This is a genomic window from Pseudolysinimonas kribbensis (assembly GCF_039531715.1).
Lineage (GTDB): Bacteria > Actinomycetota > Actinomycetes > Actinomycetales > Microbacteriaceae > Pseudolysinimonas > Pseudolysinimonas kribbensis.
Map to the genome: position 1 here is coordinate 582,392 of NZ_BAAAQO010000003.1, position 56,462 is coordinate 638,853.

Annotated in this window: 52 protein-coding genes, 1 tRNA gene and 2 pseudogenes (1 of these 55 cut by a window edge); 38 read left to right on the forward strand and 17 right to left on the reverse strand. The window is 71.3% G+C overall.

The features are described 5' to 3' along the window. The 4 genes and pseudogenes from ABD285_RS09445 to ABD285_RS09460 all read right to left on the reverse strand — a co-directional run. A pseudogene (locus ABD285_RS09445) lies at positions 1–530 on the reverse strand (hypothetical protein); the annotation flags it as partial. Beyond that, positions 527–1,717: a sensor histidine kinase gene (locus ABD285_RS09450; protein ID WP_344202183.1), complete on the reverse strand. Its 1,191-nt coding sequence runs from the start codon at positions 1,715–1,717 to the stop codon at positions 527–529. The pseudogene ABD285_RS09445 and the gene ABD285_RS09450, both read right to left, overlap by 4 nt. A gap of 57 nt (positions 1,718–1,774) precedes the next feature. Further along, a complete protein-coding gene (gene metX, locus ABD285_RS09455; RefSeq protein ID WP_284252662.1) occupies positions 1,775–2,983 on the reverse strand; it encodes a homoserine O-acetyltransferase MetX in 1,209 nt (402 codons plus the stop codon). 89 nt (positions 2,984–3,072) lie between these two features. Next, complete coding sequence (locus tag ABD285_RS09460; RefSeq protein ID WP_284252660.1) at positions 3,073–4,392, reverse strand: bifunctional o-acetylhomoserine/o-acetylserine sulfhydrylase; 1,320 nt, start codon at positions 4,390–4,392, stop codon at positions 3,073–3,075. Between the two features lie 133 nt (positions 4,393–4,525). Between ABD285_RS09460 and ABD285_RS09465 the strand changes: the two genes are divergently transcribed. Continuing rightward, positions 4,526–5,092: a PadR family transcriptional regulator gene (locus tag ABD285_RS09465; RefSeq protein ID WP_284252658.1), complete on the forward strand. Its 567-nt coding sequence runs from the start codon at positions 4,526–4,528 to the stop codon at positions 5,090–5,092. After that, the gene (locus tag ABD285_RS09470) at positions 5,089–6,639 is read left to right on the forward strand and encodes an MFS transporter (RefSeq protein WP_344202189.1); all 1,551 of its coding nucleotides are present in this window, start codon (positions 5,089–5,091) and stop codon (positions 6,637–6,639) included. Before ABD285_RS09465 ends, ABD285_RS09470 begins: the two co-directional genes overlap by 4 nt. Positions 6,640–6,643: 4 nt before the next feature. Here the strand turns inward: ABD285_RS09470 and ABD285_RS09475 are convergent, their stop codons facing one another. Further along, positions 6,644–7,768: an acyltransferase family protein gene (locus tag ABD285_RS09475; protein WP_344202192.1), complete on the reverse strand. Its 1,125-nt coding sequence runs from the start codon at positions 7,766–7,768 to the stop codon at positions 6,644–6,646. A gap of 18 nt (positions 7,769–7,786) precedes the next feature. Here ABD285_RS09475 and ABD285_RS09480 point away from each other — a divergent pair, with 18 nt between their 5' ends. Continuing rightward, positions 7,787–8,569, forward strand: a complete 783-nt coding sequence (locus ABD285_RS09480; protein WP_344202195.1) for an SDR family oxidoreductase — start codon at positions 7,787–7,789, stop codon at positions 8,567–8,569. Between the two features lies 1 nt (position 8,570). Further along, positions 8,571–9,146, forward strand: a complete 576-nt coding sequence (locus ABD285_RS09485; RefSeq protein ID WP_284252651.1) for a DapH/DapD/GlmU-related protein — start codon at positions 8,571–8,573, stop codon at positions 9,144–9,146. A 133-nt stretch (positions 9,147–9,279) separates the two neighbouring features. Here ABD285_RS09485 and ABD285_RS09490 read toward each other — a convergent pair whose 3' ends face one another. After that, complete coding sequence (locus ABD285_RS09490) at positions 9,280–10,773, reverse strand: MFS transporter (protein WP_284252650.1); 1,494 nt, start codon at positions 10,771–10,773, stop codon at positions 9,280–9,282. Between the two features lie 17 nt (positions 10,774–10,790). Here ABD285_RS09490 and ABD285_RS09495 point away from each other — a divergent pair, with 17 nt between their 5' ends. Genes ABD285_RS09495 through ABD285_RS09515 form a run of 5 tightly spaced genes read left to right on the forward strand, consistent with a single transcriptional unit; the run spans position 10,791 to position 14,173 of the window. Further along, a complete protein-coding gene (locus ABD285_RS09495) occupies positions 10,791–11,663 on the forward strand; it encodes an alpha/beta fold hydrolase (protein WP_344202200.1) in 873 nt (290 codons plus the stop codon). A 4-nt stretch (positions 11,664–11,667) separates the two neighbouring features. Then, positions 11,668–12,399: a Type 1 glutamine amidotransferase-like domain-containing protein gene (locus ABD285_RS09500; RefSeq protein ID WP_284252644.1), complete on the forward strand. Its 732-nt coding sequence runs from the start codon at positions 11,668–11,670 to the stop codon at positions 12,397–12,399. Between the two features lie 2 nt (positions 12,400–12,401). After that, a complete protein-coding gene (locus ABD285_RS09505) occupies positions 12,402–13,079 on the forward strand; it encodes a uracil-DNA glycosylase (protein WP_425564998.1) in 678 nt (225 codons plus the stop codon). 10 nt (positions 13,080–13,089) lie between these two features. Then, positions 13,090–13,671, forward strand: a complete 582-nt coding sequence (locus ABD285_RS09510) for a GNAT family N-acetyltransferase (RefSeq protein WP_284252642.1) — start codon at positions 13,090–13,092, stop codon at positions 13,669–13,671. A gap of 16 nt (positions 13,672–13,687) precedes the next feature. Beyond that, positions 13,688–14,173, forward strand: a complete 486-nt coding sequence (locus ABD285_RS09515) for a VOC family protein (RefSeq protein WP_344202204.1) — start codon at positions 13,688–13,690, stop codon at positions 14,171–14,173. On the opposite strand, the gene ABD285_RS09520 is transcribed toward ABD285_RS09515, so the two are convergent. Genes ABD285_RS09520 through ABD285_RS09530 form a run of 3 tightly spaced genes read right to left on the reverse strand, consistent with a single transcriptional unit; the run spans position 14,170 to position 16,165 of the window. Continuing rightward, positions 14,170–14,925, reverse strand: a complete 756-nt coding sequence (locus tag ABD285_RS09520) for an ABC transporter permease (RefSeq protein WP_284252638.1) — start codon at positions 14,923–14,925, stop codon at positions 14,170–14,172. The two genes, ABD285_RS09515 and ABD285_RS09520, sit on opposite strands and share 4 nt — an antisense overlap. Continuing rightward, complete coding sequence (locus ABD285_RS09525; RefSeq protein WP_284252636.1) at positions 14,922–15,809, reverse strand: ABC transporter ATP-binding protein; 888 nt, start codon at positions 15,807–15,809, stop codon at positions 14,922–14,924. The genes ABD285_RS09520 and ABD285_RS09525 overlap by 4 nt, the downstream gene beginning before the upstream one ends. Next, positions 15,806–16,165 (reverse strand): GntR family transcriptional regulator, encoded by a 360-nt coding sequence (locus ABD285_RS09530; protein WP_344202209.1) that lies wholly within the window; start codon positions 16,163–16,165, stop codon positions 15,806–15,808. The genes ABD285_RS09525 and ABD285_RS09530 overlap by 4 nt, the downstream gene beginning before the upstream one ends. Positions 16,166–16,241: 76 nt before the next feature. Between ABD285_RS09530 and ABD285_RS09535 the strand changes: the two genes are divergently transcribed. Then, positions 16,242–17,678, forward strand: a complete 1,437-nt coding sequence (locus ABD285_RS09535) for an amidase (protein WP_344202212.1) — start codon at positions 16,242–16,244, stop codon at positions 17,676–17,678. A 27-nt stretch (positions 17,679–17,705) separates the two neighbouring features. Continuing rightward, on the forward strand, positions 17,706–18,059 hold the full coding sequence (locus ABD285_RS09540) for an SIP domain-containing protein (protein ID WP_284252634.1): 354 nt from the start codon (positions 17,706–17,708) through the stop codon (positions 18,057–18,059). A 38-nt stretch (positions 18,060–18,097) separates the two neighbouring features. Here ABD285_RS09540 and ABD285_RS09545 read toward each other — a convergent pair whose 3' ends face one another. The 3 genes from ABD285_RS09545 to ABD285_RS09555 all read right to left on the reverse strand — a co-directional run bounded on the left by ABD285_RS09545 (position 18,098) and on the right by ABD285_RS09555 (position 22,337). Then, positions 18,098–19,531: a dihydrolipoyl dehydrogenase family protein gene (locus ABD285_RS09545; RefSeq protein ID WP_284252632.1), complete on the reverse strand. Its 1,434-nt coding sequence runs from the start codon at positions 19,529–19,531 to the stop codon at positions 18,098–18,100. A 53-nt stretch (positions 19,532–19,584) separates the two neighbouring features. Continuing rightward, positions 19,585–20,391: an arginase family protein gene (locus tag ABD285_RS09550; protein WP_284252630.1), complete on the reverse strand. Its 807-nt coding sequence runs from the start codon at positions 20,389–20,391 to the stop codon at positions 19,585–19,587. A gap of 71 nt (positions 20,392–20,462) precedes the next feature. Next, positions 20,463–22,337 carry a phosphoenolpyruvate carboxykinase (GTP) gene (locus tag ABD285_RS09555; protein ID WP_344202217.1) on the reverse strand — a complete coding sequence of 625 codons (1,875 nt, stop codon included), beginning with the start codon at positions 22,335–22,337 and terminating at the stop codon, positions 20,463–20,465. A gap of 134 nt (positions 22,338–22,471) precedes the next feature. On the opposite strand from ABD285_RS09555, the gene ABD285_RS09560 reads away from it, so the two are divergent. Next, a complete protein-coding gene (locus ABD285_RS09560) occupies positions 22,472–23,902 on the forward strand; it encodes a helix-turn-helix domain-containing protein (protein WP_284252628.1) in 1,431 nt (476 codons plus the stop codon). A gap of 9 nt (positions 23,903–23,911) precedes the next feature. Here ABD285_RS09560 and ABD285_RS09565 read toward each other — a convergent pair whose 3' ends face one another. The 3 genes from ABD285_RS09565 to ABD285_RS09575 form a co-directional block, all read right to left on the reverse strand. After that, a complete protein-coding gene (locus ABD285_RS09565) occupies positions 23,912–24,997 on the reverse strand; it encodes a glycerate kinase (protein ID WP_344202220.1) in 1,086 nt (361 codons plus the stop codon). 20 nt (positions 24,998–25,017) lie between these two features. Beyond that, a tRNA-Arg gene (locus ABD285_RS09570) sits at positions 25,018–25,090 on the reverse strand. 28 nt (positions 25,091–25,118) lie between these two features. Beyond that, positions 25,119–25,715 (reverse strand): trehalase domain-containing protein, encoded by a 597-nt coding sequence (locus ABD285_RS09575; RefSeq protein WP_284252626.1) that lies wholly within the window; start codon positions 25,713–25,715, stop codon positions 25,119–25,121. A 66-nt stretch (positions 25,716–25,781) separates the two neighbouring features. Between ABD285_RS09575 and argS the strand changes: the two genes are divergently transcribed. From argS to prmC, 14 genes and pseudogenes are all read left to right on the forward strand, one after another. Beyond that, positions 25,782–27,431 carry an arginine--tRNA ligase gene (argS, locus tag ABD285_RS09580; RefSeq protein ID WP_344202223.1) on the forward strand — a complete coding sequence of 550 codons (1,650 nt, stop codon included), beginning with the start codon at positions 25,782–25,784 and terminating at the stop codon, positions 27,429–27,431. Between the two features lie 205 nt (positions 27,432–27,636). After that, on the forward strand, positions 27,637–28,410 hold the full coding sequence (locus ABD285_RS09585) for an LmeA family phospholipid-binding protein (RefSeq protein WP_284252624.1): 774 nt from the start codon (positions 27,637–27,639) through the stop codon (positions 28,408–28,410). Then, on the forward strand, positions 28,410–29,426 hold the full coding sequence (locus ABD285_RS09590) for an LOG family protein (RefSeq protein ID WP_284252622.1): 1,017 nt from the start codon (positions 28,410–28,412) through the stop codon (positions 29,424–29,426). Before ABD285_RS09585 ends, ABD285_RS09590 begins: the two co-directional genes overlap by 1 nt. A 106-nt stretch (positions 29,427–29,532) precedes the next feature. Continuing rightward, complete coding sequence (gene lysA, locus ABD285_RS09595) at positions 29,533–30,939, forward strand: diaminopimelate decarboxylase (RefSeq protein ID WP_284252620.1); 1,407 nt, start codon at positions 29,533–29,535, stop codon at positions 30,937–30,939. Next, complete coding sequence (locus tag ABD285_RS09600) at positions 30,936–32,261, forward strand: homoserine dehydrogenase (RefSeq protein ID WP_284252618.1); 1,326 nt, start codon at positions 30,936–30,938, stop codon at positions 32,259–32,261. Before lysA ends, ABD285_RS09600 begins: the two co-directional genes overlap by 4 nt. A 39-nt stretch (positions 32,262–32,300) precedes the next feature. Further along, positions 32,301–33,377 carry a threonine synthase gene (gene thrC / locus ABD285_RS09605; protein ID WP_284252616.1) on the forward strand — a complete coding sequence of 359 codons (1,077 nt, stop codon included), beginning with the start codon at positions 32,301–32,303 and terminating at the stop codon, positions 33,375–33,377. Then, positions 33,374–34,330 carry a homoserine kinase gene (gene thrB, locus ABD285_RS09610; protein WP_284252614.1) on the forward strand — a complete coding sequence of 319 codons (957 nt, stop codon included), beginning with the start codon at positions 33,374–33,376 and terminating at the stop codon, positions 34,328–34,330. Before thrC ends, thrB begins: the two co-directional genes overlap by 4 nt. A 151-nt stretch (positions 34,331–34,481) precedes the next feature. Then, complete coding sequence (rho, locus tag ABD285_RS09615) at positions 34,482–36,455, forward strand: transcription termination factor Rho (protein WP_425565015.1); 1,974 nt, start codon at positions 34,482–34,484, stop codon at positions 36,453–36,455. A gap of 3 nt (positions 36,456–36,458) precedes the next feature. Further along, complete coding sequence (gene prfA, locus ABD285_RS09620; RefSeq protein WP_344202233.1) at positions 36,459–37,541, forward strand: peptide chain release factor 1; 1,083 nt, start codon at positions 36,459–36,461, stop codon at positions 37,539–37,541. Positions 37,542–37,647: 106 nt separating this feature from the next. After that, positions 37,648–40,446: a type I restriction endonuclease subunit R gene (locus ABD285_RS09625; protein WP_284252612.1), complete on the forward strand. Its 2,799-nt coding sequence runs from the start codon at positions 37,648–37,650 to the stop codon at positions 40,444–40,446. A gap of 59 nt (positions 40,447–40,505) precedes the next feature. Then, positions 40,506–41,714, forward strand: a pseudogene (locus tag ABD285_RS09630) (restriction endonuclease subunit S); the annotation flags it as partial. Next, positions 41,692–43,206, forward strand: a complete 1,515-nt coding sequence (locus ABD285_RS09635; protein ID WP_284252609.1) for a class I SAM-dependent DNA methyltransferase — start codon at positions 41,692–41,694, stop codon at positions 43,204–43,206. The pseudogene ABD285_RS09630 and the gene ABD285_RS09635, both read left to right, overlap by 23 nt. A 54-nt stretch (positions 43,207–43,260) precedes the next feature. Then, positions 43,261–44,835 (forward strand): HNH endonuclease signature motif containing protein, encoded by a 1,575-nt coding sequence (locus ABD285_RS09640; protein ID WP_344202238.1) that lies wholly within the window; start codon positions 43,261–43,263, stop codon positions 44,833–44,835. Positions 44,836–44,849: 14 nt separating this feature from the next. Further along, positions 44,850–45,761 carry a peptide chain release factor N(5)-glutamine methyltransferase gene (gene prmC / locus ABD285_RS09645; protein WP_344202241.1) on the forward strand — a complete coding sequence of 304 codons (912 nt, stop codon included), beginning with the start codon at positions 44,850–44,852 and terminating at the stop codon, positions 45,759–45,761. Here prmC and ABD285_RS09650 read toward each other — a convergent pair. Next, positions 45,758–46,393: an HAD-IA family hydrolase gene (locus ABD285_RS09650; protein ID WP_344202244.1), complete on the reverse strand. Its 636-nt coding sequence runs from the start codon at positions 46,391–46,393 to the stop codon at positions 45,758–45,760. The genes prmC and ABD285_RS09650 overlap by 4 nt on opposite strands. Here ABD285_RS09650 and ABD285_RS09655 point away from each other — a divergent pair. The 3 genes from ABD285_RS09655 to ABD285_RS09665 are packed head-to-tail and all read left to right on the forward strand — an operon-like array spanning position 46,392 to position 48,828. Continuing rightward, positions 46,392–47,096 carry an L-threonylcarbamoyladenylate synthase gene (locus tag ABD285_RS09655; RefSeq protein ID WP_344202246.1) on the forward strand — a complete coding sequence of 235 codons (705 nt, stop codon included), beginning with the start codon at positions 46,392–46,394 and terminating at the stop codon, positions 47,094–47,096. The genes ABD285_RS09650 and ABD285_RS09655 overlap by 2 nt on opposite strands. Further along, positions 47,087–48,379: an MraY family glycosyltransferase gene (locus tag ABD285_RS09660; RefSeq protein ID WP_284252601.1), complete on the forward strand. Its 1,293-nt coding sequence runs from the start codon at positions 47,087–47,089 to the stop codon at positions 48,377–48,379. Before ABD285_RS09655 ends, ABD285_RS09660 begins: the two co-directional genes overlap by 10 nt. Continuing rightward, on the forward strand, positions 48,376–48,828 hold the full coding sequence (locus ABD285_RS09665) for a Cg1360 family ATP-synthase-associated protein (RefSeq protein WP_284252599.1): 453 nt from the start codon (positions 48,376–48,378) through the stop codon (positions 48,826–48,828). Before ABD285_RS09660 ends, ABD285_RS09665 begins: the two co-directional genes overlap by 4 nt. A gap of 88 nt (positions 48,829–48,916) precedes the next feature. On the opposite strand, the gene ABD285_RS09670 is transcribed toward ABD285_RS09665, so the two are convergent. Continuing rightward, positions 48,917–49,102, reverse strand: coding sequence for a hypothetical protein (locus tag ABD285_RS09670; protein WP_284252597.1), 186 nt, complete (start codon positions 49,100–49,102; stop codon positions 48,917–48,919). Here ABD285_RS09670 and atpB point away from each other — a divergent pair. The 9 genes in view from atpB to ABD285_RS09715 are tightly spaced (at most 48 nt apart) and all read left to right on the forward strand, a layout consistent with a single transcriptional unit that may run on beyond the window. Further along, positions 49,101–49,790, forward strand: coding sequence for a F0F1 ATP synthase subunit A (atpB, locus tag ABD285_RS09675; RefSeq protein WP_344202252.1), 690 nt, complete (start codon positions 49,101–49,103; stop codon positions 49,788–49,790). The genes ABD285_RS09670 and atpB overlap by 2 nt on opposite strands. 48 nt (positions 49,791–49,838) lie before the next feature. Next, on the forward strand, positions 49,839–50,060 hold the full coding sequence (atpE, locus tag ABD285_RS09680) for a F0F1 ATP synthase subunit C (protein WP_284252595.1): 222 nt from the start codon (positions 49,839–49,841) through the stop codon (positions 50,058–50,060). A 29-nt stretch (positions 50,061–50,089) separates the two neighbouring features. Continuing rightward, positions 50,090–50,680: a F0F1 ATP synthase subunit B gene (locus tag ABD285_RS09685; protein WP_284252593.1), complete on the forward strand. Its 591-nt coding sequence runs from the start codon at positions 50,090–50,092 to the stop codon at positions 50,678–50,680. Beyond that, a complete protein-coding gene (locus ABD285_RS09690) occupies positions 50,680–51,471 on the forward strand; it encodes a F0F1 ATP synthase subunit delta (RefSeq protein WP_284252591.1) in 792 nt (263 codons plus the stop codon). Before ABD285_RS09685 ends, ABD285_RS09690 begins: the two co-directional genes overlap by 1 nt. Positions 51,472–51,506: 35 nt before the next feature. Beyond that, the gene (gene atpA / locus ABD285_RS09695) at positions 51,507–53,144 is read left to right on the forward strand and encodes a F0F1 ATP synthase subunit alpha (protein WP_284252589.1); all 1,638 of its coding nucleotides are present in this window, start codon (positions 51,507–51,509) and stop codon (positions 53,142–53,144) included. 38 nt (positions 53,145–53,182) lie between these two features. Beyond that, the gene (locus tag ABD285_RS09700) at positions 53,183–54,085 is read left to right on the forward strand and encodes a F0F1 ATP synthase subunit gamma (RefSeq protein WP_284252587.1); all 903 of its coding nucleotides are present in this window, start codon (positions 53,183–53,185) and stop codon (positions 54,083–54,085) included. A gap of 15 nt (positions 54,086–54,100) precedes the next feature. Continuing rightward, complete coding sequence (gene atpD, locus ABD285_RS09705; RefSeq protein ID WP_344202259.1) at positions 54,101–55,576, forward strand: F0F1 ATP synthase subunit beta; 1,476 nt, start codon at positions 54,101–54,103, stop codon at positions 55,574–55,576. Position 55,577: 1 nt separating this feature from the next. Continuing rightward, entirely contained in the window at positions 55,578–55,838 is a 261-nt protein-coding gene (locus tag ABD285_RS09710) for a F0F1 ATP synthase subunit epsilon (protein WP_284252585.1), read from the forward strand. 37 nt (positions 55,839–55,875) lie between these two features. Continuing rightward, positions 55,876–56,462: the 5' portion of a P-loop nucleotide/nucleoside kinase family protein gene (locus tag ABD285_RS09715; RefSeq protein ID WP_284252583.1), read on the forward strand. 4 nt of this gene lie beyond the right edge of the window; only the first 587 of its 591 coding nucleotides appear in the window; the start codon lies at positions 55,876–55,878; its stop codon lies off the right edge, out of view.

Genomic DNA, 56,462 nt, shown 5'->3' on the forward strand with positions numbered 1-56,462 from the left:
GTCGGCGCGTCGAGGAACATGGCGATCGCGATGCCGACGCCGAGCACGCTCGTCGACACCACGAGCTCGGCCCGGCCGCGCTGCGCCACGAGCAGCAGCAGCGCCATGCCGGCGGCCAGCCCCGCCTGGGCGTTGCGGCCGATGTCGTGGAGATCCCAGACCGCCGTGATGTCGAGGGCGGTCGCCGCGGCGACGCCGAACAGGAAGACCGCGAACATCCAGTCGGGCAGTTGATCGCCGATCGCCCGCAGCGCCACGACCGCGAGCACGATGACGGCGATCAGCACGAGCCAGGCCGCGACCGCGAAGGCGGGCAACGGATAGCTGCCCCAGAGCGCCGCGAACCACCCGATCCCGTAGACGGCGCGCAGTCCGACGATGATGGCGGCCCCGAGCCCCAGGAAGGCCGTGCCGAGCGTTCCGCGGTGGGCGCTCGCCCGGCCGATCCGGCGCGCCGTGTTCGTCACCCGGCGGCGCGCATTGCCGACGATGGCGCCGAGGGTGTTCTCCTCGGGCTGCGAGAAGGTCACGAGGCGCTCACCTCCGTGCGCGGCACCTCGAGCACGACGGTCGTGCCCGATCCCGGAGCGGAGAACAGGCGCGCATTGCCGCCCACCTCCCGCAGGCGGCCGACCACCGATTCGGTGAAGCCGAGCTTGGCCTCATCGATGTCGGCGATGTCGAATCCGACGCCGGCGTCGGTGACGAGGGCGCGCACGATCGTGTCGTCGTCGGTGATCGTCACGTGGGCCTCGGTCACGCCCGAGTGCCGGCGCACGTTCTCGAGGCACTCGGCCAGCGCGAGGAGGAACGCGTCGAGCGTGTGGCTCGGCAGTAGGACCTGCCCGGTACCGTGCCAGCTGACCTGCAGTCCCATGCGCCCGAAGCGCTGCTTCACCGACTCGAGGGTGGTGCCGAGCACCGGCTCGTCGGCGACGGGCACGGGGGAGGTCGTCGTGCTGACCCGCTCGGGCACGTTCGAGTTGGCGCCGAGCCGCAGCTGCCGGAGCAGCTGGGCGTCCTCGCTCGCCTGCTGACGCAGGGCGTCGGGCGAGACCCCGACGCCGGAGTGGGCGAGCAGGGTCAGGGTCGCGAGCACGGTGTCGTGCAGCAGCCGGGCGCCCTGCCGGCGCTGCGCCTCGAGCTCGCTCGCCTGGCGCTCCGCGCGGTGGGCGCGGCCGATGCTCGCGATGCGCTTGCCGGCCTGCGGGACGGCGGCGAGGATCCACGCGCCGACGAGAGAGGCCAGCACCCAGCCGACGACCACGAGGGCCCCCGAGCGCAGGCCGGTGCCGAGCTCGGGCACGCCGAGCTCGACCGCGACGACGACGCCGAGGAACGCGACGATCAGCAGCAGGATCCGCCACCACGAGGTCAGCAGCACGAGCGCGATCGCCGGAAGGGCGGCGGCGCCCAGTTCGAGCAGGGCCGACTCGCCGGCGACCGACGGCGGCGCGCTCGGCAGGAGGGCGGCGACGACCAGGATGCCGATGCCGGCGGCAGCGGACAGGAGCGCCCACGGCACCGGCCGCATCCACCCCATGAGCATCTGGAACACCCCGAGCGCGAGGTACAGCGGCAGGCAGACGAACAGGGTGTCGCGGTCGATCGCTCCCGGCAGCACGATGCACACGAACGAGACGAAGGTGAAGCTGAGCGCCCAGACCCGGGCGGCGCGCTGCAGGAGACGATCCCGCTCTTTGCCGATGAGGTCCATGACAGACCGATTCTGGCGTACCCGGGCACCCGAACGGGGGCGGCTGCCCGCGCGTGTTCAGCTCTCGTCGAGCAGACGTCGCAGTTCGGCGCCGACGAGTTCGTCCTCGATGAGGAAGGCGTCGTGCCCGTACGGCGACGAGATGACGACCGGTGCATCACCGTCGATGTTGCCCGGAAGGTGCCGCGCGATGACCTGCTGACCCGGCACGGGGAACAGCCGATCGCTGTCGATGCCGAGCACGAGGGCCCGGGCCGTGGCGCGCGAGAGGGCGGCGGCGACGCCGCCGCGGTCGCGGCCGACGTCGTGGGAGTTCATCGCGTCGACGAGCGAGAGGTAGCTGTTGGCGTCGAAGCGCCGGGTGAACTTGTTGCCGTGGAATCCGAGGTAGCTCTCCACCGCGAAGACGCCGCCGCCGCCGAGCGGGCTGAGCCCCGACTGCCACGACCGCTCGAACCGGTCGTTGAGCTCGGTGGGGGAGCGGTAGTTCAACAGCGCCATCCGGCGGGCGAGGCCCAGTCCGCGGTGCGGTCCCGCGCCGTCCGGGGCGTCGTAGTAGGCGCCGCCGTCGAAGCCCGGATCCATGCGGATCGCCTCGCTCTGCACCGAGTTGAGCGCGATCTGGTCGGCGCTCGAGATGGGAGGAGCGGCGAGCACCGCGACCCGCTGGACCCGCTCCGGATGCCCGACCGCCCACTCGAGGGCCTGCATCCCGCCCATCGAGCCGCCGATCACGAGCGCCCAGCGCTCGATGCCGAGGACGTCGGCGAACATCCGCTGCGCCTGAACCTGATCCCGGATCGTCAGGTACGGGAACCGCGCGCCCCACTCCTCGCCGTCGGGAGCGATCGAGGCCGGACCGGTCGACCCCTGGCAGCCGCCGAGCATGTTGGGGGCGACGACGAACCAGTCGGCCGGGTCGAGCGGGCGACCCTCGCCCACGAGTCCCGACCACCAGCCGGCGGTGGGGTGGCCGGGGCCGGCCGGCCCCACGACGTGGCTGTCGCCGGTGAGGGCGTGCAGCACGAGCACCGCGTTGTCGCGGGCGGCGTTCAACTGCCCCCAGGTCTCGTAGGCGAGCTGCACGTACGGGACCGCGCCGCCGCGTTCCAGTGCGACCTCGCCGAGGTCGGCGAATCTCCGGTCGCCCACCGGGTCGCCGATCCGCCACGCGCCGGTCGCCGGCGGCAGCGCGGACAGCGCGCGCCGGTCGGCGTTGGTGACGAACGCCGACGGGACCGCGTCCTCCGGGGTCTGCCAGTCCACGTGCTCATTCTCCCGGCTGCGGCGCGGGTATTACGCACGAAGCGGGCCGAGCAGCGCCTACGGCTCCTCGACCCGCTCGCGGGAACGCGTTACGCCGTGGCGTTCGCGGCCGACGCGCTGCGTGCGGCAGCGAATCCCGCCTCGAGGTCCGCCTTCAGGTCGTCGATGTTCTCGAGCCCGACCGAGAGGCGCACGAGGCCGGGGGTGACGCCGGTCGTGAGCTGCTGCTCGGGGGTGAGCTGCGAGTGCGTCGTCGACGCCGGGTGGATGATCAGCGAGCGCACGTCGCCGATGTTGGCCAGGTGGCTGAACAGCGTGACGTTCTCGACGAGGGCGCGGCCGGCATCCACCCCGCCCTTGAGCTCGAAGGAGAGCACCGCGCCGACGCCCTTCGGGGCGTACTTGTTGGCGCTCGCGTACCACGGGCTCGACGGCAGCCCCGAGTAGTTGACCGAGGCCACGTCGGGGTGGTTCTCGAGCCACTCCGCGATCGCCTGGGTGTTCTGCACGTGGCGCTCGATGCGCAGCGACAGCGTCTCGATGCCCTGGATGAGCGAGAACGCGCTGTCGGCCGAGAGCGCCGCACCGGTGTCGCGCAGCAGCTGCACGCGGGCCTTGATCACGTAGGCGATGCCATTGCCGAGCACCGTCGTGTACGACGCGCCGTGGTACGACGGGTCGGGCTCGGTGAGACCGGGGAACTTGTCGACATGCTCCGACCACGGGAACTTGCCGCCGTCGACGATCGCGCCGGCGATGACCGTGCCGTGACCGCTCAGGAACTTGGTCGCCGAGTGCACCACGATGTCGGCGCCGAACTCGAACGGGCGGATCAGGTACGGCGTCGCGATGGTGTTGTCGACGATGAGGGGCAGGTCGGCCGCGTGGGCGACCTCCGCGACCTTCTCGATGTCGAGGATGTTGATCTTCGGGTTGCCGATGGTCTCGGCGAACAGCAGCTTGGTGTTGGGCCGGATCGCGGCCCGCCACTCCTCTGCGTCGTCCTGGTCCTCGACGAAGGTGACCTCGATGCCGAGCTTGTGCAGCGTGTACTTGAACAGGTTGTACGTGCCGCCGTAGATCGAGCTCGACGAGACGATGTGGTCGCCGGACTGGGCGATGTTGAGCACCGCGTAGGTGATCGCCGACGAGCCGGATGCCGTGGTGAGCGCCGCGGTGCCGCCCTCGAGCGCGGCGATGCGCTGCTCGGCGACGTCGTTGGTCGGGTTCATGATGCGCGAGTAGATGTTGCCGAACTCGGCGAGCGCGAACAGGTTCTTGGCGTGCTCGGCGCTGTTGAAGACGTACGCGGTGGTCTTGTAGATGGGCGTCGCGCGCGCGTTGGTCACGGGGTCCGGTGCAGCACCGGAGTGAATCTGCTTGGTCTCGAACTTCCAGTCGTCGGCCATGATGTCCTCTCCTCGGGTCTCGGGTGCCAATGTAAACAGCCCGGTCGGGACGGGCAATCGAGCCCGACACACGACGTCACAGACCCGGTCTCCGCGCTTGACAGCACGCGACTACTTTCGCGAGAGTAGTCGCGTGTCATCCATCCGCCTCTTCATCCTCGGCGCGCTCTCCGAGCGCGGCGAGATGCATGGACACCAGCTGCGTCTCCTCGCCGAGGAGGAGCACATCGACATGTGGACCGACATCTCCGTCGGCGGTCTCTACGGCGCGCTGAAGCGGCTCGCCGCGGAGGGGCTCATCGAGGCGGTGCGGACGGAGCGGGAGGGCGCATACCCGGAGCGGCAGGTCTGGCGGATCACCGAGCAGGGGCGCATCTCGCTCGGCGCGCAGCTGATCGGCACGCTGCGCGAGATCGTCTTCCGCCCGGATCCGTTCGACCTGGCCTTCACGCGCGTGACCGGCGACAAGCTCGGCAACCTGCGCTCGCTGCTCGACGCCCGCCTCGCCAAGCTCGTCGCTCTCGAGGCCGACGAGCGGGCCCACCTCGACACGATCTCGCAGTACCTCAACCTCGCGGAGCAGTACGCGATGCGGCACCGCCGGGCCCGCATCGTCGCCGACATCGAGTGGCTGCGCGACACCATCGACCACCTGCCCGAGATCATCCAGGACCGCTCGTCCCGAGAGGAACACCCGTGACCCAGACCGCCCCTCCCCAGGCACCCGCCGTCAGCCGGCGCACCTGGCTCGCCTTCGCCGTGGTGCTGCTCGGCACCTCGATGGCCCTGCTCGACACCACCATCGTCAATGTCGCGCTGCCGGTCATCCGCACCAGCATCCACGCCGACGAGGCCACCCTCTCGTGGATCGTGTCGGGCTACGCGCTCGCCTACGGCCTCGCCCTCATCCCGGCCGGCCGCATCGGCGACCGCTTCGGGCACAAGGGCGTGTTCATCGTCGGCATCGCCCTGTTCACGATCGCCAGCTTCGGCGCCGGCGTCTCGCAGACCTCCGGCGAGCTCATCACGGCCCGCGTGGTGCAGGGCCTGGCCGGCGGCATCTTCTTCCCGCCGGTCACGGCGCTCATCCAGCTCATGTTCCCCGGCCGCGTCCGCGGGCGTGCCTTCGCCATCATGGGAGCCGTCATCGGGGTGTCCAGTGCGCTCGGCCCGATCGTCGGAGGCCTGCTGATCCAGTGGCTCGGCGACGAGACCGGATGGCGCTCGATCTTCTTCGTCAACCTGCCCTTCGGCGTCATCGCGCTGGTCGCGGCGCTCTTCCTGCTGCCATCCGGCGCCGAGGGCCGGGAGGCCCGCGGCATCGACCTCGTCGGCTTCGTGCTCGTGGCCGGCGCGCTCACGGCACTCCTCGTGCCGCTCATCCAGGGGCAGGATCAGGGCTGGCCGCTCTGGACGTGGCTCTCGCTCGCCGGCGGCGTCGTGCTCCTCGTGCTGTTCGCGCTCTGGGAGGTCGGCGTCGCGCGTCGCAAGCGCACGACACCGCTCGTGCCGCCGCACCTGTTCTCGCATCCGGCGTTCTCGGGGGGCGTCCTCCTCGCCCTGGTCTACTTCGCCGCGTTCACGAGCATCTTCTTCACGATCTCGCTGTTCTGGCAGGCGGGTCTCGGCCACACCGCGCTCGAGTCGGGGTTCGTCTCGATCCCGTTCGCGATCGGCAGCATCGTCGGCGCCGCGCAGTCGAACCGTCTGGCCGCCCGGCTCGGCCGCACCGTGCTGATCATCGGGACGGCGCTCGTCAGTCTCGGCCTCATCGCGACCTGGCTCGTCGTGTGGCGGGTGCCCGCAGCGGACATCACCAACTGGGACCTGCTCGCACCGTTGCTGGTCGCGGGCTTCGGCTCCGGCCTGTTCATCGCCCCGAACGCGCAGTTCATCGTCGCGACCGTGGATCGCCCGGAGGCCGGGGCGGCATCCGGGGTCATCGGCACCGCCCAGCGGATCGGGGCCGCGATCGGCATCGCGATCATCGGATCGGTGCTGTTCGGCAACATCCCGGGCAAGAAGGCGCTCGGCCCGACCGCCGACCAGGTGCAGGCCGCGGTGCACAAGTACGGCCCCGGCACCGACGCGTTCAAGGCCGCGCTCAAGGCGATCGCCGAGCACAACGTCGCCCACGCGTTCGGCACGGGCGCGGCGTGGGCCCTGTTCACGAGCGCCGTGTTCGCGGTCGTGGCCTTCGCCCTGGTGTTCGTGCTGCCCAGGCGGGTCTCGCGCGGGTACGAGTAGGCGGCTAGCGGGGGCGGCGGGACCCCATCGGATCGACCCGGGAGGGTCCCGCCGGCTCGTCGAGCTTGATGAACAGCCAGTGCGGCTTGGGCTCGACGAGCGGGCGGAAGACCCGGCGGATCAGGGGGCTCGACAACGCGATCGCGAGGGCGATCGAGGCGAAGACCATCGTGAGCAACCAGGTCGCCGACGCGTGGTCGTCCTTGAGCACTCCCGACTCGCGGATCGGGTAGAGCACGAACGAGTGCAGCAGGTAGACGTACATCGTCGCCTGGCCGAACGAGGTCCAGAACGTCTGGCGCCGCGGGATCAGAGCGAAGAACGCGGCGCACAGGATCGTGGTGAGCGCGAGCAGCCCGAGCCGCACGAAGCCGGCCCACCACTGCTGCGCGTCGAGCCCCTGGTAGGAGTCGTCGTAGAAGAACCAGTGCACGCTGAGGTTGCGGAACGGCACGAGGTTGACGATCACGGCCGCCGCCCAGGTCGCGAAGACGGCCAGCGCGGCGAGCCGGATCGGCCAGACGCCCACCCGCAGCCGCATCCACCAGTCCGCGACCTTCCACTGCCGCAGCTGCCAGCCGAGCACGAAGAAGGGCAGGATGCCGACCGTCCGCGCGAGCGAGAACGTCGAGTCGACGCCGGGGGAGTAGCCCACCGCGACCGAGAGGATCACCGCCCACGCGAGCGGGAAGCGCAGCAGCACGAGATAGGGCATCAGGATCCGGAACACCGCGAGCGAGAGCAGGAACCACAGCGTCCAGTGCGGCTGCGCGAGATCGACGTTCGTGTTGCCCTCGACGATCCACTGCACGGCGCTCCAGATCGACTGGAAGATCACGTAGGGCACGACGATGTCGCTCAGGATCTTGAGGATCTGGCGTGAGGAGGGCGGCGATGCCTTCGAGAAGTAGCCGCTGATGATCGCGAACGCCGGCATGTGGAACGCGTACACGAACAGGTACAGCGCGAGTGCCGCATCGGAGTCGGAGGTCTGGCGCTGGATGGCGTGCCCCATGACGACGAGCGCGACCGTGACGAAGCGCGCGTTGTCCCAGAACGGCACGCGCACCTTGGCGCGGGGCGTGCTGCGGGCAGCCGGACGCTCGATGGCCGGGGCCGCGTCGGTCATCCCCCTAACGTAGAGGCCATGCCTCGATCGGTCGTCGTCACGGGAGCCAGCTCGGGAATCGGGGAGGCTACGTCCAGACTTCTCGCCGCCCACGGGTGGGAGGTGATCGGCGTCGCGCGTCGCGCCGACCGGCTCGCCGCTCTGGCCGACGAGATCGGCCTGCGTCCGGTGGTCGCCGACGTGACCGATCCGGCGGGGGTGGATGCCGTGCGCGCCGCCGTCGGCGGACGGCTCGACGCGCTCGTCAACAACGCCGGGGGCGCGCTCGGCCTCGACTCGGTCGAGAACGCGGACGTCGACGACTGGCGGGCGATGTACGAGTCCAACGTGCTCGGAACCCAGCGGATGATCGCGGCGCTGCTGCCGGCGCTCCGCGCGGCCGCGCGCGAACCGGGCGAGGACGGGCGTCCCGGCCACGCCGACATCCTGGCCGTCACCTCGATCGCGGGCACGATCGGGTACGAGGGCGGCGCCGGCTACAACGCGGCGAAGTTCGCGCAGCACGCGCTCATGCGGGTGCTGCGGCTCGAGCTGGCGGGGGAGCCGATCCGGGTCGTCGAGGTGGCGCCCGGCATGGTCAAGACCGACTTCTCGCTCGTGCGGTTCAAGGGCGACCGCCGCCGTGCCGACGGCGTGTACGACGGGGTCGATAACCCGCTCGTCGCCGCCGACATCGCGGAGGTGATCGTGCACGCGCTCGAGCTGCCGGCCCACGTCAACCTCGACGAGATCATCGTGAAGCCGGTGGCGCAGGCGGCGCCGTACAAGGTCATCAAGGCGCCGCTCGTGCCGAAGGGCTGAGATGGCGCTGGGGCGGATCCTCCGCATCCACGACGAGTCGGGGCCCGACGATCCACGGCCGCTGAGCGACGAGTTCCTCGCGATGAGCCGGCGGGTGCTCGAGGTCACGGCCCTGACGTCGCGGCTGAACGTGCTGCCGTTCGACGACGAGGCCGGCAAGGGCGAGCTGCTCGAGCAGATCCTCGGGCGCCCGTTGCCGCCGCGGGTCACGATCTATCCGCCGTTCTTCACCGATCACGGCCTGCGGCTCGAACTCGCGGAGCGCGTGTTCGTCAACCAGGGCTGCACGTTCCTGGACTACGCCGGCATCCGGCTCGGTGCGGGCACGATGGTCGGGCCGAAGGCGACGTTCATCACGGTCAGCCACCCGGTCGACCCGGGGGATCGGCGGGACTGGCTGACCGGCGCCCCGATCGAGGTCGAGGAGAACGTCTGGATCGGCGCGGGCGCCACGATCCTTCCCGGCGTGCGCATCGGCCGGGATGCCGTGGTCGCGGCCGGCGCGGTCGTCGCCTCCGACGTGCCGCCGCGTTCGCTCGTCGCCGGCCCGAAGGCGAGCGTGCACCGCACCTGGTGAGCGACGCGCATCGAGCGCCGACGTTCGCATCACGCCGGCACGGTGTTCGGCGCCCGCATGATGCGGACGTGGGCGCTCGCGGCCTGGCGGGCCGGGTCGGTCGCGCGCGGCCGAGTGCGTCGCGCGGGCCGGGTCAGTCGCGCGGGGCCGCCACCGCCTCGGCGGCGACCTCCGGGGCCGAGACGCCCTCGGGGTCCGCGAACGCGAGGCGCGGCACCACGAACAGCAGCGCCGCGGCGACCAGCGCGCCGACCCCGCAGATCGTCCACACCGCCATGTAGCTGCCGAGCCCCGTTCCGCTCGACACGTCGCCCGACAACCCGGCGTGCAGGATGACCCCGAACACCGCGGAGGCGAACGCGCCGCCGACCGTCTTCGTCGTGTTGGTGAGGCCGGTGGCGATGCCGGACTGCCCACGCGGGGCGGCGGCCGCGGCGGCGGCCGGCAGCGAGGCGACGAGCGCCCCCGACCCGATGCCGGCGACCACCATGTTCGTGATCACCTGCCACAGCTCGTCGTGCATCGGCAGGAACAGCAGGTACCCGATCGCGACCAGGAACGCCGCGACGATGAGCGCGGCGCGCGGGCTCACGATCCGGGAGAACACGGGGAAGAGCACGGCGCCGACGATGAGCGAGACGAGATAGACGCCGATGAGGTACGACACGACATCCGGATCGTGGCCGAGGCCGTAGCCGACCTTCGCGGGCGAAGCCGCGGCGAACGCCGACAGCGGGATCTGCGCGCCCAGCACGCTGATCCCGAACAGCCCCGCGGTCAGCTGCACCGGCCACATATTCGGCTGCTTGAGCACGCGCAGGTCGATCGCGGGGTCCCGGTGCCGCAGCTCCCACCGCCCGAACGGCAGGAACAGCGCCAGCCCGACGGCGATCGGCACCCACACCGTCCAGCTCGCCGGCCCGTTGAGCCGCAGGAACGTGAGCCCGCCCGTGATGAACAGCAGCGCGAGGGTCAGGATGACGAACCCGCCCACGTCGAGCGTGCGGCCCGGCACGGGCTCCGACTCGGGAACGCCGAACAGGATCGCGACGAAGACGAGCGTCACGCACGCCGCCGGCACGATGAGCGTCAGCGGCACGGAGTGCCCGGTCGCCGCGAACACCTTGCTCGAGGCGAGCGCGCCGATGATCGCCCCGGCCTCGAGTGCGACGACGAGGAAGCCCGCCGCGCGACGGGTCTGCGACGGGCCCGTGCCGGTGCGCCGCCCGCGGTCGAAGATGAGGGCGACCTCGAGCGGCAGCCAGACGACGTAGAAGCCCTGCACCGCGAACGCGATGAGGAAGATCGCGAACGAGCCTCCGTTCGCCACGAGCGCCCAGCTGGCGAGCGCCGTGACCGCCGTCGAGACCAGCAGGATCTTCTTGTGGCCGACCATGTCGCCGAGCTTGGCGAGCACGGGCACGACGAGGGCGGAGACCAGCAGCTGCGCCGCCTCGGTCCAGTTGTAGTCGGCGGTCGTCACGTGCAGCGAGCCGGCGATCTGCGTCACGAGCGGCACGTAGTAGCCCTGCAGGATGCCACTGGTCAGCTCGACGAGGAAGAGGAACCCGACGAGCCGGAAGGTGATCGCGCCGACCGTGCTGCGCTGCGCGGGGGTGCCGGACATGAGGGGAGACTAGACCCATGGCTCCCGACGACGAGGTCGACTCCGCCCGGCCGCTGCGGCGCGTCGCCGTCCCTGACGCACGCACGGTGCTGGTCGACGACACCGGGCCGGTCGCGACCGGCTCGGGGGGCGGCGACCCGGTTCTGGTCTGGCACCACGAGTCGCCGCACACCGGCGCGCTCTACGAGCCGCTCCTGACGATCGCGCGCGACCGCGGGCTCCGGATGATCGCCCTCACCCGCCCCGGATACGGCGGCGCCGATCCGCTGCCCGGCCGCCGGGTCGTCGACGCCGCGCGCGACGCGATCGCGGTGGCCGACGCGCTCGGCATCGACCGGATGCTGCAGCTCGGCGGCTCGGGCGGCGGTCCGCACGCGCTCGCCGTCGCCGCGCTCGCGCCCGAGCGGGTCGCGGGGGTGGCGGTGGTCGCGTGCGTCGCCCCCTTCGAGGACACGCCCGCCTGGTGGGACGGCATGGCCGACGATTCAGGCCTGCGCGCCGCGGTCCGCGGCCGCGCGGCCCGCCTCGCGCACGCCGAGACCGAGCAGTTCGATCCCGGCAGCTTCGTCGACACCGACTGGGCCGCCCTCGCGGGGGAGTGGGCGGGGCTCGGCGAGGACTTGGGCGAGCGGGCGCCGGCGTTCGGACCGGTCGGCCAGGTCGACGACGACGTCGCGTTCGTGCGGCCGTGGGGCATCGAGCTCGAGGCGGTCGTCGCGCCCGTCGTGCTCGTCCAGGGCCGGCGCGACCGCGTCATCCCGCCCGCGCACGCGGAGCTGCTGGCACGCCGCCTGCCGCACGCCGAGGTGCGCTGGATCGACGACGCCGGTCACATCGCCGCGCTCGCCGGGCTCGCGTCGGCCCTCGACCTCCTGCTCGCGAGAGGATGACCGGGTGAGCATCCACCTGGTCGGCGGCGGTTGGCGCGCGGAGACGTTCGGCGACGTGCTCGCCGAGTTCGTGGCGGAGGCGGCGGCGCGCGCCGCCGGGTCGGGCCGGATGGTCCCGCGGCTCGGGCTGCTGATCGTGAACCCCGCCGAGCTCGACCCGGAGGAGGAGGACGCCGCGGTCGGGTTCGCCGCCGTGTTCGAGCGGGTCGCCTCCGCGCAGCCGATCGTGTCGATCGTGACGGAGGGCGAGACGTTCGCCAGCTCGGTGCTCTCCGACATCGACGGGCTGGTGGTGGGCGGCGGACTGACCCCTGCGTACCTCGCGGCGGTGCAGCCGCTCATCGACGAGATCCGGCTGCTGGTGGCGGACGGGCTGCCCTACCTCGGCTACTCGGCCGGCGCCATGATCGCGGCCGACCGGGCCATCGTGGGCGGCTGGCGCCTCGACGGCGTGCCGGTCTGCCCGGCCGAGACCGCGGAGGACCTCGACGAGGTCACCGTCGCCGAGGGCATCGGGCTCGTGGACCTCGCGGTCGACGTGCACGCCGCGCAGTGGGGCACGCTCTCCCGGCTGGTCGCGGCCACGGAGGCGGGGCTCGTCGAGGGCGGCGTCGCGATCGACGAGGGCACCGTGCTGGTGGTCAACGACGACGGCCTGCGGATCGCGGGGTCGGGCAACGTCTGGCGCGTGCTGGACGACGCGCCGGGGATCGTCGTCGGCACCCTGGAGGCCTGAGCGTGGCACGACCGCTCGCCGAGCTCGTCGACCCCGGATGGGCGCGCGCCCTCGAGCCGGTCGCGGGCGACATCGCGCGCATGGGCGACTTCCTGCGGGCGGAGACCGCGGCGGGCCGCCGGTACCTGCCGGAGGGGTCGCGGGTGCTGCGTGCGTTCGAGCAGCCGTTCGACGACGTGCGCGTGCTCATCGTCGGGCAGGATCCGTATCCGACGGTCGGGCACCCGATCGGGCTCAGCTTCGCGGTCGAGCCGCACGTGCGACCGGTGCCGCGGAGCCTGCAGAACATCTACCGCGAGCTGCGTGACGATCTCGGCATCCCGACCCCCGAGCACGGCGACCTGAGCGCGTGGTCGCGGCAGGGAGTGCTGCTGCTGAACCGCTCGCTCACCGTGCAGGCGGGGGCGAGCGGCTCGCATCGCGGCAAGGGCTGGGAGGCCGTGACCGAGCACGCCATCCGCGCCCTCGTCGCGCGCGGCACCCCGCTCGTGGCGATCCTGTGGGGCCGGGATGCCGGCACCCTGCGCCCGCTGCTCGGCGACACCCCGGTGATCGCCTCCGCGCACCCGAGCCCGCTCTCCGCGTCGAACGGCTTCTTCGGCTCGAGGCCGTTCAGTCGCGCCAACGCGCTGTTCGTGCAGGGGGGTGCCGCACCTGTGGACTGGGGGCTGGGCCCGTAGGCTCGAACCCATGCTGGAGGAGGAGTACAACCCGCGCCGCGAGCTGCCGCGCCACCTCCGCCCGGCCCCGGAGCCGGAGCCGGAGTTCTCGTTCGAGATCCGCGAGGCGACCGCCGCCGACGTGCCCGACATGCGCGAGATCTACAACCACTACGTCGCCAACTCGACGGTCACGTTCGACGAGGACGCCCTGACCCTGAAGGAGTTCCGCGACAAGTTCCGGCACGGCCAGCAGGGCGGGTATCCGTGGATCGTCGCGGTGTCGCCGAGCGGTCAGGTGCTCGGGTACGCGTACGTCTCGCCGTGGAAGGCGAAGGCGGCCTACCGCTACACGGTGGAGGACTCGATCTACCTGCGCGCCGCCGCCACCGGCAAGGGTCTCGGCACGGCGCTGTTCGCCGAGCTGCTGACGCGCTCGAAGACGGCCGGCATGAAGGAGGTCATCGCGGTCATCGCCGACCGCGGCGCCGAGGCGTCGATCGCGATGCACAAGCGCTTCGGATTCACGGAGGTCGGCCACATGGGCAGGGTCGGCTTCAAGTTCGACCGCTGGCTCGGCACCTACATGCTGCAGAAGAGCCTCAAGCGATAGACGCGAGGAGAGCGCCATGACCACCCGACAGCTGCGGCTCGTGCTGGAGGTCGACGACGTCGATGCCGCCGTCGCCTTCTACCGGCAGGCGCTGGGCCTGCCCGAAGCGGACGCCTACGAGGCCGAGGGCGGGGCGCGCGTCGCGATCCTGCCGATCGAGACGGCGACTCTCGAGCTCGCCAACCCTGCCCAGATCGAGTTCATCGACCGGGTCGAGGTCGGCCGGCCGGTGGCCCATCCGTTCCCGGGCAGAGTGCGGATCGCCTTCGAGGTGACGGATGCCGTGGCCGCGGCGATCGACCTCGAGGCCGCGGGTGCGACGCCGGTCGCCCCGCCCACCCGCACCCCGTGGAACTCCCTCAACGCGCGGGCCGAGGCGCCCGACGGGATGCAGGTGACCGTCTTCCAGGAGCTGGACGACACCGTGGGTCGTCACCACGAACGCGCGGGAGCCGGCACCGAACCCGGTGCCGGCTCGGGTCCGGACGGCGCGGCGGCCTAGTTCTTCGGTGTGGCGCCGCGCAGGATCAGGAACCCCGCGATCCAGAACACGGCACTCGGCACGAGGCTCCACAGCGCGAGCCCGAACGGCGCGTTGGCCCCGAGCCAGGCGCCGAATTGCGCACCGGCGTCCAGGAGCGCGATGACGAGTCCGATGAGCACGACGATCGTCAGCAGGATGCCGCCGAAGATCAGCAGCCCGTTGCGTCCCCACCGCACGAACACGGCCCCGAATGCCGACCCCGTGAAGGTGAAGAAGAGGAACAGGCAGAGGATCACGGGGATCCGCACCGCCCAGCCGGAGCCGAAGTAGACGGGGGTGAAAATGTGCCCGCCGAGCCCCCATCCGTTCGTGGCGTTCTCGAGCAGGCCGAGGATCGTGATGGCCGCCGTGAAGATCACCGACATCAGCAGGAAGACCAGGGTCGAGCCGAGATAGAAGTCGCGGCGGGTGGCGCCGAAGCCGAGCGCGAGCCGGAACGTGTTGTTCATCGCCTGGATCGCGACGACGGCCATGTAGAAGAAGATCCACGCGCTGGCGCCGGAGTAGCTGAATCCGTCGGCGGCATCCGGATCGCCGGGCGCCGCGACCACGATGATCCCCCAGACCGCGATGTTGAGCAGGAAGATTGTCGCCAGCACGATGAACGGCGTCACGGCGATCGTCATCGGGTTGGTGAAGTACAGGCGGGCGACGCTCCGGATGCGGCTCGCTCCGCGGCGGCGGACGGGGGCGAGGGCGACGGCGGTCATGCGAACTCCTTCTCGGACGAGCGGGTGAGGTGGACGACGAGCTGCTGCAGCGAGACCGGCGCGAGCTCGATGCCGGACGCGGTCGCCTCTCGGCGCTCCGGGGCCGTCAGGCCGGTCACGGTCACCGAGGTGAGGCCGCCGATCCCGTCGCGGTGCAGCACGTCGCGCGCCCCGACGAAGGCGTCGACCGTCGCGCGCGCTCCGACGAGGGTGGTCGCGCTCTCGCGGAGCTCGTCCGCGCCCTCGTCGAGGATGATGCGCCCCCGGTCGATCACGAGGACGTGCTCGAGCAGGTCGGCGACCTCGTCGATCAGGTGCGTCGAGAGCACGACCGTGCGGGGATGCTCGGCGTAGTCGGCGAGCAGCCGGTCGTAGAAGGTCTGCCGAGCGACGGCATCGAGACCGAGGTACGGCTCGTCGAAGAAGGTCAGCGGGGCACGGCTCGCGAGGCCGACGATCACGCCGACGGCGCTCAGTTGCCCGCGCGAGACCTTCTTGATGCGCCGGTTCAGCGGCAGCTGGAAGTCGTCGACGAGCTGCTCGGCGAAGTCGGCATCCCAGTTCTCGAAGAACCACGGGGCGCTTCGCAGCACGTGCTTGACGCGGAAGTCGTCGGGGTAGCGCTGGCTCTCCTTGATGAAGCACAGCTGCTGCAGCACGTGCGCGTTCTCGGCCGGCGCGTGACCGAAGACCTCGAGCGCGCCGGCGCTCGGGAAGTCCTGCCCCGTCAGCAGGTGCATGAGCGTGGTCTTGCCCGCCCCGTTGCGTCCGAGCAGGCCGTAGATGCGGTCGGCCTGCAGTTCGAAGCTCGCGTCGTCCACGGCGAGCACGTCGCCGAATCGGCGGGTCAGCCCGGCTGCCTGGACGATGGTGTCGTCGGTCACTTGTCTCCTCGGATCATGTCGGCGATCTGGGTCGGGCTGATGCCGAGCTTGTCGGCTTCCGCCAGCAGGGGGAGCACGTACTGCTCCCGGAAGTCCTCGCGGCGCGTGGCCATGATGCGGGCGCGGGCGCCCTCGGCGACGAACATGCCGATCCCTCTCTTCTTGTAGAGGATCCCGCGGTCGACGAGCAGGTTCACGCCCTTCGCGGCGGTCGCCGGGTTGATGCGGTGGAAGGCGGCGAACTCGTTCGTCGAGGGGACCTGGGTCTCTTCCGGGTGCGCGCCCGAGAGGATGTCGTTCTCGATCTGCTCTGCGATCTGCAGGAAGATGGCGCGCGCCTCGGTTATGGGGTTCATTACTTGACTAATGAACCATGGCACGTCGGGGATGTCAACCCGGCGGCGGCGCGGGCGGGGTTCGTAGGCTGAACCCGTGGCATCCGAGCTGCATCACCTCACCGCCCTCGAGCAGCTGGACCGGCTCCGGCGCGGCGAACTGACACCGCTCGAGCTGACCGAGCACTATCTCGAGCGGATCGAGCGGCTGGATGCCGACCTCGGCGCGTTCGTGACGGTCACGGCCGACCGCGCCCGCGATCGTGCGCGCGAGGTCGCCGGCCTCCCGACGGCGCTGCCGCTGTGGGGCCTCCCGCTCGGCGACAAGGACCTCTGGCGCCGCGCCGGCGTGCCCGCCCGGTTCGGATCGCGCCTCCTGCGCGACAACGTGCCCGACGAGTCGGACGAGCTGGTCCGGGTGCTCGACGACGCGGGCGCGGTGAGCCTCGGCAAGACCAACACCCCCGAGTTCGGACTCCCGAGCTACACCGAGCCGCTCGCGAACCGTCCGGCCCGCGTCCCGTACGACACCACGCTCGGCGCCGGCGGCTCGAGCGGGGGAGCGGCCGTGGCGGTGGCGGCGGGCCTCCTTCCGGTCGCGCCCGGGTCCGACGGCGGCGGATCCATCCGCATCCCGGCCGCCTCGAACGGACTCGTCGGACTCAAGCCCTCGCGCGGCCGGATCCCTGCCGGCGCCGGCTTCGACAGCCTCGGCGGATTCGTCGTGCCCGGCCCGATCGCGCGCACGGTCTCCGACGCGGCCCTGCTGCTGGACGCCATGGTCGACGGCGGCCCGTACGCCTGGGCGACCGAGGCGCCCGCGTGGGACGGCGGCGCCTACCTCAACGCGGCGGTCCGCGGCGAGGGCCGCTACCAGCTCGCGGTGACGATCGACTCGCCGTGGTCGCTCGCCTACGACATCGCGCTCGACGACGCCCCGCGCTCCGCGCTGGACCTGGCGCTGCGCGAGCTGGATGCCCTCGGCCACGGCGTCGAGGAGCTGCGCCTCGCGCCGGAGGAGGGCTACGCGCCCGCCTTCACGACCCTCTGGCAGGGCGGCGCCGGCGCGATCCCGGTGCCCGACGAGGCGCTCGACGCGGTCGAACCGTTGACCGCCTGGCTCATCCGCCGCGGACGCGCTGTGACGGGCGCCGAGCTCGCGGGCGCGCTGCGCTGGGTCGCGCAGTACGAGCGGCGGCTCATCACACAGCTCTCGGCGTACGACGCCGTGCTCACGCCCGCGCTCGCGATGACCCCGCGGCCGCTCGGCTGGTACGACGTCGAGGACGCCGAGGAGAACTTCGCGCAGCAGTGCCGGTTCACCCCGTACACCTCGTTCGTGAACGCCACCGGGCTGCCGGCGATCGTGCTGCCGGTCTCGCAGACCGAGGACGGCATCCCGCTCGGCGTGCAGCTCATCGGCCGGCCGGGGGGCGAGCACGTGCTGCTCGCGATCGGCGCGCAGCTGGAGCGGCGCCTGCACTGGGACCGTCGGCATCCACCGCAGTGGGACGCGGTTCCCAGCAAGGCATAGGTAAGGCTTGCCTATACTGGCAGCACGATGCTCCTCACCGACGTGCTCCCGGCTTCCATCTCGTGGAACCCCGTCGTCGGCGACCTCGTGCTGCTCGGCGTGACGACCGACGACCTCCCGATCGCGGAGACCGTGCTCGCGACCCTCCCCGCCAAGGCCCGCGGGCAGGTGTTCGTCGAGGCGCAGAGCGCCGACGACATCCGCCCCGTCCGCGCGCCCGGGCGGGTCTGCGTCACCTGGCTGCTGCGCGAGCGCGGCCAGTCGCTGACGCGCGCCGTCGAGGTCTGGCTCGAGGAGATGCTGCCGATCGAGGCCGACCGCGAGCACCGCGTCTACGCGTGGACCTCCGGCGACGCGAACGCGCGCACGCTCGTCAGCTGAACCCGCCCGGCCTCCGTCGGCCTCGGCGTCCGTCGGCCTCAGCGCCCGTAGGTCTCCAGGAACCGCAGCCACACCTCGTTGAGCGTCGGGTACGCCGGAACGGCGTGCCAGAGCCGATCGAGCGGCACCTGGCCGACCACCGCGATCGTCGCGGCCTGCAGCATCTCCGAGACGTCCGGGCCGGCGAAGGTCACACCGAGCAGCACCTTGCGGTCCTCGTCGACGATCGCCCGCGCCTTCCCCTCGTAATGGTCGGCGTGCACGGAGGCCCCCGCGAGCCACGACAGGTCGTAGTCGACGACGCGCGTGCGGTATCCGGCCTTCTCGGCCGCCGCAGCGGTCAGCCCCACCGACGCCACCTCGGGGTCGGTGAAGGTGACCTGCGGCACGGCCTCGTGGTCGGCCGTCGCCACGTGCCGCCCCCACGGGGCGTCGTCGACCGGCTCGCCCTTCGCACGCGCGACGATGACGTCGCCGCACGCCCGGGCCTGGTACTTGCCCTGGTGGGTGAGCAGCGCGCGGTGGTTCGCGTCGCCCGTGGAGTACAGCCAGTCGAACCCGTCCGCGCCGGCCGACACCACGCGCAGGGTGTCGTCGACCTGCATCCAGTCGCCGGGAGTGAGTCCGATCGCCTCGAGGCCCAGGTCGGTCGTGCGCGGCGTGCGGCCGATCGCCACGAGCACCTCCTCGGCGGTCAGCGAGCCGCCGTCCGTCAGCGAGAGGGTGACCCCGTCGTCATCGCGGCGGGCGGATGCCGCCTCCGCGCCCATCCGGATGCTCACGCCCGCCTTCTCGAGCGACGCGCGCACGAGCTCGCCGGCGAACGGCTCCTGGCCGGTCAGCAGCGCCTGCCCGCGGACGACGAGGGTGACCGCCGTGCCGAACGATGCGTACGCGGTCGCCATCTCGCAGGCGACGACGCCGCCGCCGAGGATCGCGAGCGTCGCCGGCGCCCGCGTCGCGCTCGTCGCGTCACGGCTGGTCCACGGCCGCACATCGGCGAGGCCGGGCACGTCCGGCAGCAGCGGATCGCTGCCGGTGCTGACGACGACGGCGTGGCGCGCCGTCAGCTCGGTGACCGTGCCGTCGGCGGCCTCCACCCGCAGCGCCTTCGGGCCGGTGAACCGGGCGTGACCGCGCACGAGCCCGATGTGCGCACCCTCGACCCACTCGACCTGGGAGCTGTCGTCCCAGTCGTGGATGATCTCGGAGCGCCGGGCGAACGCCTCCGAGGGGTCGACGCCGCCGGTCACCGACTGCGCGGCTCCGCGCACGTCGCGCGCCGCCCGCAGCGCGGCGCCCGCGCGCAGCAGCGCCTTCGACGGCATGCACGCCCAGTAGGAGCACTCGCCCCCGACGAGCTCGGACTCCACGATGACGGCCGACAGGCCGCCCTGCACGGCACGGTCGGCGACGTTCTCGCCCACCGCGCCGCCGCCGATGACGATGACGTCGTACTCCGCTTCAGCCATACGCACAGCCTGCCCGGTCCGGCGGGGTGCGTGCAGCCCCGAGGAGGAAGACGTCAGCTCGCGGCGCGCGAGCCGAGGGCGCCGATGATCCGCAGGATGGTGGGGCCGTCGTCCGCGAGGTCGTCCGGCCCGGCCGGCGCGTAGGCGGCGATCGTCGCGCCCGCGAGCGGGAAACGCTGCACGAGCGCCCGGATCGCCGCGACCAGCCGCGTCGCCGGCACCCCGAACGGCTCGGGATCCAGCAGGCCGCGCAGCTCGCCCGGGTCGAGCACGTCGAGGTCGATGTGCAGGTACACCGCATCCGCGCCGGTCGCCTCGACCGCCGCGACGAGCGGCTCGGCGTCCACGGCGTCGGCCGCGATCGTCGCGATCGAGGATGCCCGCGCGAAGCTCTCCTCCTCGGGATCCCAGGAACGCGCTCCCGCCAGCACGACCCGCGTCGGCGCCACGATCCCGTGATCGACGACCGAGCGCAGCACCATGCCCGCATACGCGCCCGACGGGGAGCTCGCGCCGGTGTTAAGGTCCGGGTGGGCGTCGAACCAGACGACGGCGACCTCCGGATGCCGCCCGGCCGCATGCCGCACCGCCGCGTCCGAGACGGCGCAGTCGCCGCCGATCACGACGGACGGCCCCGGCAGCTCCTCGAGCGCGTCGGCGAGCCGTTCGCGCACGAGCTGCAGCGAGCTGAACCGCGCGATCCCGGTGTTCTGCTCGTCGCCCGCCTCCAGCGGCACGGCGATCTCCCGCGTCGCCTGCGGTGGCAGGTCGCCGCGGATCGCGGCGGCCCCCTCGGCGAGGCGCATCGCCCGCGAGGAGGGCGATCCCTGCCACTGCGGCACGACCACGAAGCTCAGCATCCAACCATCACAGCAGAAATCCGCGCGGGCCGAGCGGGTCGCGCGGTCGCCGCCGCCGCGCCGACCGGTGGCTAGGCCGCGCGCAGGCGGGCGCGCAGCTCCTCGAGCTGGGCGAGCACGGCATCCGGAACCCGGTCGCCGAAGCTCGTCAGGAACTCCTCCGCGTCGTCCGCCTCGCGCAGCCAGGCCTCGGGCTCGATCGCGAACAGCCGCGCGAGGTCGGCGTCGTCGACACCGGAGCCCTCGAGGTCGAGCGCGCCGGGCGCCGGGATCCAGCCGAGCGGGCTCGCGGTCGCCTCCGCCGTGCCGTCGACGCGCTCGAGGATCCACGCCAGCACGCGGGCGTTGTCGCCGAACCCCGGCCAGAGGAAGCGGCCGTCGGCGTCGCGCCGGAACCAGTTGACCTGGAAGACGCGCGGCACCCCGCCGGAGGAGCGGAGCCGGCGGCCCATCTCGAGCCAGTGACTCCAGTAGTCGGCCATGTTGTAGCCGCAGAAGGGCAGCATCGCGAACGGGTCGCGACGCAGCTGCCCGACGGTGCCCTCGGCGGCCGCCGTGCGCTCGGACGAGACCGTGGCGCCCATGAAGACGCCGTGCTCCCAGTCCCGTGCCTCCGCCACCAGAGGCACGTTGGTCGCGCGGCGACCGCCGAAGATGATCGCGTCGATGACGACGCCCCGCGGGTCGTCCCAGTCGTCCGAGATGCTCGGTGACTGGGCGGCGCTCACGGTGAAGCGGGAGTTGGGGTGCGCGGCGGGGCGACCGGATGCCGGTGTCCAGTCCTCGCCCCTCCAGTCGGTCAGGTGCTCGGGCGTGTAATCGGTCAGCCCCTCCCACCAGACGTCGCCGTCGTCGCGCACCGCGACGTTGGTGAAGATCGTGTTGCCCCAGAGGGTCTCGATCGCGGTCTTGTTGGTGCTCACGCCCGTGCCGGGAGCGACGCCGAAGAAGCCGGCCTCCGGGTTGATCGCGCGCAGCCGCCCGTCGTCGCCGATGGCGAGCCAGGCGATGTCGTCGCCGATCGTCTCGATGCTCCAGCCCGGGATCGTCGGCTGCAGCATCGCGAAGTTCGTCTTGCCGCAGGCGCTCGGGAACGCGGCCGCGACGTGGAAGATCCGGCCCCGGGGGTCCGTCGCCTTGATGATCAGCATGTGCTCGGCGAGCCAGCCCTCGTCCCGCGCCATGACGCTCGCGATCCGCAGGGCGAACGCCTTCTTGGCCAGCAGGGCGTTGCCGCCGTACGCCGATCCGTACGACCAGATCTCGCGTGTCTCGGGGAAGTGCGAGATGTACTTCACGTCGTTGCACGGCCACGCCACGTCGTCCTGCCCCGGCTCGAGCGGGGATCCGACCGAGTGCACCGCGGGCACCCACTCGGTGCCGCGGCCGATCTGCGCGAGGGCGGCGGAGCCCATCCGGGTCATGATCCCGGTCGAGACGACGACGTAGGGGGAGTCGGTGACCTGCACGCCGATCCGGGCGAGCGGGCTTCCCAGCGGGCCCAGTGAGTACGCCATGACGTACATGGTGCGGCCGCGCATGCAGCCCGCGAACAGCGGCTCGAGCGTCGCCCGCATCTCGTCGGGCGCCATCCAGTTGTTGGTGGGACCGGCGTCCGCCTCGTCGGCGGAGCAGATGAAGGTGCGGGACTCGACCCGCGCGACGTCATCGGGGTGGCTGCGGGCGACGAAGCTGTACGGGCGGTGCTCGGGGTTGACCTGGATGAGCGTGCCGCGCTCCACCATGCCCCGGATGAGCGCGTCCTGCTCCGCACGGGAGCCGTCGACCCAGACGACGTCGTCGGGGGTGGTGAGGGCGGCGATGCGGGAGACCCAGGCGACCACGCCGGGGTCGGCGCCGGCCGGTGCGGGCACGGGCGGGATGACGGGGATCGGCCCGGAGAGCGGGGATGCGGTGATCCCGCGCTCGTCGTCCACGAGGGTCATGTGCTGACTCCTTCCGGCGACGGTGGCGGATCGCCCTGCAAGATCGGTGATGCATTCCACGATCGCGCAGCAGAACCGCCGATGTGCCGCTCTCGTGGATGAAAGAATCCACGATCTTTCCGTATGATGCGCCTATGAGCGATCTTGCGACCCTCGGCCAGCGCATCCGGCACTTCCGCGGTGCCTCCGGCCTGACCCTCGATCAGCTCGGCGGCCGGGTGGGCGTCGCCGCGAGTCAGCTCTCGCTCGTGGAGAACGGCCGCCGGGAGCCGCGGCTCTCGCTGCTCGGTTCGATCGCCGAGGCGCTGGACGTGCCGGTCGCCGCCCTGCTCGATCCCGCCCCGCCCACCGAGCGCGCCGCGCTCGAGATCGAGCTCGAGAGCGCCCAGGCCAGCCCCGTGTACGCCGGGCTGGGGCTGCCGACGCTGCGCGCCGGGCGGAGCATGAGCGACGACACCCTGCGCGCGATCGTCGGCCTGCATCGCGAGCTCGCCCGCCGCTCGCGCGAGGCGATCGCGACCCCCGAGGAGGCGCGGAGGGCCAACACCGACCTGCGGGCGTGGATGAGGACGCGCGACAACCATCTGCCCGAGATCGAGGCGATCGCCGAGGAGCAGCTTTCCGCCGTCGGCCATACCACCGGCGCCCTGCAGCACCGGGAGGTGCGCGAGATGGCGGAACGTCTCGGATTCGAGCTCGTGCACGTGGGCGACCTGCCGCACTCGGCCCGATCGGTCACCGACATCGAGAACGGGCGCATCTACCTGCCGCCGGCATCCGTGCCGGGCGGGCACGGGCTCCGGTCGATGGCGTTGCAGGCGATCGCGCACCGCCTGCTCGAACACCAGGCGCCCACCAGTTACGCGCAGTTCCTGCGGCAGCGGCTCGAGATCAACTACTTCGCCGCCGCCTGCCTGATGCCGCTGCAGCAGTCCGTCGACTTCCTGCGGCAGGCCAAGGCCGACCGCAACATCGCGATCGAGGACTTCCGTGACGCCTTCGGCACGACGCACGAGTCGGCGGCGCTTCGGTTCACGAACATCGCGACGCCGCACCTCGGCATGACCTGGCACTTCCTCCGGGTCGGCGGCGACGGCGCGGTCTCCAAGGCGTACGAGAACGACGGGCTGCGGCTGCCGGTCGACGTCACCGGGTCGACGGAGGGCGAGCTCGTGTGCCGGCGGTGGGCGGCCCGCCGGGCGTTCGACCGCACGAACCGCACGACCGAGTACTACCAGTACTCCGACACGCCCGAGGGGAGCTTCTTCGAGTCCACCCAGATCGGCACGAGCGCGACCGAGGAGTTCTCGATCACGCTGGGGGTGCCGTTCGCGGAGTCGAAGTGGTTCCGCGGGCGCGAGACGACGACGCGCGAGCAGTCACGCTGCCCGGACGCCTCCTGCTGCCGTCGGCCGCCGCAGGAGCTGGCCGAGCACTGGTCGGGCAAGGCGTGGACGAGCGCCAAGGTGCACGCGCACATCTTCTCGCCGCTGCCGTCCGGAACGTTCCCGGGGGTCGACGACCGCGAGCTCTACGAGTTCCTCGAGTCGCATTCGGCGAGCTGAGCGGGTCGCTCAGCCGAGGGCGCGCGCCGCTGCGGCGCCCGCCTCCGCGAGCCAGCGCGCGGGGTCGCGCAGCGCCTCGTCGGGCGAGCCGGCCAGGTCGACCAGGGCGACGCTCCAGCAGCCGGGATCGGCATCCACCCGCCCGGAGATCACGCCGGCCCGGGCGGTGGTGCCGGCCACGAGCTCGAGCGCGTTGCCGACGGCCTTGCCGGTGCGAGAGGTCGCGTCGAAGCGCCCCTCGCCGGTGAGCAGCACATCGGCCCCGGCGGCCGCGGCCGTCAGCCCCGTGAGCTCGGCGATCGCCGACGAGCCGGGTTCGAGCACGGCGCCCCAGGCAGCGGCGAACCCGTAGCCCGTGCCGCCCGCGGCACCGGCGCCGGCCCGTTCCGGGTCGCCCCCGAGCAGCCCCGCGAAGCGCGCGAGCGCGGCGTCCAGCGCCGCCACGTCGTCGGGGCCCGCTCCCTTCTGCGGGCCGAACACCGCGGCGGCGCCGCGGGGACCGAAAAGCGGGGCGGTCACGTCGCTGAGCAGGCGCACGCCGCCGGGGGGCGCCGGGCGCAGGCCGCTCCGGTCGATGCGGGCCAGCTGCGCGAGGGCGCCGCCGCCGTCCGGGATCGCGACCCCCGCCTCGTCGAGCAGGCCCAGCCCCAGCGCGGCGAGGGCGCCCGCGCCGCCGTCGGTCGACGCCGACCCGCCGAGCCCGATGACGAGCCGGGCGGGCGCCTCGTCGAGGGCGCGGCCGATGACCTCGCCGAGGCCGCGGGTCGTCGCGCCGAGCGGGTCGAGGGCGGCCATGAGCGGCAGTCCGGACGGCTGCGCGAGCTCGATCACCGCGGTGCCGTCGGGAAGGAGAAGCCAATGCCCCTCCACGGGGCGGCCGTCGGGGCCGGTGACCGGCCCGGCATCCCGCACCCTCGCCAGCGGCACCGCGGAGGCGACCGCGTCGAGCGTGCCCTCGCCGCCGTCGGCCTGGGGCAGCAGCACGAGCTCGTCGTCGGGACGCACCGAGCGCCATCCGGCCGCGATCGCGTCGGCGACCGGCGCCGCGTCGAGCGAGCCCTTGAAGGAGTCGGGCGCGATGACGATGCGCCCCACGTACGACTCCTTCATTCCGGTGCGTCTGAGAGGATTCGAACCTCCGACACCTGCCTCCGGAGGGCAGTGCTCTATCCACTGAGCTACAGACGCGAGAGGGCCAGCCTACCGCGCCGCGCCCTCACCGGAGCGCAGCGAGCACCGATGCCACGAGATCGGCGGGATCGCCGGGCTCGGCGAACTGCTGCGAGGTCAGCACGATCCAGGAGCTCTTCACGAACACGATCGCGGTGCCGGTGCCGTCGCCTTCCGAGAAGTAGCCCTCGTCGGCACCGTCGTAGGTCGGCACGAGCGTGCTCTTGTCGACCGCCTGGTTCTTGAGCGACTCGATCGTCGCCGCGTCGAGGTCCGCCACCGAGAGGTCGATCACGTCGTTGCTCGTCTCGTTCTGCCAGCGGCACGCGACGCCCTTGTACGCGGTCGCCTGTGCCGCCGCGGTCCCGGCCGACGGCTTCCACGAGGAGAGCGGCACGAAGTTCGGGTTGAAGGCGTAGATCGTGTCGGCCGAGATCAGCTGCGCGCAGCTCTTGCCGACCGGCGTGGCCACGACGCTCGTGGTCGGCGTCGGCACGGGGCTCGTGCTGGGCTCGTGTGCCGTCGGCGCGGGTGCGGTGCGGGTCGGCGAGTGGGTCGGCGCGGGCGCCGGGGTGCACCCCGCGAGCACGAGCAGGGCCGTCGCGGCGACGAGCGGGAGCAGGCGGGTGCGGGCGGAGGGCATGCCTCCGATTGTGACCGACGCTCCCCGGTCGGTCGCCGGGACACGCGACGGCTAGGCTCGATCGTCGTGAATCCGGCCGAACTCCAGGCGCTGCTGCTGCGCGTCGTCCGCCAGGTCGCCGGCCCGGATGCCGAGGTCGCCGACACCTCCGTGACGCTCGAACGGCCCCGCGACCGCGACCACGGCGACTGGGCCTCGAGCTTCGCGCTCAAGCTCGCCAAGGGCCTCGGGCGCGTGCCGCGGGAGCTCGCCACGGACGTCGCCGCGCTCCTCGTGCAGGAGGACGGGATCGCCGAGGCCGACGTCGCCGGACCGGGCTTCCTCAACATCCGGCTCGACGCCGCCGCCGCCGGTGAGCTCGCGCGCCGCATCGTCGAGCAGGGCGAGCACTACGGCGAAGGCGACCTCTACGAGGGCGTCACCATGAACCTCGAGTTCGTCTCCGCGAACCCGACCGGACCGGTGCACCTCGGCGGCACGCGCTGGGCCGCCGTCGGCGACAGCCTCGCGCGCATCTTCCAGGCGCAGGGCGGCATCGTCACCCGGGAGTACTACTTCAACGACCACGGCTCGCAGATCGATCGCTTCGCGCGCAGCCTGGTCGCCGCGCACCGGGGCGAGCCGGCGCCGGACGACGGCTACGGGGGCGCCTACATCCTGGAGATCGCCGCGGCGGTCGAGGCCGACTATCCGGGGGACCTCGATGCGCTCCCGCGCGCCGAGCAGCAGGAGGCCTTCCGCGAGCTCGGCGTCGAGCGCATGTTCGGCGAGATCAAGGCCTCGCTGCACGACTTCGGCGTCGACTTCGACGTGTATTTCCACGAGGACTCGCTGCACGCCTCGGGCGCGGTCGAGCACGCCGTGCAGCGCCTGCGCGAGCTCGGTCACATCTACGAGGCCGACGGCGCGACGTGGCTGCGCACCACGGAGTTCGGCGACGACAAGGACCGCGTCGTCATCAAGTCCGACGGCGAGGGCGCCTACATCTCGGGCGACCTGGCCTATTACCTCAACAAGCGCGAGCGCGGTTTCGAGCGCAACCTCATCATGCTCGGCGCCGACCACCACGGCTATGTGCAGCGCCTGATGGCGATGACCGCCGCGTTCGGCGACGTGCCCTACGTCAATCTCGAGATCCTCATCGGCCAGCTCGTGAACCTCGTGCGCGACGGCCAGGCGGTGCGGATGTCGAAGCGCGCCGGCACGGTCATCACCCTCGAGGACCTGGTGGAGGCGGTCGGCGTCGACGCCGCCCGGTACGCGCTCGTGCGCAGCTCGATCGACTCGCAGGTCGACATCGACCTCGACCTGCTGACCCAGCGCACCAACGACAATCCGGTCTTCTACGTGCAGTACGCCCACGCGCGCACCCGCGCCGTCGCGCGCAACGCGGCCGAGTCGGGGGTCGACGACTCCGACTTCGATGCGTCCACCCTCACCCACCCCACCGAGTCGGTGCTGCTCGGAGCGCTCGCCGACTACCCGCGCGTCGTGCGCCAGGCCGCGGAGCTGCGCGAGCCGCACCGCGTGGCCCGCTTCCTCGAGGAGCTCGCCGGCCACTACCACCGCTGGTACGACTCGTGCCGCGTGATCCCGCTCGGGGAGGCGCCGGTCGAGCCGGTGCACCGGGCGCGGCTGCGGCTGAACGAGGCGACCAGTCAGGTGCTGCGCAACGGCCTCGGCCTTCTCGGGGTGAGCTCACCGGAGCGCATGTAGCACTCCTGCGCCCCCGGCGGCCCCAGGCCCCGGCGGCCACGCCCGCCGGCGGCCACGCCCCTCTTCCGAAGTGCAGGACCGGGCGGCGCTGGATCCCGCAGTTGCGGCCCCCGCCGCGCCGGGCGGCATCCCAGATCCTGCATTTCGGAAAGGTGGGCGGGGTAGCGTGCGTGGCAGGCGGAGATCGCGCATGTAACGTCGTCGCGTGAGCGACACGGCGACCGCCCCGAGGAAGCGGCACCGCACATGGCCGTGGGTGCTGCCGATCCTGCTGGTGCCGCTGGTGCTCGGCGTGATCTACGCGGGGGATGCCATCGGCCGCCCGATCGCGCAGGAGCTCGTCGCGCAGAAGATGGCCTCCGCGCTCGGGGTCGCGCCGGGCGACGTGCGGGTCGAGTTCGCGCCGGCGCCGCTGCCGCTCCAGCTGCTCGACGGTCGCGTCGACACGGTGGACGCGACCGCGAAGGACGTCGCCCTCGGCCCGATCACGGCCGACACCACCGTGCATGCCGACGGCGTCCCGCTCGACCAGTCGACGGCCGTCGATGCCCTGTCGGTCGTGGTCACCATCGACCAGGGCCACCTCGACCAGCTCGCCAAGGCGTTCGGGGGCGGCTACGTGCGCTCGATCGCGCTGAAGGCGCCCGACGTCACGGCGACCGGCAGCGTGCCGGTGCTCGGCGTCCCGGTGCCGCTCGGCGTCTCTCTGACGCCCGGCGCGGTCGACGGCCGGCTCGGTTTCACGCCGACCGCCGTCCAGGTCGCCGGCCAGACGCTGACCATCGATCAGCTGCGGCAGAGTCCGCAGCTGCGCGGGTTCGCCGACACGCTCGGCGCGCAGCAGACCGTGTGCATCGCCGACCACCTCCCGAAGGCGGTGACGGTGCGCTCGGTGAAGGTCGTGGGCTCCACGCTGGTCGCGACGGCGACCGGCGACGGGGTCGTGCTCGCGCAACTCGGCGTCAAGGGCACCTGCTGATGGGGAGGTCCGGGGCCCCGGAGGGCGACTGGTCGCAGCTGCCGTTCACGCCGATCCGGAACACGGTCTATGCGCCCGAGGAGCTGTTCGCCGGCTTCGACCCCGACCGCCCGGAGAGCTACGCCGAGACGATGGACTTCCGGGCGTTCCGCTGGTTCGTCGCGACCGGCCGCTCGACCCCGACCGAGCCGTACCCCGCGATGATGCGCGCGCTGCACGACTCGTCGCTCACGCTCGACGTCGGCCGGCTCATCGCGGGCGAGCGGGTCGTCGGCATCATGGGCGGGCACCAGCTGCCGCGCACCTCCGACGACTACCACCGGGTCGCCGAGCTCGGCCGCACCCTGGCGCGGCGCGGGATGCTCGTGCTCACCGGCGGCGGACCGGGCGCGATGGAGGCCGCCCACCTCGGGGCCGCGCTGTCGCGCCGGGCGGACGCGGAGCTGGCATCCGCGATCTCGACGCTCGAGGCGATGCCGGTGATGCCGCGGATCCAGGCGATCGTGGCCGAGGACGGCCGCGTGCACGACCGGCTGGTGCGCGAGGCGCACGCGTGGATGGCGCCCGCCTGGGCGATGAGCCGCGCGATCGCCGACCCGGGGCCCTCGCTCTCGATCCCGACCTGGCACTACGGTCACGAGCCGACGACCCCGTTCGCGCCGCGGATCGCGAAGCTCTTCCAGAACTCGATCCGCGAGGACGGCCTGCTCACGATCGCCCGGCAGGGCATCGTCTTCACCGCGGGCAGCGCCGGCACCGTGCAGGAGGTGTTCGAGGACGCGGAGCAGAACTTCTACGCCGCGACCCCCGACGACTTCGCGCCGATGATCTTCCTCGGCCGCGACTACTGGACGCGCACGCTGCCCGTTGCACAGCTCATCGACACGGTGTTCGCGACCGCGGAGCCGATGGTGGTGCGGGAGGCGACGCGTCGCATCCTCGTCACCGACGATGTCGCGGAGGCCGTGGCGCGCCTCGCGGAGTTCGACCCGCACCGCTCCCGCCTCGAGCGCTGACCCGCGGATTTCGTGCACCGGCCGGCTCGGTAAGCTGATCGACGGTCTCAGGGGCCAATCCGGGCCCGCTCGCCTCACTCCCGTACGACTACCCGTGTGAGGTTCCGTGTCCGCGAACCCGCTCGCGCCGGGGTGGCTCGCCCATCCCGACGACGCGAACGCGCTCGACGCCCGTGTCTGGCCGCGTGGCGCGCACCGCGACGATGCGGGCGAGCTGACCGTCGCGGGCGTCACCGCGGGCGCCCTCGCCGCCGAGTTCGGCACCCCGCTCTACGTTCTCGACCAGGATGACGCGCTCGCCCGTGCCGCGGAGTTGCGTGACGCGTTCGGCGCCGCGTTCCCGGCCGGAGCGACCGTCTACTACGCAGGCAAGGCGTTCCTCAGCATCGAGGTGGCGCGCTGGATGACGGGCGCCGGCCTCAACATCGACGTCGCGTCCGGCGGCGAGCTGGCCGTCGCCCTCGCGGCCGGGGTCGACCCCGCGCGCCTGGGCCTGCACGGCAACAACAAGAGCCTCCCCGAGATCGACCGAGCGGTCGAGGTCGGGGTGGGCGCGATCGTCCTGGACAGCGTCGTCGAGGTCGAACGTGTCGCCGAGGCGGCCCGCCGCCACGGGGTCGTGCAGAACGTGCGGCTGCGCATCAACTCCGGCGTGCATGCGAGCACCCACGAGTACCTGGCGACAGCACGCGAGGACCAGAAGTTCGGCATCCCGATCGCCGACGCGGTCGAGGTGGTGGCGGGCATCCGGGAGCGGCCCGAGCTGCGCTTCCTCGGGCTGCACTCGCACATCGGATCGCAGATCTTCGAGTCCGCCGGCTTCGGCGAGGCCGCCCGCCGGCTGCTCGAGCTGCACGCCGCCCTGCGGGCCGGCGGCGAGGTGCCCGAGCTGAACCTCGGAGGCGGCTTCGGGATCGCCTACACGAGCGCCGACGACGTGGTGCCGATCGCGACGATCGCGGGCGAGCTCGCGCGGGTCGTGACGGGGGAGTGCGAGCGGCTCGGCATCCCCGTGCCCCGGATCGCCATCGAGCCGGGCCGCGCCGTCATCGGCCCCGCCGGGCTGACCCTGTACGAGGTCGGCACGATCAAGGACGTGCTGGTGCAGACCGAGTCCGGTTCGGCGGTGCGGCGGTACGTGAGCGTGGACGGCGGCATGAGCGACAACGTGCGCCCTGCCCTGTACGCCGCCGACTACACGGTCCGGATCGCCGGCCGCGCCTCCGACGCCGACCCCGCGCTGGTGCGGGTGGCCGGCAAGCACTGCGAGTCGGGCGACATCGTCGTGCGCGCCGACTACCTCCCGGGTGACGTGCGCCCCGGCGACCTGCTCGCGGTTCCGGCGACCGGCGCCTACTGCTGGTCGCTCGCGAGCAACTACAACTACCTCGGCCGCCCGGCGGTCGTGGCCGTGAAGGACGGCGCCGCGCGAGCGATCGTGCGGCGTGAGACGGAGGACGACCTGTTGTCGAGAGATCTCGCCCCTCGTTCCGAGCCGCGGTCCCGCGCATGATCGAGTACCGCGATCTGCGCATCGCGATCCTCGGCGCCGGCTCGGTCGGCGCCCAGGTGGCGCGCCTCCTGCTCGAGCACCGTCAGGAGCTCTCCGACCGCGTCGGCGCCGGCCTGCAGCTCGTGGGCGTCGCCGTGCGCGACCTCGACGCTCCACGCACGGCCGAGATCCCGCGCGAGCTGCTGACCACCGACGCGCGCTCGCTCATCCTCGGCGCCGACATCGTGATCGAGCTCATGGGCGGCATCGAGCCGGCCCGCGAGTACCTCGCCCTCGCGCTCAACTCGGGTGCCGACGTGATCACCGCCAACAAGGCACTGCTCGCGACGCACGGCCCGGAGCTCTTCGAGATCGCGGAGCAGGTCGGGGCGCAGCTGTACTACGAGGCGGCGGTCGGGGGCGCCATCCCGATCATCCGGCCGCTGCGCGACAGCCTCGCGGGCGACCGGGTGCGCCGGATCCTCGGCATCGTCAACGGCACCACCAACTACATCCTCGACCGCATGGACACCGAGGGCGACTCGCTCGAGGAGGCGCTCGACGCCGCCACGCGGCTGGGCTACGCCGAGGCCGACCCGACCGCCGACATCGGCGGTTTCGACGCGGCGCACAAGGCGGCCATCCTCGCGAGCCTCGCCTTCCACACGACCGTGCCGCTGGATGCCGTGCACCGCGAGGGCATCGAGCACGTCACCCACGCGCAGGTCGAGGGCGCCAAGCACGCCGGGTACGTCGTGAAGCTGCTCGCCGTGTGCGAGCGGCTCACCGACCCGGAGACCGGGGCCGAGGGCGTGAGCGCGCGCGTGCATCCGGCGCTCGTGCCGATCGGCCACCCGCTCGCCGCGGTGCGCGGAGTCAACAACGCGGTGTTCCTCGAGGCGGAGGCCGCGGGCAGCCTGATGTTCTACGGCGCCGGTGCCGGCGGCGTCGAGACCGCGTCGGCCGTGCTCGGCGACCTCGTCTCCGCGGCCCGGCGGCACGTCATCGGCGGTCCGGGCATCACCGAGTCGACGCACGGCGAGCTGCCGGTGCTGCCCATCACGAGCGTGGTCACGCGCTACCAGATCACGCTCCAGGTCGCCGACCGTCCGGGCGTGCTCGCGACGATCGCGACGATGTTCAGCGACCACGGGGTCTCCGTCGAGGCCGTGCAGCAGTCGGTGCCGGAGCAGGCGGCGGAGGGGGAGCCGGATGCCACCGCTACCCTGGTGATCGGCACGCACCGGGCGACCGAGGCGGCGCTCGCGGCGACCGTCATGGCTCTGCGGGCCGGCGACGTCGTCACCGAGGTGACCAGCGTGCTGCGAGTAGAGGGTCTGTAGAGATGGCGGTGCGGTTCTAGTGGCACAGGTGGTCCTCCGATGACGCAGTGGCGCGGGGTCCTGCGCGAGTACGCGGACCGGCTCGACGTGACCGACGCGACGCCGATCGTGACGCTCGGTGAAGGCGGCACGCCGCTCATCCCCGCCCCCGCGCTCGAGCGCCGCACCGGCGCGAAGGTGTGGGTGAAGTTCGAGGGCATGAACCCGACGGGCTCGTTCAAGGACCGCGGCATGACGATGGCCGTCTCGAAGGCGATCGAGCACGGCGCGAAGGCCGTCATCTGCGCCTCGACCGGCAACACCTCGGCATCCGCCGCCGCCTACGCGATCCACGGCGGCATCACCGCCGCCGTGCTCGTGCCCGAGGGCAGGATCGCCCTGGGCAAGCTCGCGCAGGCGATCGCGCACGGCGCCGAGCTCATCCAGATCCGCGGCAACTTCGACGATGCGCTCGAGATCGCGCGCGAGCTCGCCGAGGGCTATCCGGTGCACCTGGTGAACTCCGTCAACAACGACCGGATCGAAGGGCAGAAGACCGCCGCGTTCGAGGTCGTCGAGGTGCTGGGCGACGCGCCCGACTTCCACTTCATCCCGGTCGGCAACGCGGGCAACTACACCGCGTACACCCGCGGTTACCGCGAGGACTTGGCCGCCGGCGCCTCGACCCGGATGCCGCGCATGTTCGGCTTCCAGGCCGAGGGTTCCGCGCCGATCGTCACGGGCTCCGTCGTGAAGGACCCCGACACGATCGCGAGCGCGATCCGCATCGGCAACCCCGCCTCGTGGCACCTCGCGATCGAGGCGCGCGACGAGACCGACGGGTACTTCGGCGCGATCAGCGACGCGAAGATCCTCGAGGCGCACCGCATCCTCTCCTCGGAGGTCGGCGTCTTCGTCGAGCCGGCGTCGGCCATCAGCGTGGCCGGGCTGCTGGAGCGCGCGGAGGCGGGGGTGATCCCTGCGGGATCCACCTGCGTGCTGACGGTCACCGGCCACGGGCTGAAGGACCCGCAGTGGGCGCTGAAGACCCTCGACGGCGCCGACGTGCAGCCCACGGTCGTCGATGCCGAGACCTCGGCCGTCGCCGGGGTGCTGGGCCTCGCGGTGCCGGTGTGACCGCAGCCGGCTCCGGATCGGTGCCCGCCGGACGCGCGGTGCACGTGAAGGTGCCCGCGTCGACCGCCAACCTCGGGCCGGGCTTCGACACGCTGGGCCTCGCGCTCTCGCTGTACAACGAGCTCGACGTCGAGGTGCTGAACGGGCCGGGGCTCGAGATCTCGGTCGAGGGCGTCGGCGCCGACGATGTGCCGCGCGACGAGTCGAACCTCATCTGGCGCTCGCTCGCACACACCTTCGCGTGGGCCGGTGTCGGGGTGCCGGGGCTGCGCATCGCGGCCCGGGATGCCATCCCGCACGGCCGGGGGATGGGATCGTCCGGCGCGGCGATCGTCGCGGGCGTCATGGCGGCCAAGGGCCTGCTCGAGGGGATCGTGGAGATCGAGGCGGGCCGGGCGCTCGCGCTCGCGACGGAGCTGGAGGGGCATCCGGACAACGTCGCGCCCGCCCTGTTCGGCAGTCTCACGATCGCGTGGATGGCGCCGGAGGGCCCGCAGCACAAGCGCCTCATGGTGCACCGCGGCGTGTCGCCCCTGGTGGCCGTGCCCACGGCGACGATGTCGACCGCGCTGGCCCGCAGTCTGCAGCCGACCTCGGTGCCGCACGAGGACGCGATCTTCAACGTGTCGCGCTCCGCGCTGCTGATCGCGGCGCTCATCCAGAGCCCGGAGCTGCTGCTCGCCGCGACCGAGGACAAGCTGCACCAGAGCTACCGGGCGAGCGCCATGCCGGAGACCGACCGGCTCATCCGGATGCTGCGCGGGCACGGCCTGGCCGCCGTCGTCTCCGGGGCCGGCCCCGCGATCCTCGTGCTGGGCAGCGATCCCGCGCAGCGGCTCGAGGCGCAGCGGCTCATCGCGGCCGAGGCGGCGTCGGTGTGGGAGTGCCTCCTGCTCGCCGTCGACTTCCGTGGTGCTACAGTGGTGCCGCACTCGATCGACGCCGTGGCCTGACCCGGCGGCGGGTGCTCTTCCCACCGGCACCCGCCATCTGCGTCGCGCGTTCACGCGCCCGTGGGGCGTGTGCCTGATCCCCGGGCTGATTCTGCACCCGGGTTGAAAGGACCACCCCGTCGTGACCGACACCCGTGCGGAACTGACCCGTATGCGCCTATCCGAACTGCAGGCGCTGGCGGCCGAGCGCGGCCTCGTCGGCGCGTCGCAGCTGCGAAAAGGAGAGCTCGTGGACACCCTCGTCGAGAACGGGACGCCCGATCCCGAGAACCAGGATGCCGCGGTCGAGCTGACCCTGCCCGATGCTCCGGTGGAGGCCGCAACCGTCGAGGCGCCGCTCGCGGACGCTCCGGTCGCGGAGGCGCCGGCGTCCGAGGACACCGTGCCGGCCCGTCGCCGCTCGCGTCGCGCCACCGCGACGACCGAGGACGCGGCGACGCTCGCCGCGCAGGCGGACGCCGCCCGCGCGGCCGCCGTCGAGAACGCCGAGGCGATCGCCGGAGCGGTCGACGGCGCGGAGGGCGCGGACGAGGCCGAGGGCTCGACGGTCGCCGCCGCCGATGCCCCCGAGGTGCCGATCGACCTCGACAGCCTGCTGCCCGGGGTGACCTCCGGCGCCGACGACGGCGAGGAGGGGCGTGGCGGTCGTCGCCGCAACCGCAACCGCGGTGGCCAGAACGGCCAGAACCAGAACGCCCAGAACCAGAACGGCCAGAACCAGAACGGCCAGAACCAGAACGGCCAGAACCAGAACTCCCAGAACCAGGGCGGGCAGAACCAGGGCGGCCAGAACCAGCGCGGCCAGAACCAGGCCGGCCAGAACCAGGGCGGCGACCAGGACAAGAACCTCGAGCAGGACGGCGAGGGCCGCCGCTCGGGCCGCTACCGCGATCGCAAGCGCGGCCGCGGCGCCCAGAACGACGAGATCGACCCCGAGATCAGCGACGACGACGTCCTGATCCCCGTGGCGGGCATCCTCGACGTGCTCGACAACTACGCGTTCGTGCGCACGACCGGCTACCTGGCCGGACCGAGCGACGTCTACGTCTCGCTCGGCCAGGTCAAGAAGTACAACCTGCGCAAGGGCGATGCCGTCGTCGGCGCGATCCGTCAGCCGCGCGAGGGCGAGCAGCCCTCGAGCCGTCAGAAGTACAACGCGATCGTCAAGATCGACTCGGTCAACGGACTCCCGGTCGAGCAGGCCGGCGAGCGCGTCGAGTTCGGCAAGCTGACGCCCATCTACCCGAACGAGCGCCTGCGGCTCGAGACCACGCCCGAGAAGCTCTCGACGCGGATCATCGACCTCATCGCGCCGATCGGCAAGGGCCAGCGCGGCCTCATCGTCGCGCCCCCGAAGGCGGGCAAGACCCTCATCCTCCAGGCCATCGCCAAGGCCATCGCGGTGAACAACCCCGAGGTCCACATCATGGTCGTGCTCGTGGACGAGCGTCCCGAGGAGGTCACCGACATGCAGCGGTCGGTGAAGGGCGAGGTCATCGCCTCCACCTTCGACCGCCCCGCCGAGGACCACACGACCGTCGCGGAGCTCGCGATCGAGCGCGCCAAGCGCCTCGTCGAGCTCGGCAACGACGTCGTCGTGCTGCTCGACTCGATCACCCGGCTCGGCCGGGCCTACAACCTGGCGTCCCCGGCATCCGGTCGCATCCTCTCGGGCGGCGTCGACGCGTCGGCGCTGTACCCGCCGAAGCGCTTCTTCGGCGCCGCGCGCAACATCGAGGGCGGCGGCTCGCTGACCATCCTCGCGACCGCGCTCGTGGAGACCGGATCGAAGATGGACGAGGTGATCTTCGAGGAGTTCAAGGGCACTGGCAACTCCGAGCTGCGCCTCTCGCGCCAGCTCGCCGACAAGCGCATCTTCCCGGCGGTCGACATCTACGCGTCGAGCACCCGTCGCGAGGAGGAGCTGCTCTCGGCCGATGAGGTCAAGATCACCTGGCGCCTGCGCCGTGCGCTGGCCGGTCTGGAGCTGCAGCAGCAGCTCGAGGTCGTGCTCGGCAAGCTCAAGGAGACGAGCTCCAACACGGAGTTCCTCGTGCAGATCCAGAACTCGCTGCCGGCCAACGGCAACGGACACGCGCACGGCGCCCCCGGCCACAAGGAGTAGCCGGTGTTCGAATCGGTCCAGTCGCTGCTGGCCGAGCTCGAACAGCTGCAGGAGCAGCTCTCCGACCCGGCCATTCATGCGGATGCCGGGCGGGCCAAGCGGGTCAACCGCCGGTACGCAGAGCTGAGCCGGATCGCCGCCGCCTACAGCGGCTGGCGGGAGGCGGGGGACGACCTCGCGGCCGCGCGCGAGCTCGCGAAGGAGGACGCCGCCTTCGCCGAGGAGGTGCCGGCGCTCGAGGAGCGGCTGGCGGCATCCACCGAGAAGCTGCGCCACCTGCTGATCCCGCGCGACCCGGACGACGGCCGCGACGTGATCATGGAGATCAAGGGCGGCACGGGCGGCGAGGAGGCGGCGCTGTTCGCGGCCGACCTCCTGCGGATGTACATCCACTACGCCGACTCGAAGGGCTGGAAGACCGAGCTGCTCGAGCAGGACCAGACCGACCTCGGCGGCTACACGAACGTGCAGCTCGCGGTGAAGTCGAACGCGACCGACCCGGCCGAGGGCGTGTGGGCACACCTCAAGTACGAGGGCGGGGTGCACCGCGTGCAGCGGGTGCCGGTCACCGAGTCGCAGGGGCGCATCCAGACCTCGACGGCGGGCGTGCTCGTTTTCCCGGAGGTGGACGAGCCCGAGGAGGTCGCGATCGACCAGAACGACCTGCGGATCGACGTGTTCCGCTCGTCGGGGCCGGGTGGGCAGAGCGTGAACACGACCGACTCGGCGGTGCGGATCACGCACATCCCGACCGGGATCGTCGTGTCGATGCAGAACGAGAAGTCGCAGATCCAGAACCGCGAGGCGGGCATGCGCGTGCTGCGCGCCCGGCTGCTCGCGAAGCAGCAGGAGGAGCTCGCGGCCGCCGAGGCGGATGCCCGGCACTCCCAGATCCGCGGCATGGACCGCTCGGAGCGGATCCGCACCTACAACTTCCCCGAGAACCGGATCGCCGACCACCGCTCCGGCTACAAGGCCTACAACCTCGACCAGGTGATGAACGGGGCGCTCGAGCCCGTCGTGCAGTCGCTCATCGCCATGGACGAGGAGGAGCGCCTCGCGTCGATCGGGGATCAGGGCGCCTGAGCGGGTCGAGCGGCACCCTGAGCGGGTCGAGTAGCGGCGCAGCCGCGTATCGAGAACCCCCCGACGCGGCACACCGCCTCCTGCCCAGGTAAGCAAGAATCGGGTTATGCACACCGCCGCCGAGCTCGCCCTCGCGGCCGAGCAGCGGGCACGGGTGCGCATCGACGCGCAGCTGCGGGAGTCAGGCTGGGACGTCCAGGATGCCAAGCAACTCAACCTGTTCGCCGGTCCCGGCGTCGCGGTGCGCGAGGTCGTCATGGCACCGGGGCACGGTCGCGTCGACTACCTGCTCTATGTCGACAGGGAGGTCGTGGGCGTCATCGAGGCCAAGCCGGAAGGCACGACTCTGTCGGGCGTCGAGTGGCAGTCCGCGATGTACGCGAACGGCCTGCCCGAGGCGCACCGCAAACGCTCCATCCAGCACGACGGGCGCCTGCCGTTCGTGTTCGAGGCATCCGGGTCCGAGAGCCACTTCACCAACGGAATGGACCCCGACCCCCGCGCCCGGAGGCTGTTCCAGTTCCCGCGACCCGAGACGCTCGCCGCGCTCGTGCGCGACGGCCGAGCGGCCGGGGATGGCCCGGCGACGTGGCGCGGGAAAGTACGGCGACTGCCCCCGCTCACGACCGAGTCGCTGCGACCCGCGCAGATCACGGCCGTCGACGGCATCGAGCGGTCGCTCGCCGAGCAGCGCTTCGACCGCTCGCTCGTGCAGATGGCCACCGGGGCCGGCAAGACGTTCACCGCCGTCACCGAGGCGTATCGCCTGCTGACCTGGGGCGGCTTCCGGCGGGTGCTCTTCCTCGTCGACCGCAACAACCTCGGCGACCAGACCCTCGGCGAGTTCCAGAACTACCGAACGCCCGGAGACGGGCGCCGCTTCACCGAGCTCTACGCGGTGCAGAAGCTCACGGGCGCCGGAATGCTGGCCTCGTCGAACGTCGTGATCTCGACCATCCAGCGGGTGCACCGGGTGCTGCAAGGGCGTGAGGTGGTGGACGTCGACGATCCGGGCGTCGACGACTTCGTGCCGGATGCCCCGGTCACCGTCGCCTACAACCCGGAGCTGCCGCCCGAGGCTTTCGATCTGGTCATCGTCGACGAGGCGCACCGCTCGATCTACGGCGTCTGGCGCAGCGTCCTCGAGTACTTCGACGCGCACGTGGTGGGCCTCACCGCGACTCCCACGAAGCAGACGTTCGGCTTCTTCCAGTCGAACCTGGTGAGCGAGTACACCTATCCCGAATCCGTGGCCGACAACGTCAACGTCGACTTCGACATCTACCGCATCCGGACCCGCATCACCGGCGAGGGCGACAGGATCGAGGCGGGGACTTTCGTGCCGAAGGTCGATCGCCGTACCCGCGAGAAGCGGATCGAGGCGCTCGACGACGACCTCGTCTACACCTCGGGTCAGCTCGACCGCGCCGTCACCTCGACGTCGCAGCTCCGGCTCGTGCTCAAGACCTTCCGCGATCGGCTCTTCACCGAGATCTTCCCCGGCCGCTCCACGGTTCCGAAGACGCTCATCTTCTGCAAGGACGACAACCACGCCGAGGAGGTCGTGACGACGGTCCGCCAGGTGTTCGGCCGGGGCAACGACTTCGCCGCCAAGATCACCTACAACGCGAAGGACCCGAAGGGCGCGCTGCAGGCGTTCCGCACCTCACCGACGCTGCGCATCGCGGTCACGGTCGACATGATCGCGACCGGCACCGACGTCAAGCCGCTCGAGTGCGTGTTCTTCATGCGGGATGTGCGCAGCGCCCAGTACTTCGAGCAGATGAAGGGGCGCGGCGCCCGCACCATCGCGCAGGCCGACTTCCGCGCCGTCACGCCGGATGCGGTCGAGAAGACCCGCTTCGTGATCGTGGATGCCGTGGGGGTGACCGAGCACGACTTCGTCGAGCCGCCGCTGAACCGCGAGAAGGGCGTCTCGCTCGAGAAGCTGTTGCAGCGGGTGGCGAACCTGACGATCACCGAGGACGAGACGGCCACGCTCGCCTCCCGCCTGTCGGCGCTGGAGCTGCAGCTCACCCCCGCCGAGCGCGCCGAACTCGACGAGGTGGCAGGCGGGTCGCTGCGCGGCATCGTGCAGGGGCTCGTGCACGCGGTGTCGGTGGATGCGCAGGCCGAGGCGCTCGCCGCGGCCGGGCTCGACCTCGAGGCCGCGAGCGAGCCGGCCCGGATCGCGGTGGTCGACCGGCTCATCGAGGCGAGCGTCGAACCGTTGGTCGCCAATCCGGAGCTGCGCTCGCGCATCCTGGAGCTGCGCCGCAGCCACGACCAGGTGATCGACGAGGTGAGCGTTGACGAGCTCCTCGGCGCCGGGGGAGTGGTCGACACGGACCGCGCCCGCACGATCGTCGAATCGTGGCGCGACTACCTGGACGAGAACCGCGACGAGATCGCCGCCATCCAGCTCGTCGACGAGGCGCGCCGGAGCGGGGCGGGTCACGTGAGCTTCGCCGCCATCCAGGAGCTCGCCGAGCGGATCAAACGCCCGCCGCACAACTGGACGCCGGAGGTGCTGTGGACGGCGTACGAGGCGGTCGAGAGGAGCCGTGTGCGCGGGTCGGGGAACCGGCAGCTCACCGACCTGGTCTCGCTGCTGCGGTTCGCGCTCGGGGCCGACGCGGAGCTGGTGCCGTTCGCGGACGCCGTCCACGCGCGGTACGCGGCGTGGCTCGCCCAGCAGGAGCAGGAAGGCGTCGTGTTCACCGACGCGCAGCGCTGGTGGCTCGACCGGATGGCGGAGGTGGTCGCCTCGTCGGCGGAGCTGACACCCGCCGACCTCGAGCTCGCGCCGTTCAGCGAGCGCGGCGGGCAAGCGGGCGCGGTGCAGGCGCTCGGAGCGGGTGCGGCGGCGTACGTGCGGGAGCTGGGCGAGGTGCTGGCAGGGTGACGTGGCCACGGAAGAGACTGGCTGACCTCGGGAAGTAGTGGTACGGAGGCTCTACCCCGTCGAAGGACAATTCCGCCTACTGGACGGGCGGGACGATGCCGTGGCTTTCGCCGAAAGACATGGGTGACGAGGTCCTGGTTCAAACACGCGATCACGTCACGGCGGCCGCGGTCGATGACGGTCGCGCGAAGGTGGTTCCCGCGGGATCGGTGGCCGTGGTCGTCCGGTCGGGAATTCTCGAACGCACGGTGCCGATCGCCATCGTCCCGTTCGAGACGACCCTCAACCAGGACATGAAGGCGATCGTTCCGTCGTCCGATGTAGACGTTCGATGGATCGCGTGGGCGCTTCGTTCGCAGGAGCGGCAGATCCTGGCAGGGGACCGTAAGTCGGGTACCACCGTTGCCTCGCTCGACTCGGGCACGTTTTCGTCGCGGACGATTCCGGTCCCGCCCCTGGCTGAGCAGCGGCGGATCGTCGATATCCTTGAGGGCCACCTGAGCCGCCTCGATAGGGCGGAAGAGTTGTTTGAGCACGCCGTCGCCGGGGCGGGCATCATCGCGCGGCGCTATGGCGACGTGTTACTCACCTCCGTCCGCGACCCGATCCGCCCGCTCGGCAAGCTCCTTCGGGAGCCGATGCGAAACGGCATCTCGGCTCCTGCGACCAAGGCCAGTAGTGGTGTGCGAACACTGACGCTCACAGCCGTGACCAAAGGCGAGTTCACGGAAGCGAACACCAAGTTGACGAGTGCAGATCCGGCCAGGGCGGTTGGATTGTGGCTCGAGAAGGGTGATGTTCTCGTCGAGCGGTCGAACACGCCTGAACTCGTGGGCACGTCGGCGATGTATCGGGGCTCTCCAGAGTGGGCCATCTTCCCCGACCTGATGATCCGGGTAAGGGTTGACGGTGCCATCGTCGTCCCCGAATACCTTGAGCTTGTCTTGCAGAGCTCGGTAACGCGGCAATTCTTGACCTCGCACGCGAAGGGGCTGGCGGGGTCCATGCCCAAGATCGACCAGCCGACGCTGGCGAGGGTGAGTGTTCCGCTCCCGCCTATTCCTGCCCAACGCGAGGTCGTCGACCGATGGCGTTCGCTGCGCGAATCCAGCTTGCGGTTACGAAGCGCCATCACGGTATCGCGCACCCGCTCCGCATCCCTCCGCCGCGCCCTCCTCACCGCCGCGTTCTCTGGCCGGCTCACGGGACGCGCATCCGACACCGACCGAATTGAGGAACTGGCCGATGCCTCCCACGACACCCGCTGAGGCGAAGCGGCTCGTCGACAAGCTGTGGGCGTACGCGAACGTGCTGCGCGACGACGGCGTCGGCACGATCGACTACACCGAGCAGCTCACCTATCTCCTCTTCCTCAAGATGGCGCACGAGCGGGCGATCCTGCCGTTCGCGGACGAGGCGCCGATCGTGCCCGACGAGTTCTCCTGGCAGAGGCTGCTCGACGCCAAGGGCGAAGCGCTCGAGCTGGAGTACAACCGCATCCTGACGGAACTCGGCAAGCAGCCCGGCACACTCGGGGTGATCTTCCGCAAGGCGCAGAATCGCATCCAGGACCCGGCCAAGCTCAGCCGGCTCGTGCACGATCTCATCGACAAGGAGAGCTGGCTCGCCACCGGCGTCGACATCAAGGGCGACGCCTACGAGTCGCTGCTGGCGAAGGGTGCCGAAGACGTCAAGTCGGGGGCCGGCCAGTACTTCACGCCGCGCGCTCTCATCGACGCGATCGTCGACTGCATCCGCCCCACCATCGACGACACGATCGTCGACCCGGCGGCCGGCACCGCGGGGTTCCTGCTCGCGGCACATGCGAAGGTCGAGGAGGATGATCCGGCATCCTTCACCCCGCCGCAGCGCGAGAAGCTGCGCAGCTCGCTGGTCCACGGCGTGGAGCTGGTGGATGGCACGGCGCGCCTCGCCGCCATGAACCTGCTGCTGCATGGTGCGGGCGATCCGCGCGGCGACAGCCTCATCGAGGTGAAGGACTCGCTCATCGCCGACCCCGGCATCCGGTGGTCGGTCGTGCTGTCGAACCCGCCGTTCGGGCGCAAGTCGTCGATCACCGTGATCGGAGCTGACGGACGCGAGAGCCGCGACGACATCGCCATCGAGCGCCCGGATTTCGTGGTCACCACCTCGAACAAGCAGCTCAACTTCCTGCAGCACATCGCCACGATCCTCGACACGCCGGGACGCGCCGCGGTCGTGCTGCCCGACAACGTGCTGTTCGAGGGCGGCGCCGGCGAGACGTTGCGGCGCCGGATGCTGCGCGACTTCGACCTGCACACGATGCTGCGGCTGCCGACCGGCCTGTTTTACGCGAATGGGGTCAAGGCCAACGTGCTGTTCTTCGACAAGAAGCCCGCCCGTGCGGACGGCGGCGCATGGACCGAGAAGCTGTGGGTCTACGACTTCCGCACCAACGTCCACTTCACTCTGCGCCAGAACCCGCTCACGCGCGCCCACCTCGACGACTTCGTCGACGCGTTCGCGCCGGGCCGGCCGCGGGATGAGCGGGTCGAGTCGGAGCGGTTCCGCGCATTTGGCTACGACGAACTGGTCGCACGCGACAAGGCGAACCTCGACCTCACATGGCTCCGCGACGAGTCCCTGGAGAACCTCGACGAGCTGCCGGCGCCCGAGGTGATCGCGCGCGAGATCGTCGACGACCTCACGGCGGCGCTCGCGGAATTCGAGGCCGTGGCGGCGGCGCTGGAGGCAGCCGAACCTTCAAGCGACGATTGAATCGGGTTCTCCACCTCACTCGAACAAACGTTCGAATCTCGCTAGAATAGGGGTATGTCCCGCCCCTCGCTCACCACGTTCGTTCGGTTTGCCGATGCCGACGCGATGATCGCGGCTTCCATGGAGGCGGCGGGGACGGATGCTGCTGCGTCACTCGAGGAGTCGTTCGGCGGCGCCGAGCCTGACGACGCGCCACCGTTGGGCGACCTTCTCCAAGAGGCGCTCTCGGGTCTCGCGTGGTTCTCCCGACCGTTCGCCGACGCGGCGCGGCTGCGGGGCGCGAGCGATGACGAGCTGCTGCAGCTCGCGAGCGTCGTGGCCGACCAGGCGGGCGTCGTGCAGGCGCAGCAGGCGCTCATCGCGGGGGAGATCGCCCAGCGTTCGCGCGCCGAGCTGGGTCTGCGGGGGCTCGCCCAGTCCCGAGGGCACCGCACGCCCGCCGAGCTTGTCCGCACCGCCGCGGGAAGCACGCTGCGCGATGCGCGGCAGGCGGTGGAGGTGGGGGAGCTGCTCGTCGAGACAAAGCAGCTCCCGCACCCCGCGACGGGGGAGGTGCCGGTGCCGTCCGCGCCCTGGATGTCGTGCGTGGCGGAGCGTGTCGTCGCGGGGCGGCTCTCCCCGGAGAAGGCGACGGCGATCCGGCGCGGGCTCGGTCTGCCCGGTGTCGGCATCGATGCCGCAGCGCTCGCCATGGCCGCGAGCATGCTGCTCGGTGAGGCCGAAGCACTCGATGCCGATCGGCTGCACACGCGGGCACGCGAGGTGCGCGACGAGCTCGATGCCGCCGGCGTCGCCGAACGCGAGGCGCGGCGCCGCGAGCAGCGCTCGTTCCGGCTGCATCGCCAGAGCGACGGGATGACGCGGGCCGTGTGGCTCATGGATCCCGAGACCGCAGCGCTCGTCACCGATGTCGTCGACCGCGCCACCTCCCCCAAGCTCGGCGGACCCCGTTTCGTGCGCGCCGACGAACGGGCGCGGGCCGAGCGCATCGAGCGCGATCCGCGCACGGCGGAGCAGTACGCCTCCGACGTGCTCGTGGAACTGTTGCGCCTGGGCCACACGGCCGACCCGCAGCTGCTCGGCGGTGACGAGCCTCCCGCCGTCCGGGTGCTCGTCACCGGTGCCGACCTCGCGTCGGGCCGGGGATTCGCCCAGATCGAAGGTCAGACCGCGCCCGTCTCGACCGCGACCGCCGAGCGGCTCGTCTGCAGTTCCGGTCAGCAGGTGATCGTCTTCGATCCCGACGGGCGGCCGCTCGACGTCGGCCGCGCCTCACGGCTCTTCACCCGCCGACAGCGCCGGGCCCTTCACGCCCGCGACGGTGGGTGCATGTTCCCCGGCTGTGAACGACCACCGTCCTGGACGGAAGCGCACCACATCCGGCACTGGGTACGGGATCGCGGGGGATCGGACATCGACGACGGCATCCTCCTGTGCCGGCACCATCACCGGCTCGTGCACGACCAGGGGTGGGAGTTCCAGCGCGCGATGGATGAGAACGGCATCCGATACGAACTGATCCCGCCCACCTCGATCGACGCCGCACAGCAGCCGATCGCGCTCCGGACCCGCAGCGCCGCTTACCGACGACTGCAGGAGCGTGCCGTCGGTTCGCCCGCGGCTCCGTAGGCTGGTTCTCGCCCATGAACACGACGACCTCCTCCCTCGCCGAGCTGCGCCAGCGCGGCCTCGAGGCCCTGCGGGACGCCGGCGTGCCGACGCCCGAGGCCGACGCCGAACTGCTCCTCGCTCATGTGCTGGGCATCGGTCGCGGCCGTCTGCAGGCGATGATCGTCGTCGGCACGGGCACGGGCACGGGCACTGGCATCGACCCGGATCCCGGGATCACTCCCGCGCGGCGCAGCGCCTTCGACGACGCGGTCGCGCGACGCGCCCGCCGCGAGCCGCTCCAGCACATCACGGGCACAGCTCCCTTCCGCTCCCTCGAGCTCGCCGTAGGCCCCGGCGTCTTCGTGCCGCGGCCCGAGACCGAGACGGTCGCGCAGCTCGCGATCGACGCGCTGCAGGCGGTGCCCACGCCCGAACCCGTCGCCGTCGACCTCGGCACCGGGTCCGGCGCGATCGCTCTCGCCCTCGCGACCGAGGTGCCGCACGCCCACGTCGTCGCCCTCGAGCGCTCGCCCGAGGCGCATGCCTGGGCGGCGCGCAACATCGCCGCGACCGGCGCCGCCAACATCCGGCTCGAGCTCGGCGACCTCGCCGATCCCGATGCGCTCCTCGAGCTCGACGGCACCGTCGACGTCGTCGTGTCCAACCCGCCGTACATCCCCGACGACGCCATCCCGCGCGACCCCGAGGTGCGGCTGTTCGACCCGCGGGCCGCGCTCTACGGGGGAGCGGACGGGCTCGACCCGATCCGCGCGATCTCGGCCCGCGCGGCCGCGCTGCTGCGCCCCGGCGCGATGCTCGTGCTCGAACACGGCGAGCTGCAGGGCGCCGCGGTGCGCGCGCTGCTCACCGCCGACGGCTGGCGCGCCGCCGCGACCACACGCGACCTCCTCGGGCGCGACCGGGCGACGACCGCCCTGCGTTAGCGGGGGTCGGCGAGGGGTTCCGCCCGGAACGCCGTGAAGGCCTCGATCGCCGCGACCAGCGACGCCGCGTCGGTGAACCGGTGTGCGGTGATGCCCACCGATTCGGCGCCGGCCACGTTCTCCGGCAGGTCGTCGGTGAAGAACACCTCCGACGGCTCGCGCCCGTACGCCTCCAGCAGGGCGAGGAACACCCCCGGGTCGGGCTTGCGCGCCCCGTAGAAGCTCGAGGTGTGCAGCTCCGAGCCGAACAGCTCCGCGATCTCGGGCGCCAGCGTCGCCAGATGCGCCTCGACGAGAGGCCCGTTGTTGGTCAGCAGGGCGACCTCGCCGAGCTCCGCGGCCCGCCGCACGGCCGCGAACGACTCCGGCCACGGGGTCATGGCCGCGCGCCGGATGCGCAGCCAGTCGTCGACCGGCACCGGCATCCCCATCGCCGTCTCGAACGCCGCGTGGTACTCGCCCGCGGTCGCGTAGCCGCCGGCCTCGGCGCGCCACTCGCCGTCGTCGTGCCACCAGCGTCGCCGCAGCTCGACGAGGTCGTGCCCGGTCAGCTCCTCCAGGAGCCCCATGCGCACGCGCCAGTCGTACCGGTACAGCACATCGTCCATGTCGAAGACGAACAGGAGGGGCATGTGGCCCAAGTCTAGGATCGCAGGTGTGCCCGCCTTCGACACCACGGATGCCGCCCAGCTGCTTCAGGGCATGCGCCTCGCGCGGGCGGCGCTGAAGCGCGGCGAGCTCGTCGTCATCCCCACCGACACCGTCTACGGCATCGCCGCCGAGGCGTTCGCGGCGCCGGCCGTGCAGAGGCTGCTCGACGCCAAGGGGCGCGACCGCACGGCCCCGCCGCCGGTGCTCGTGCCCGGGCTGCCGACCCTCGACGCGCTCGCCGAGGTCGTGCCGGATGAGGTGCGGGCGCTCGTCGGCGAGTTCTGGCCCGGCGGGCTGACGGTGATCCTGCGCGCGCGCTCCACCCTCGACTGGGATCTCGGCGAGACCCGCGGCACGGTCGCGCTCCGGATGCCGCGCCACCCGATCGCGCTCGAGCTCCTGGCCGAGACCGGCCCGCTCGCCGTCTCCTCCGCGAACAAGACGGGCCAGCCCGCCGCGACCACCGCGGCCGAGGCCGAGGCGCAGCTCGGCGACGCGATCGAGGTCTACCTCGAGGCCGGTCCGAGCGCCGAGTGGTACGCCCCCGAGCATCAGCGATCCGGTTCGACGATCGTCGACGCGACCGCGCTCGAGCACCCGGACGGCAAGCTCACCATCGTGCGGCACGGCGTCATCCCCGACGAGGAGATCATCCGGGTCGTGGGGGCCGAACGGTGCGGATAGTCTTCTACATCGCGGCGGGCGGCAGCGCCGCCGTCGTGACATTCCTGTTCTCGCTGCTGACCTACAAGCTGAGCACGCGGTTCCGGCTGTACCCGAAGATCCGCGAGCGCGACGTGCACACCCGTCCGACGCCGCGGCTGGGCGGGGCGGCACTGTTCCTGGGCGTGGTGGCGGCGTTCCTCGTGGCGAGCCGCTTCCCGCCGCTCGCCGTCGCGTTCTCGGAGCCGGTGCGCGTCATCGCCGTGCTCGGCGCCGCCGCGATGATCGTCGCGATCGGCATCGCCGACGACATCTGGGACCTCGACTGGCTCACCAAGCTCGCGGGCCAGATCATCGCGGCCGGCCTGCTCGCCTGGCAGGGCGTGTCGATCACCTGGATCCCGCTCCCCGGCACCGTCGTCCCGCTCTCGCCGTACATGTCGCTGGCGATCACGGTCTTCCTCGTCGTGCTGGTGATGAACGCGATCAACTTCATCGACGGGCTCGACGGGCTCGTGGCCGGCGTCGCGATCATCGCCAACGGCGCCTTCTTCGTCTGCGTCTACGTCATCACCTACGGCCCGACCGAGCAGTCCAGCTACTTCAACCTGCCGGAGCTGATCGCCGCGATCCTCGTCGGGGCCTGCGTCGGGATGCTTCCGCTGAACTTCCGCTGGGGCGAGAAGCGGCCCGCCAAGCTCTTCATGGGCGACGGCGGGGCGCTCCTGGTCGGCATGCTCATGGCCGCGTCGACCATCTCGCTCACGAGCTCGGTCGACCTGCCCGGAGGCACCGGAGCGATCGACGCCTCGCGGTACGCCTCGGCGTTCGCGCCCGTGATCCTGCCCTTCGCCGTGCTCATCGTGCCGCTGCTCGACTTCGGCCTCGCGATCCTGCGCCGGCTGCGCGCCGGCAAGTCGCCCTTCAGCGCCGACCGCAAGCACCTGCACCACCGCCTGCTCGACATGGGCCACTCCCACCTGCACGCCGTGCTGATCTTCTACGCCTGGACGGCGGCCATCGCCCTCGGGTGCGTGCTGCTGCTGTTCGTTCCCTGGTGGATCGCGTTGGCGGTCACGCTCGCGGGTCTCGTCGTGTGCGGCACCGTCACGCTCTCGCCGCTCAGCCGGCGCAAGGCGATCGAGGCCGTCGCCCAGAGCTCGCCGCCCACGGGACCCATCGGGGTCGCGCGCTTCGACCCCCTCGATGAGGCGGGCGAGGTGTCGCCGACCCGGGCCGAGACCGATCGGATGCTCGAGCACCTGCATCCCGACCCCCTGCATTCCGACAAGGAGTCCGCATGAGCGTCACCCCGATCCTCACGCGCGCGCTGCGCTACGGCGCGTTCGTCGCCGTGGCCGTCGCGATCGGCGCGAGCGTCATCGGATTCGTCGTGGCCGGCATCGCGGGCCTGGCGGGCGGGCTCATGGGGGCGGCCATCGCCTTCGTCTTCCTCGGCCTGACCGCGGTCAGCATGCTCGTCGGCGGCCGCGTCACGAAGAACGACGGCACCAACCCCGCCTTCTATGCCGTGGTGGTCGGGGCGCTCTTCGTCAAGCTCGTCGTCTTCGTCGTCGCGGCGCTGCTGCTGCGCAGCGCGACCTGGATGAACCCGACGGTCTTCGCGATCGCGGCGATCGTCGCGGTGCTCGGCTCGCTCATCGCCGATCTGATCGCGTTCGTGCGCGCCCGGGTGCCGTACGTGAGCGATGTGAAGCTGCCCGGCGAGCGTCATGACGACGGGGCATCCTGAGGGCGCTCCGGCCTGATAGGCTCGGAGTCAATCCTCCCCTCGATCGCCGCGCGTCGAGCGCCCCGATATCGGAGAAAGTCCTGAAGGCTCAACCGCTCTCCTCTGCCCGGCTCATCCGCAACGCTGCGCTCGCCGTCCTGGCCGCCATCCTGGTCGCCGCCGGGATCTTCGCGCTCACCGCGGGGCCCGCGGACTTCCATCCGCCGTCGATCGACGAGTTCTTCCCGAAGGCCGTCCTCTTCGCGGGCACGCCCTTCGCGCTGAACCGGATCATGCTGATCCGGATCCTGGTGGTCGTGGTCGTCGTGCTCCTGCTGTGGCTGGGCTCACGCCGTATGAAGATCGTGCCGTCGCGCGGGCAGCTCGTCTTCGAGTTCGCGCTCAACTTCGTCCGCAAGAGCATCGTCATCGACACGCTCGGCGAGAAGGACGGCAAGCGGTTCATGGGGCTGCTCATGGGCATCTTCTTCACCGTGCTCGGCATGAACCTGACGTCGACGATCCCCGGGCTCCAGATCGCCGCGTCGGCGAACGTCGGACTCCCGCTCGTCCTCGCGGTCGTCGCCTACGTGGCGTTCATCTACGCGGGCATCAAGCGCTATGGCCTCAAGTACTTCAAGAACGCACTGATCCTGCCGGGCGTCCCGGTGGTGCTGATCCCGTTCCTGGCGATCCTCGAGTTCCTGTCGACCTTCATCGTCCGGCCGGTCACGCTCATCCTGCGACTCCTGATGAACATGGTCGCCGGCCACATGCTGCTCGTGCTGTGCTTCTCGGCGACCCAGTTCTTCATCGTCACCCTGCTCTTCTCCGGCAACTTCCTCGGGCTGCTCGGCATCGGCAGCTTCGCCTTCGGCATGGCGTTCGTCGGGCTCGAACTCTTCGTCGCCGCCCTGCAGGCCTACGTCTTCGCCATCCTGACCGCCATCTACCTGCAGATGGCGCTGGCCGAAGAGCACTGATTCATCGGTCATCACGACCAGAAAAACCACCCTCGAAAGGAAAACCCCATGGACGTCGCCGGACAGCTCGCTCCGCTCGCCTTCGGTCTCGCCGTCATCGGCTCCGGTATCGGGGTCGGCTACGTGATCGGCAAGACGATCGAGTCGGTCGCCCGTCAGCCCGAACTGCAGGGTCGCCTGCAGGGCCTGATGTTCCTCGGCATCGCGCTCGTCGAGGCGCTCTGCTTCATCGCGATCGCCGTCGCCTTCATCCCGTTCCCCAAGCCGTAATCCAGCCCACCGATTCGTAAGGAGTCCGGATGCGCGACGCATTCGTCCGAGCGGCGGGAGACGACAACCCCAGCCTGCTGATCCCGAGCATCCCCGATCTGTTCTGGGGCACGCTCGCGTTCGTGGTGATCCTGGCGTTCGTCATCTGGAAGGTCGTACCCCGCATGAACGCCGCGCTCGACGCGCGGCGCGAGGCGATCGAGGGCGGCCTCAAGAAGGCCGAGGAGGCGCAGGCCGGTGCGGCCGAGGCGCTCGAGAAGTACAACGCGCAGCTCGCCGAGGCGCGATCCGAGGCGGCCCGCATCCGCGAGCAGGCGCGCGAGGATGCCAAGCGCATCCGGGCCGATCTGCTCGAGCAGGCGCAGGCCGACGCCGAGCGCGTGAAGACGAACGCCCAGGCGACGATCGAGGCCGAGCGCGCCGCCGCGCTGTCCTCGCTGCGTATCGAGGTCGGCTCGCTCGCCCTCGGCCTGGCGTCGACGGTCGTAGGCGAGAGCCTGAGCGACGACAAGCGTTCGGCGGGCATCGTCGACCGGTTCCTCGCCGACCTGGAGACCGCGGACGCCGCGGCGGCCCAGGCGGGAAGGTCGCCGGCTGAGAGGGCACGGTCGAGCAGGTAATGGGTTCCGCATCCCGCCAGGCGCTCCGCACCGCCATCGACGTCCTCACCGCCGCGAAGGGCGTCTCCGTCGCGACCGGTGAGCAGCTGATGACGGCCGGCCGTGCCGTCGAGGAGTCGGGGCAGCTGCGCACACTGCTCGGCGACCCGGCGATCGCGCCCGACGAGAAGTCGGCGATCGTGGCGAAGATCTTCCCGGGTCTCGAGAAGACCGCGGCGAGCCTGCTGACCGGCATCGTGCAGTCCCGGTGGTCGAACGGCGACGAGCTCGTGGCCGGCATCGAGGAGGTCGGCGTGCGCGCGATCGCGCAGGGCGACGGCCACACCAAGGCGATCGAGGCGGAGCTGTTCGCGTTCGCGCGCATCGTGGCGAGCGATCCGGAGCTCGAGCTGGCGCTCGGCAACAAGCTCGCCGAGGGCGAGTCGAAGGCCGCCCTCGTCGATGCACTGCTCGGGAAGAAGGCGCATCCCGGCACCCTGGCGATCGTCGACCACCTCGTGCGCAGCCCTCGCGGCCGTCGCGTGGGGGAGATGTTCGCGCAGGCGGCCGACGTGGTCGCCGCATCCGGAGGACGCCGCATCGCCACCGTCACCTCGGCGGCTCCGCTGAGCGCGAAGCAGCAGGACCGCCTGGCGGCCGCGCTGAAGAAGACGTACGACAGCGACATCCAGCTCAACGCGGTCGTCGACCCGGCCGTGATCGGCGGGGTCCGCATCCAGATCGGCGACGACGTCATCGACGGCACCGTCGCGGCGCGGCTCGCCGACCTCCGACTCCAGCTCGCCGGCTGACCCGGCACCAGTTCCACCCAGTAGAGGGAATCCCCATGGCAGACATCACCATCAGCCCGGACGAGATCCGCGACGCGCTGCAGAGCTTCGTCTCGTCGTACCAGCCGCAGAAGGCGAACGCGACCGAGGTCGGCACCGTCGTCGACACGGCCGACGGCATCGCCCACGTGGAGGGCCTCCCCGGGGCGATGGCGAACGAGCTGCTGCGCTTCGCCGACGGCACGCTGGGCCTCGCGCTCAACCTCGACGAGGACGAGATCGGCGTCATCGTGCTCGGCGACTTCGGCGGCATCGAGGAGGGCATGGAGGTCACCCGCACGGGCGAGGTCCTGTCGGTCGCCGTCGGCGACGGCTACCTCGGCCGGGTCGTCGACCCGCTCGGCGCCCCCATCGACGGCCTCGGCGAGATCGCGACCGAGGGCCGCCGCGCCCTCGAGCTCCAGGCGCCCGGTGTGATGCAGCGCAAGAGCGTGCACCAGCCGATGCAGACCGGCATCAAGGCCATCGATGCGATGATCCCGATCGGCCGCGGCCAGCGCCAGCTCATCATCGGCGACCGCCAGACCGGCAAGACCGCGATCGCGATCGACACGATCATCAACCAGAAGGACAACTGGGCCTCGGGCGACCCCGAGAAGCAGGTCCGCTGCATCTACGTCGCGATCGGCCAGAAGGGCTCCACGATCGCGGCCGTGAAGGGCGCCCTCGAGGACGCCGGGGCGATGGAGTACACGACGATCGTCGCAGCTCCGGCCTCCGACGCCGCGGGCTTCAAGTACCTGGCCCCCTACACCGGCTCGGCGATCGGCCAGCACTGGATGTACGGCGGCAAGCACGTGCTGATCATCTTCGACGACCTGTCGAAGCAGGCCGAGGCCTACCGGGCCGTGTCGCTGCTGCTGCGTCGCCCGCCGGGCCGCGAGGCGTACCCGGGCGACGTGTTCTACCTGCACTCCCGTCTGCTCGAGCGCTGCGCGAAGCTCTCGGACGAGCTGGGCGCGGGATCGATGACCGGGCTGCCGATCATCGAGACCAAGGCGAACGACGTGTCGGCCTACATCCCGACCAACGTGATCTCGATCACCGACGGCCAGATCTTCCTGCAGTCCGACCTGTTCAACGCGAACCAGCGCCCGGCGGTCGACGTCGGCATCTCGGTGTCGCGCGTCGGCGGCGACGCCCAGGTCAAGTCGATCAAGTCGGTCTCCGGCACGCTCAAGCTCGAGCTCGCGCAGTACCGGGCGCTCGAGGCGTTCGCGCTGTTCGCGTCCGACCTGGATGCCGCGAGCCGTCGCCAGCTCGACCGCGGCGCCCGGCTGACCGAGCTGCTTCGCCAGCCGCAGTACTCGCCGTTCCCGGTCGAGAAGCAGGTCGTGTCGATCTGGGCCGGCACCAACGGCAAGCTCGACGAGGTGCCGGTGGAGGACGTGCTGCGCTTCGAGGCCGAGCTGCACGACTACCTCGAGCGCAACACCGAGATCCTCGCCACGATCCGCGACACCAACGTGTTGAGCGACGACACCAAGTCCGAGCTCGAGAAGGCGGTCGACGCGTTCTCGAAGGAGTTCGTGACCGGGGCCGGCGACCCGCTCGGCAGGCCGGGCGTCGAGGAGTTCGAGGCCACCGACGTCGAGGACGTCAACCAGGAGAAGATCGTCAAGTCGAAGCGCTGACGAACCCCCGACCCGAGCGATAGAGAGGAGGCGATCCCATGGGAGCACAGCTCCGCGAGTACCGCGCCCGCATCCGCAGCGCGCAGACCACGAAGAAGATCACGCGTGCGATGGAGCTCATCGCGGCCAGTCGCATCCAGCGTGCGCTCGCCCGCGTCAAGGCGTCCGCGCCGTACGCGCGTGCGGTGACCCGCGCCGTGTCGGCCGTCGCCACCTACTCCAACGTCGAGCACGTACTCACGACCGAGCCGGAGAAGATCGAGCGCGCCGCGATCGTCGTCTTCGCCTCGGACCGCGGGCTCGCGGGGGCGTTCAACGCCAACGTGCTGCGCGCCGGCGAGGAGCTCGCCACCCTGCTGCAGAGCCAGGGCAAGGATGTCGTCTACTACCTGATCGGCCGCCGCGCGGTGGGGTACTTCTCCTTCCGCAAGCGCGCGTTCGAGCAGGTCTGGGCGGGCGACACCGACACCCCGCAGTTCGGTACGGCGCAGGAGATCGGGCAGGAGCTCGTGCGGCGCTTCGTGCAGCCGACGAGCGAGGGCGGGGTCGACGAGATCCACATCGTCTACAACCGCTTCGTCTCGATGCTCACTCAGGAGCCGGAGGTCGTGCGTCTCCTGCCGCTCGAGGTCGTCGAGGGCGTCGAGGCGCCCGAGGATCGCGACGCGGCGTTCCCGCTGTACGAGTTCGAGCCGGATGCCGAGGACGTGCTCGACGCCCTGCTGCCCGTCTACATCGAGTCGCGCATCTACAACGCGCTCCTGCAGTCGGCCGCCTCCAAGCACGCGGCGACGCAGAAGGCGATGAAGTCGGCCTCCGACAACGCCGACTCGCTCATCCGCGACTACACCCGCCTGGCGAACAACGCCCGTCAGGCCGAGATCACCCAGCAGATCTCCGAGATCGTGGGCGGCGCCGACGCCCTGAGCTCGGCGAAATAGACGTAAGGAATAACCATGGCTACTGCGACCAAGAAGGCCCCCGCCGCGAAGGCCGAGTCCCCCGCGGGCGTCGGCCGCATCGCGCGCGTCACCGGCCCCGTCGTCGACATCGAGTTCCCGCACGACGCGATCCCCGAGATCTACAACGCGTTGAAGACCACGATCACCCTCACGGGCGACGAGGAGTCGGCGACCGAGATCACGCTCGAGGTCGCGCAGCACCTCGGCGACGACGTCGTGCGCGCGATCGCCCTGAAGCCCACGGACGGCCTGGTCCGCGGCCAGGAGGTGCGCGACACCGGCGCCCCGATCTCCGTGCCCGTCGGCGACGTCACCAAGGGCAAGGTCTTCAACGTGATCGGCGAGATCCTCAACGCCGAGCCGGGCGAGAAGATCGAGATCACCGAGCGCTGGCCGATCCACCGCAAGCCGCCGGCCTTCGACCAGCTCGAGGCCAAGACGGAGCTGTTCGAGACCGGTATCAAGGTCATCGACCTGCTGACCCCCTACGTGCAGGGCGGCAAGATCGGCCTGTTCGGCGGTGCGGGCGTCGGCAAGACGGTGCTCATCCAGGAGATGATCTACCGCGTCGCCGCCAACCACGGTGGTGTCTCGGTGTTCGCCGGTGTGGGCGAGCGCACCCGTGAGGGCAACGACCTGATCGGCGAGATGGAGGAGGCGGGCGTCTTCGACAAGACGGCCCTCGTCTTCGGTCAGATGGACGAGCCGCCGGGAACGCGTCTGCGCGTGGCGCTGTCGGCTCTCACGATGGCGGAGTACTTCCGCGACGTGCAGGGCCAGGACGTGCTGCTGTTCATCGACAACATCTTCCGGTTCACCCAGGCCGGCTCCGAGGTCTCGACGCTGCTCGGCCGCATGCCGTCCGCGGTGGGCTACCAGCCGAACCTGGCGGACGAGATGGGCGTGCTCCAGGAGCGCATCACCTCGACCCGCGGTCACTCGATCACCTCGCTGCAGGCGATCTACGTGCCTGCCGACGACTACACCGACCCGGCTCCGGCGACGACGTTCGCGCATCTCGACGCGACGACGGAGCTCTCGCGCGAGATCGCGTCGCGCGGTCTGTACCCGGCCGTCGACCCGCTCACCTCGACCAGCCGCATCCTCGACCCCCGGTATCTGGGCGAGGACCACTACCGCGTCGCGACGACCGTCAAGCAGATCCTCCAGAAGAACAAGGAGCTGCAGGAGATCATCGCGATCCTGGGTGTCGACGAGCTCTCCGAGGAGGACAAGATCACGGTGTCGCGTGCGCGCCGGATCCAGCAGTTCCTCTCCCAGAACACCTACATGGCCACCAAGTTCACCGGTGTCGAGGGTTCGACGGTGCCGCTCAAGGACACGGTCGAGTCGTTCGACGCGATCGCCAAGGGCGAGTTCGACAACGTGGCCGAGCAGGCGTTCTTCAACGTCGGCTCGATCAGCGACGTCGAGGAGAAGTGGGCGCAGATCCAGAAGGAGAACGGCTGAGATGGCCGACCTGACGGTGAGCGTGGTCTCGGCGGACGCCGAGGTCTGGACGGGGAGCGCCAAGCAGGTGGTCGCCCGCACCCAGGTGGGCCAGATCGGCCTGCTCGCCGGCCACCAGCCGGTGCTGGGGATCCTCGCCGAGGGCGAGGTGCGCATCACCACCACCGACGGCTCGATCGTCACCGCGAAGGCGGAGGACGGCTTCCTGTCGATGCAGAACGACGTCGTGACGATCGTCGCGGGCACCGCAGAGCTGGTCTGAGCATCCGGGCCAGCACCCCGGCACTCGGAGTCCTCACATGACCGAACTCGGCGCGATCACCGAACCCGGGGTCCGGTCGGCGGTTCCGCAGCTCATCGTGACGGCCGGGCTGCCGGCCACGGGCAAGAGCACCATCGCGGAGGTCGTCGGCAACCGCCTGGGCCTGCCGATCGTCTCCGTCGACCCGCTCGAGTCGGCGATTCTGAGCGCCGGCATCGCCCCCGACCAGCCGACCGGTCTCGCCGCCTATCTCGTCGCCGAGACCATCGCGGAGGCGGTGCTCGTCGGCGGTGCCGGCGTCATCGTGGATGCGGTGAACGCGGTCGAGCCCGCTCGCGAGCAGTGGGTGCGCCTGGCCGGCCGACAGAATGTGCCGGTCAAGTTCCTCGAGGTGGTGTGCTCCGACCCGTTGCTGCATCGCGCGCGGCTCGAGAAGCGCGATCGCGAGCTGCCGCATCTCGCCGAGCCCGACTGGCACGCCGTCGAGCAGCGCACCGACGAGTGGGAGAGCTGGTCGGGTTCCAGTGCGGCCGTGCCGCGCATCACCCTGGACTCGGTGCAGCCGCTCGGCAGCAATGTCGAGCACGCGCTCGCGTTCATCCTCGGCGGCGACGCGCACGTCGC

Bases quoted from the DNA above. Each gene is read 5' to 3' on its own strand.
- ABD285_RS09450 (WP_344202183.1), bottom strand. From the start codon at position 1,717: ATGGACCTCATCGGCAAAGAGCGGGATCGTCTCCTGCAGCGCGCCGCC.
- ABD285_RS09460 (WP_284252660.1), bottom strand. From the start codon at position 4,392: ATGGCCGACGACTGGAAGTTCGAGACCAAGCAGATTCACTCCGGTGCT.
- ABD285_RS09475 (WP_344202192.1), bottom strand. From the start codon at position 7,768: ATGACCGACGCGGCCCCGGCCATCGAGCGTCCGGCTGCCCGCAGCACG.
- ABD285_RS09480 (WP_344202195.1), top strand. From the start codon at position 7,787: ATGCCTCGATCGGTCGTCGTCACGGGAGCCAGCTCGGGAATCGGGGAG.
- ABD285_RS09485 (WP_284252651.1), top strand. From the start codon at position 8,571: ATGGCGCTGGGGCGGATCCTCCGCATCCACGACGAGTCGGGGCCCGAC.
- ABD285_RS09490 (WP_284252650.1), bottom strand. From the start codon at position 10,773: ATGTCCGGCACCCCCGCGCAGCGCAGCACGGTCGGCGCGATCACCTTC.
- ABD285_RS09495 (WP_344202200.1), top strand. From the start codon at position 10,791: ATGGCTCCCGACGACGAGGTCGACTCCGCCCGGCCGCTGCGGCGCGTC.
- ABD285_RS09510 (WP_284252642.1), top strand. From the start codon at position 13,090: ATGCTGGAGGAGGAGTACAACCCGCGCCGCGAGCTGCCGCGCCACCTC.
- ABD285_RS09515 (WP_344202204.1), top strand. From the start codon at position 13,688: ATGACCACCCGACAGCTGCGGCTCGTGCTGGAGGTCGACGACGTCGAT.
- ABD285_RS09520 (WP_284252638.1), bottom strand. From the start codon at position 14,925: ATGACCGCCGTCGCCCTCGCCCCCGTCCGCCGCCGCGGAGCGAGCCGC.
- ABD285_RS09530 (WP_344202209.1), bottom strand. From the start codon at position 16,165: ATGAACCCCATAACCGAGGCGCGCGCCATCTTCCTGCAGATCGCAGAG.
- ABD285_RS09540 (WP_284252634.1), top strand. From the start codon at position 17,706: ATGCTCCTCACCGACGTGCTCCCGGCTTCCATCTCGTGGAACCCCGTC.
- ABD285_RS09545 (WP_284252632.1), bottom strand. From the start codon at position 19,531: ATGGCTGAAGCGGAGTACGACGTCATCGTCATCGGCGGCGGCGCGGTG.
- ABD285_RS09550 (WP_284252630.1), bottom strand. From the start codon at position 20,391: ATGCTGAGCTTCGTGGTCGTGCCGCAGTGGCAGGGATCGCCCTCCTCG.
- ABD285_RS09555 (WP_344202217.1), bottom strand. From the start codon at position 22,337: ATGACCCTCGTGGACGACGAGCGCGGGATCACCGCATCCCCGCTCTCC.
- ABD285_RS09560 (WP_284252628.1), top strand. From the start codon at position 22,472: ATGAGCGATCTTGCGACCCTCGGCCAGCGCATCCGGCACTTCCGCGGT.
- ABD285_RS09575 (WP_284252626.1), bottom strand. From the start codon at position 25,715: ATGCCCTCCGCCCGCACCCGCCTGCTCCCGCTCGTCGCCGCGACGGCC.
- ABD285_RS09590 (WP_284252622.1), top strand. From the start codon at position 28,410: ATGGGGAGGTCCGGGGCCCCGGAGGGCGACTGGTCGCAGCTGCCGTTC.
- ABD285_RS09600 (WP_284252618.1), top strand. From the start codon at position 30,936: ATGATCGAGTACCGCGATCTGCGCATCGCGATCCTCGGCGCCGGCTCG.
- thrC (WP_284252616.1), top strand. From the start codon at position 32,301: ATGACGCAGTGGCGCGGGGTCCTGCGCGAGTACGCGGACCGGCTCGAC.
- rho (WP_425565015.1), top strand. From the start codon at position 34,482: ATGCGCCTATCCGAACTGCAGGCGCTGGCGGCCGAGCGCGGCCTCGTC.
- ABD285_RS09625 (WP_284252612.1), top strand. From the start codon at position 37,648: ATGCACACCGCCGCCGAGCTCGCCCTCGCGGCCGAGCAGCGGGCACGG.
- ABD285_RS09635 (WP_284252609.1), top strand. From the start codon at position 41,692: ATGCCTCCCACGACACCCGCTGAGGCGAAGCGGCTCGTCGACAAGCTG.
- ABD285_RS09640 (WP_344202238.1), top strand. From the start codon at position 43,261: ATGTCCCGCCCCTCGCTCACCACGTTCGTTCGGTTTGCCGATGCCGAC.
- prmC (WP_344202241.1), top strand. From the start codon at position 44,850: ATGAACACGACGACCTCCTCCCTCGCCGAGCTGCGCCAGCGCGGCCTC.
- ABD285_RS09655 (WP_344202246.1), top strand. From the start codon at position 46,392: ATGTGGCCCAAGTCTAGGATCGCAGGTGTGCCCGCCTTCGACACCACG.
- ABD285_RS09650 (WP_344202244.1), bottom strand. From the start codon at position 46,393: ATGCCCCTCCTGTTCGTCTTCGACATGGACGATGTGCTGTACCGGTAC.
- ABD285_RS09665 (WP_284252599.1), top strand. From the start codon at position 48,376: ATGAGCGTCACCCCGATCCTCACGCGCGCGCTGCGCTACGGCGCGTTC.
- atpB (WP_344202252.1), top strand. From the start codon at position 49,101: ATGCTGATCCGGATCCTGGTGGTCGTGGTCGTCGTGCTCCTGCTGTGG.
- ABD285_RS09670 (WP_284252597.1), bottom strand. From the start codon at position 49,102: ATGATCCGGTTCAGCGCGAAGGGCGTGCCCGCGAAGAGGACGGCCTTC.
- atpE (WP_284252595.1), top strand. From the start codon at position 49,839: ATGGACGTCGCCGGACAGCTCGCTCCGCTCGCCTTCGGTCTCGCCGTC.
- ABD285_RS09685 (WP_284252593.1), top strand. From the start codon at position 50,090: ATGCGCGACGCATTCGTCCGAGCGGCGGGAGACGACAACCCCAGCCTG.
- ABD285_RS09690 (WP_284252591.1), top strand. From the start codon at position 50,680: ATGGGTTCCGCATCCCGCCAGGCGCTCCGCACCGCCATCGACGTCCTC.
- atpA (WP_284252589.1), top strand. From the start codon at position 51,507: ATGGCAGACATCACCATCAGCCCGGACGAGATCCGCGACGCGCTGCAG.
- ABD285_RS09700 (WP_284252587.1), top strand. From the start codon at position 53,183: ATGGGAGCACAGCTCCGCGAGTACCGCGCCCGCATCCGCAGCGCGCAG.
- atpD (WP_344202259.1), top strand. From the start codon at position 54,101: ATGGCTACTGCGACCAAGAAGGCCCCCGCCGCGAAGGCCGAGTCCCCC.
- ABD285_RS09710 (WP_284252585.1), top strand. From the start codon at position 55,578: ATGGCCGACCTGACGGTGAGCGTGGTCTCGGCGGACGCCGAGGTCTGG.